This is a genomic window from Haloferax sp. AB510 (assembly GCF_024136985.1).
GTDB lineage: Archaea > Halobacteriota > Halobacteria > Halobacteriales > Haloferacaceae > Haloferax.
Genome location: NZ_JAMYJY010000017.1, coordinates 1 through 44,376, shown reverse-complemented (window position 1 = coordinate 44,376; position 44,376 = coordinate 1). Strand labels below are relative to the sequence as shown.

Genomic DNA, 44,376 nt, shown 5'->3' with positions numbered 1-44,376 from the left:
CTCGCCGTGGCGTTCTCCGGCGGCGTCGATTCGGCGGTCGTCGCGTCGGGCGTCCCTGACGCCCCGTGCTACGTCGCCGGCTTCGAGGGCTCCCACGACGTCGCCGCCGCCCGCGAGGCCGCGGCCGCGATGGACCGCGACCTCACCGTGGTCGAACTCACCCACGAGGCGCTCGAACGCGCCGTCCCGGAAATCGTCGCCGCGCTCGGGCGGACGAACCCGATGGACGTGCAAATCGTCCTCCCGCTGTATCTGCTCGCCGAGCGGGTCGCCGACGACGGCTACGACCGCCTCGCGGTCGGGCAGGGCGCGGACGAACTGTTCGGCGGCTATGCGAAGGTCCAGAAAGCGACCGACGACCCGCGCGTCGAGGCCGAAACCGTCCGCGGGGCCGCCCGCGAGATGGTTCTCACGCTCCCCGACCAGCTCGAACGCGACCTGCTCGTTCTCCGCGCCGCCGGGGTCGAACCCGTCGCGCCGCTCCTCCACGACCGCGTGGTCTCGGCGGCGCTCCCGCTCCCCGGGGAGTTACTCGTGGACGGCGACCGGCGGAAAGTCGCGCTCAGGGAGGCCGCGAGCGGCGCGCTCCCCGAGTCGGTCGCCGAGGCGGACAAGAAGGCGGTCCAGTACGGGACCTACGCCTCCCGCGAACTGGACCGACTCGCGCGGCAGGCGGGATTCAAGCGGCGGATGGAGAACCACGTCGAGCAGTACGTCGAATCGCTCGTGGAGTAGGTCGGAGTCGTCCAGTCTCCGGAGTCGGTCCGGTTCGGCTCAGTTCTCCGTTTCGTCGTCGCGCACGACCTCGATGGCCTCCAGCGCGAACTGCACCGTGTCGGGGTCGAGGTCACTCTCGCGGAGGTCGGACTCGTCGTACCACGCCCAGACCTCGGGGTCGGCCTCGCCCGGCGCGGGGTCGATGTCACGGGAGTCCACCCGGGCGTAGAAGATGTGGTCGATGTGCTGGTGGCCGACCGAGCCGTCGCCGTGGACGTTGATGTCGTAGAGCATCTGCTGGCGGGGTTGTGGAAGCGCCCGGCCGTCGGGCGCAGGGACCGACGACGTGTCGTCGACGAGTTCCGGGTCGAGGCCCGTCTCCTCGCGGACCTCGCGGAGGCCGGCCTCGTGGGGGAGTTCGTCGCGGTCGACGTGGCCGCCCGGCGGGATGCGGATGCCGAGGCGCTCGTGTCGGTGGAGGGCCACCGCGCCGTCGTTGACGATGTACACGGTCGAGGTGAAATGTCGCGTCGTCTCCATGGCTGTGGCTCCGGAGCGAGCGGCATGGCTGTTGCGGAACGAGGCGAGACAGGGCGAGACGGAGCGGAACGAGGCGAGACAGGGCGAGACGCGGCGGCGCGAAACGAACGGACCGGCCGGATTAGGGCAGTTGGACCTGCTCTTCGGCTTCGAGCAGTTCGTGGTAGCGGTTGCGGATGGTGACCTCCGAGATGTTGGCGACCTCCGAGACCTCGTTCTGCGTCACTTTCTCGTTGGTGAGAAGCGAGGCCGCGTAGACGGCGGCGGCGGCGAGGCCGACCGGCGACTTGCCGGAGTGAACACCCTGTTCTTTGGCGTTCTTCAAGAGCTGTCGGGCGCGCCGCTCGGACTCGTCGGAGAGGCCGAGGTCGCTGGCGAACCGTGGGACGTACTGCTCGGGGTCGGCGGGCTTGATTTCGAGTTTTAGCTCGCGGACGACGTAGCGGTAGGTACGGGCGATTTCGTCCTTCTCGACGCGCGAGACGCTCGTAATCTCGTCGAGCGACCGCGGGGTGTCGGCCATGCGGGCGGCGGCGTACAGCGCCGAGGTGGCGACGCCCTCAATGGAGCGACCCGGGAGGAGGTCGTCGTCGAGCGCGCGGCGATAGATGACCGAGGCGGTCTCGCGGACGTTGTCCGGGAGGCCGAGCGCGGAGGCCATGCGGTCGATTTCGCCGAGCGCCTGCTTGAGGTTGCGCTCCTTGGAGTCGCGGGTGCGGAACCGCTCGTTCCACGTGCGGAGCCGCTGCATCTTCTGGCGCTGTCCCGACGACAGGGAGTTCCCGTAGGCGTCTTTGTTCTGCCAGCCGATGTTGGTCGACAGCCCCTTGTCGTGCATCATGTTCGTCGTGGGCGCGCCGACGCGGGACTTCTGGTCTTTCTCCGAGGAGTTGAACGCGCGCCACTCGGGGCCGTGGTCTATCTCGTTTTCCTCCACGACGAGGCCGCAGTCGTCGCAGACCGTCTCGCCGTGTTCGGAGTCGGCGACGAGACTCTCCGAGCCACACTCGGGACACGAGGGCGTCTGCTCCCGCTCGGTGTCTGTCTGCTCGGTATCTTTCGTGTTCTCATTGCGCACGCGCGCGTTGCCGGTCGTGAAACGTCGGACACTTTCTGTCATTTGTGTGCGAGAGAAGCAACTGGGAACGGTCGTTCTCCGTCTATTCGTATTGACCCTCGTTACTTATATCTGACGGCGGCAGAAGGACGGAATAGGGAGGATTCGAACGGTCGGTCCCGGGCGTCTCGTTGGGGGGCCGCCCGGGCGGTCTCACGACGATGACCGGACGAAACGACCCACACCGAAACTCTTACTCCCGGTCTCCGTCACCTCCGAAACATGAGCGATACGCCCGTCGACGCCGACGAGGTTCGACACGTCGCCGAGTTGGCGCGGGTCGACCTCGACGAGGACGAGGTCGAGGAGTTCGCGGCGCAGTTCGCGGACATCCTCGGCTACTTCGACGCCCTCGACGAGGTCCCCGAAGTCGACCGCGAGGACGAACTGGTGAACGTGATGCGCCCCGACGAGGTCCGCGACGGCCTCACCCAAGAAGAGGCGCTCTCGAACGCCGCAGAGACCGAAGACGGCTACTTCAAGGGCCCGCGGGTGTCGTAGATGTCGCTGAACGCCTTCATCACGAAAGAGACGCTCGACGGCGCCGACGACGGCCCGCTCGCGGGCAAGACGGTCGCCGTCAAGGACAACATCTCCACGGAGGGGCTGCGGACGACCTGCGGCTCCGCGATGCTCGAAGACTACGTCCCGCCGTACGACGCGACCGTCGTCGAACTCCTGAAGGACGCCGGCGCGACCATCGTCGGCAAGGCCAACATGGACGAGTTCGGAATGGGCACGACGACCGAGACCTCGGCGTTCGGCCCGACCAAGAACCCCGTCGACGAGTCCCGCGTCCCCGGCGGCTCCTCCGGTGGCTCCGCGGCCGCCGTCGCCGCCGGCGAGGCCGACCTCGCGCTCGGCACCGACACCGGCGGCTCCATCCGCTGTCCCGCCGCGTTCTGCGGCGTCGTCGGCATCAAGCCGACCTACGGCCTCGTCTCGCGCTACGGCCTCGTCGCCTACGCGAACTCCCTCGAACAGATCGGTCCCATCGCACCGACCGTCGAAGACGCCGCCGCGCTCCTCGATGTCATCGCCGGCCCCGACGACCGGGACGGCACGACCCGCGACGCCGGCGCAGACTCGAACTACGCCGCGGCCGCCGACGGCGACGTCGAGGGCCTCACCATCGGCGTCCCGACCGAGTTCGTCGAAGGCGCGGACGAGGGCGTCGAGGAGGCGTTCTGGGCCGCGCTCGACGAACTCGAAGCGCAGGGCGCGGAGTACCGCGAGGTCAGCATGCCGTCCGTCGAGAAGGCCGTCGCCGCCTACTACGTCATCGCCATGTCCGAGGCGTCGTCCAACCTCGCTCGCTTCGACGGCGTCCGCTACGGCAAGTCCGGCGGCTACGACGGCAACTGGAACGAGGCGTTCGCCCGCGCCCGCGAGGAAGGCTTCGGCTCCGAGGTCAAACGCCGCATCCTCCTCGGCACGTACGCCCTCTCCGCGGGCTACCACGACAAGTACTACGCGAAGGCTCAGGACGCCCGCGCGTGGGTCAAACAGGACTTCGACGAGGCGTTCGAGGACGTTGACGTCGTCGCGTCGCCGACGATGCCCGTCCCGCCGTTCGAACTCGGCGAGAGCCTCGACGACCCGCTGCAGATGTACCTCGCCGACGCGAACACCGTACCGGTGAACCTCGCGAACCTCCCCGCCATCTCGGTTCCGGCGGGCGAGACCGACGGCCTCCCGGTCGGCCTCCAGCTCATCGGGCCGAAGTTCGGCGAGGAGACCATCGTCCGCGCCGCGTCCGCGGTCGAGAACTAACACGAGAACGGTTTTTTACGGCACCGAGCGCCGACCGAGACGCCCAGTCCCGCGTCGTCGGTCGTCGTGGGTGGACTATCCCCGAAACAGATTCATCACTTCGTCGGCCACGTCCGACTCGACGCCGAGCACGTAGCGGTGACCGGCTTCGAGGACGGTGTCGGGGCCGCCGATTCGGTTCCCCTGATAATCGACGATGATGAGGCTCCCCTGCGGGAGTCGAACCTCGTCGAGTCGCTTGCCGGCGACGGGGGCGTCTTCGGCGACTTCGACCTCCACGATTTCGACGTTGCCACCGATGTCTTCGATAGTTCGAACACCGCCGTTGGCGATTTCGTTGGTCGCTGCCCGCGCGCCGAGTCGCTCGGGAAAGACGAGTCCGTCCACGAACTCCTCGTAGAGTTCGTCCGGCGTCCCGGTGATTCGCATGACGGTTCGAACGTCCGACATCCGCTGTGCGGCTAGACAGATGGCGAAGTTAGTCGACTCGTCGTCAGTGAGTGCGGCGACCACGTCGCTCCGCTCGGGCTGGGCTTGTCTGAGTATCTCCGGACGAGAGGCGTCTCCCTCGATGACGGTGGCGATGTACTTGTCGGCGACGTCCGGGATTCGGTCCGGGTCCGCTTCGACGATGACCACGTCGTGGCCGCGGTCGGAGAGGAGTTCGGCCGTCCGAAGGCCCAACTCTCCACCGCCGGCGACGACGACGCGTAAATCGTGTGTTACTGGGTCGGGCATGCGTGTGAATTGGTGTTGGCGTGTAGTAGTCGTCTCGGTGCAGTGTGCGGTCGGCTCTTTCGTCGGTCAGTCGTTGGTCAGTCGTCGGCTCCCTCCGCCGGCTCGATCGGCTCTGGGTCCTGAATCTCGGGTGGTCCCGCCGGGCCGACGTCGTCCCGCCTCGACAAGAGGAGGTAGACGCCGCCGCCGACGACGAGCCAGCCGATAGCCAGCGCCCAGGTAAACGGGTCGATAAAGAGGCCCAAAAGCACGTTACAGACGATGCCGAGGACCGGGGTGACGGGGTACAGCGGCACCTCGAAGGGTCGCTGTAGGTTCGGCTGTCGCCGCCGAAGCCGAATCAACGCGTAGTTGACGATGATAAAGCCCAGAAGCGAGAACAGACTCGCCAGGTTCCCGACGATGCGGATGGGAACGACGAGGACGGCGACGAGCATCACCACGGCCGACGCGAGAATGGCGACGAGCGGCGTCCCGTACCGGTGGTGGAACCGGCCGAGGCGGGCGGGCAACTGTCGCTCGCGGCCCATGGCGAACGCCACCCGCGACGAGCCGATGACGACCGCGTTGAGCGCCGAGATGGTCGAAAAGACCGCTCCGAAGGCGATGAGCGCCGCGCCCGTTCCGAGTATCGGGAACGTCGGCATGAAGCCCTCCGCCGCCTGCGCGATTGCCGTCTCGCCCGCGCCGGCGAGCCCGTCCGCACCGAGCGTCCCAATAGCGACGAAGACGACGAACAGGTAGACGACCACGGTGACGGCGACCGAGAGGAGGATGGCCCGCGGGATGTTCACCTGCGGGTTCTCGACCTCCTCGGTGACGGTGGCGATGAGGTCGTACCCCTGAAACGCGATGAACGTCAGCCCCATCGCGGGGAGGACCGACAGCGCTCCCTCGGTGAAAAGCGGGTCGAACTCCCCCGCGTCCGCGGCCGTGAGACCGAACGCGACGAACACGCCGAGGATAGCGATTTTGAGTAGCGTGATGGCTGTCTCACCCCGTCCCGAGGCTTCCGTCGAGAGGGCGTTGAGCGCCACGAGCGTCACGACGGCCCCGAGCGCGTACAGGACCGGCGGCCCCAGAAGGGCGTACCCGTAGATGTGTCCGAACTCGACGAAGTTCGACGCGAAGCCGAGCGCGTACAGCGACCCCGCAATCATGTACGTGAACCACCGCGTCCACCCCATGACGAAGGCGACGGGTGCGGAAAACACCTCGCGGACGTACGCGTATCCGCCGCCGTTTCGCGGAATCGCGGCCGCGAGTTCGGCGTACGAAAGCGCCGTGAACGTCGTCACGCCGCCGTTGAGAGCGAACGCGATGATGGCCGCCGGACCGGAGATGTCGACTGCGAGCCCCGTCAAGACGAAGATTCCCGCGCCGATCATCGCACCGATTCCGACCATCGTCGCGTCGAGCAGACCGAGACTTACGGCCGGTTCGCGCCCGCCCGAGTGACTCACGGGCAGACCCTCGCTTGGCCGCGAGGCCGACTGGTCGGAAGTGACATATGTCCACATATACCATATCCGTTGATAAATATCCGGTCCGCCAAGCCGAACCGGACACCGTGAACGCGGGGTCGGGGCTGGACAAATCCTCGATCATCTCCCGACTCGGCGACCGAACACGCGGTGAATCCACACTCAGTAGCCGTTTGTTCGGGAAATCGTATTTTGAACAACGAAACGACATGCCGATAGTTTTTCCACCACCCGATACGGACGCCGGAACGTCATGTACATCATCGTCGTCGGCGCGGGCAACATCGGCACGCCGCTCATCGAAATCGCCACCGAGGGCGGTAACGAGGTCGTCGTCGTCGAGCGCGACGAGGCGAAGGCCGAGGCGGCCGCCGCGACGTTCGACTGTCTCGTCCTCAACGACGACGCCACGGTCAAACAGACGCTCGACGAGGCCGGTGCGGACCGGGCCGACGCCATCATCACGACGACCGACAAGGACGCGACAAACATCATGGTCTGTCTCTTGGCGAAGGAACTCAACATCCCGGACATCGTCTCCGTCGTCCACAATCCCGAGCACATGAGCCTCTACCGCCAAATCGGCGTCAACACGATGGAGAACCCCCAGCGACTCATCGCGGAATACCTCTACCGGGCGGTCAAACGCCCGTCCATCGTCGACTACATGCGCATCGGCGAACACGCCGAGGTGTTCGAAATCCGCGTCGACGAGAACGCACCGATAGCCGGGATGACGATTCAGGAGGCGGCCCAGGAGAACCTCCTGGACGGCGACACCCTCATCGTCGCTATCGAACGCGAGAGCGACGACGACCCCGTGACGCCCCGCGGGAACACCACCATCGGTTCGGGCGACCTTTTGACCGTCTACTCCGCGAAGGGTGCGACGCCCGAGGTGACCGACGTGTTCGGCCATTACGAGGACCACTGATGCCCCGCCGCGGACGAACCGTCTCCGGCTGGCCCGCCGACCTCGCGGTCATCGGCCGCGACGTGGGTTCGCTTCTCGCCATGGAGTCGGCCCTGATGACCGCCTCAGTCCTCGTCGCGGTCGGCTTCGGCGAGTGGTACGCCGCGCTCGCGTTTCTCACCGCCGGGGGCGCAACCGCGTTCGTCGGGCTTGGTGCGCGGAAGGCGTTCGAGGACGCCCCCGCGCCCCGGATGAAACACGGGATGATAATCGCCGCCGCGGGCTGGTTCGCCACGGCCGCCTTCGGGTCGCTTCCCTTCTTTCTCACGGCGCAGTTTGCCCCGCAGAGCGTCTTCACGGCGCTCGTGCCCGCCGGGGCCGACTACGCCCAGTCGAGCCTCGTCTACTTCCGCGACCCCTTACACGCCCTGTTCGAGAGCATGAGCGGCTGGACCGGTAGCGGCCTCACCATGGGCATCCACGAGCCGTCGCTCCCGCGGACGATTCAGTGGTGGCGCTCGCTCATCCAGTGGGTCGGCGGCGTGGGCGTCATCGTCCTCACCGTCTCCATCCTCTCGCGGCCCGGTAGCGGGAGCTACGCGCTCTACCGCGGCGAGGCCAGAGAGGAGAAGATACATCCGAGCGTCGTCTCGACGGTCCGGACCGTCTGGAAGATTTTCGTCGGCTACACGCTTCTCTCGGTGGTCGTCCTCTTTTTCGCCATCCGCGCCAGCGACTACGGGGCCGCGCTCTCGCTGTGGGAGGTCGCGTGGCAGGCGCTCAACCACGCGATGACCGGCCTCTCGACCGGCGGGTTCGCCGTCACCGACGGCTCTATCGGCACGTACGACTCGCCGCTCATCGAGACGGTGCTCCTGCCGATTATGGCGCTTGGGGCAATCGCCTTTCCCGTCCACTACGCCATCCTGAAGAACCGCGATATCGACCGGCTCTGGGGCGACCTCCAGACGCGCTGGCTCCTCGTCCTCTTCGCGGTCGGCGCAGTCGCGCTGGCCCTCCAGAACCTCGTCAGTCTCCCGGCGACCGCAGGGTCGGCGTTCGTCGAGACCGCCGACTACTTCGGACTCTCCGGCGTCGTCGGCGGGCCGGAGTCGGACGCCGTCCGCGACGCCGCGTTCCACTGGGTGAGCGCGCTCACCTGCACCGGCTTTCAGGCCGCGCCGCTCGGCGAGTGGTCCGACGGCGGGAAGATTCTCCTGTCGGGGGCGATGACCCTCGGCGGGGCCGCCGGGTCGACCGTCGGCGGCATCAAAATCATCCGCGGCTACACCATCGCCCGCGGCATCCGCTGGCAGTTCTCCCGCGTGTTCCTCCCCGAGAGCGCAATCGTCAACATCGAGATGAACGGTCGTCGCCTCTCGCGGACCGAGATGGACCGTGAGTTCTCCGAGGCGGCCATCGTCTCGATGCTCTGGCTGCTGCTACTCGTCGGGTCGAGCGTCCTGCTCGTGAACCTCGCCGGGCCGGAGTTCACCTACGCCGACGCGCTGTTCGAAGTCGCGTCCGCGCAGGGGAACGTCGGTATCTCGACGGGTATCACCGGTCCGTGGATGAACCCGTGGGCCGAGACGATGTTCCTCTTCAACATGTGGGTCGGCCGCCTCGAAATCATCCCGGTATTGGTGTTCGCCCGGTCGGTCATCTACGGGCTGAATCCCTGACGAAACACGGGCACTGACTTCTGTTTTTCCGGCGCTATCGCCGCCAGTACTCCGGCGTAAAGATGACCAGCACGGGCAGAATCTCCAGTCGGCCCACCCACATGAGAAGCACCATGTACAGTTTCGAACCGTTGGAGAAGTCGAGGTAGCTCCCCATCGGGCCGACGACACCAAAGCCCGGCCCGACGTTCCCGAGGGTCGCGGCGACGGCGCTCATGGTTTCGAGGATGCTCACGTCGAAGCCGATACGTGCGGCGTCGAGGTGGAGCAGGCCGGTCGACACGAAAAACAGCACGAGGTACAGGAGCGTGAAGGCGTAGATGCCGCGGATGGCCCGCTCGTCGACCGCGCGGCCCGCGAGCCTGACCGGGCGGACCGCCTCGGGGTGGGCCGTCGTGAACAGCTCTCGGCGGAGCGATTTCACGATGACGTACCAGCGGACGATTTTGACCGCGCCGCCGGTCGACCCGCCGGAGCCGCCGATGAACATCGCGAACAGGAGGCCGTACTGCGTCGGCGCGCTCCACGCGTTGAAGTCGATGCTGGCGTAGCCGGTCGTCGTGACGATGGAGACGACCTGAAACACCGACTGGCGGACCGCGGGTTCGACGTTGCCGATGATGGCCGTGCGGATGCCTTCGAGGTAGAGTTGGTCGTAGGTCTCGCCCGCCGGTGCGACGGACATGAGGCCGTCACCGAGGAAGAGAATCCCCGCGAGAATGGCCGAGATGACGCCGATGACGCCGAGGTAAGACTTGAACTCGGTGTCGCGGAACAGCCGCTTCGGGTCGCCGGTCAGCACGTGCCAGAAGAGCGCGAAGTTGGTCCCCGCGGCGACCATGAAGGGGATGATGACCCACTGTGCGGCCGCGGAAAACGCTTCGATGCTCCGGGCCTCCGGGGAGAACCCGCCGGTCGGCATCGTCGTCAGCCCGTGGGCGATGGCGTTGTACACGTCCATGTTCGGGGCGTTGCCGGTGACGTGGAGGCCGTAGAGGAGGACGATTTCGAGGACCGTGAGGCCGAGGTACGCGCCCCAGAGCGCGCGGGCGGTCTCGGCGATGCGCGGGGTGAGCTTCTCGATGCCGGGGCCGGGCGCTTCCGCGTCCATCAGTTGTGCGCCACCCACGGAGAGTTCGGGGAGGATGGCGACCGCGAGGACGACGATACCCATCCCGCCGAGCCACTGGGTGAGCTGTCGCCACATCATGATGCCGCGGGTGTGCGAGTTAAACGAGATGTCGCCGAGCACCGTCGCCCCGGTCGTGGTGAAGCCGCTCATCGTCTCGAACAGCGCGTTCACCGGGTTCCCGAGGGTCGATTCGGGGTGGATGGGCGACGCGACGAAGGGGATGCCGTGGGCCTCGATGAGAAACGGTATCGCGCCGACTATCGTGACCGCTAACCACGTCACTGCGACCATCAGGAAGCCCTCGCGGGCCCCGATGTCGGGGTCGTCGGCGAGCCGTTCGAGCCCCGCGCCGACGAGGACCGTGACGGCCATCGTAACGACGAACGGGAGCACCGACTCGCCGTAGTACAGCGAGACCACGAGCGGGAAACAAAGAGGGACCGCGAGATATTTCAGGACGGTCCCCACGAGACGCAGGCTGGCTCTGTAATCGACCCGCAATTTCATCCGTGGACTAACGTACCGAGCGCCGGGTTCTTCCCTGTTCGGGTTCGCGATCGAGCGCGCGACGGCGTGACGGGGTCGGGGTTTCGGCGCAAAACGGGGGCTGTGCGGCGGACCGACTACAGATTGGGTGTCACGTCGTCGATGACGCAGCTATCGACGAAGACGACGACGTGGTCACCGGGCTCGATGACGGTGTCGCCGCGGGGGGTGATGAACTCGCGGCGGCGGGTTATCGCGCCGATGACGACGCCCTCGGGGAGCGTCGCCACCGACTCCCGAATCGGCTTGCCGGCGAGGACGCTCTCGGCGTCGACCTCGATTTCCAGCACTTCGGCCTTGTCAGACTCGATGAGCGCGACGTTCTCCGCGCCGCCCTCGCGGGTAAAGCGCGTTATCTCCTCGGCGACGACCTCGCGGGGGCTGACGCCCACGTCGACGCCGACGGCCTCGAACAGGTCCACGTACGGCGTCGTGTCGATGACGGCGACGGTGCGTTCGACGCCGAGGCGAGCGGCGAGCAGCGACACGAGCAGGTTCTTCTCGTCGGAGTCGAGCGCCGAGACGAGCAGGTCGGCGTCGCCGATGTGCTCGCGTTCGAGGAAGTCCACGTCGGTCGCGTCGCTCTCCATGACGATGGTCCCCGGGAGCATCTCCGCGAGTTCGCGGGCGCGGTCGGGGTCGTGCTCGATGAGCCTGGGCTTGAAGCCGCGCTCTTCGAGCAGGCGGGCGACGTGGTAGCCGATTTCGCTCCCACCGACGATGACGACCTCCTCCGCGGTGCCCGACTGCTCACCCGGCGAGACCGAGCTTGCGAACCCCTGGACGCTCTGGGGACTGCCGATGACGACGACGCGGTCGCCGGGGCCGATGACGGAGTCGCCGCGGGGGATGGTGATCTCGCCGTCGCGGAGGATGGCCGCGAAGGTCAGCGAGTCGAACCGGTCGGCCTCGCTCACGGTCTGGTTGGCGACGGGGCTCTCCTCGTCGACTTCGAACTCGGCCATCTGGACCTGCCCGCCCGCGAAGGGGTCAACGTCGCGCGCGGCGGGGAGGCCGACGACGCGGACGATGGACTCCGCGGCGAGCAGGTTCGTACAGACCATGAAGTCGATGCCGAACGCCTTCTCGGAGCGCTGCCACGTCCGGAGGTACTCCGTGTTCTTGACCCGGGCGATGGTGAAGGCGTTCGAGATGGCCTTGGCGGTCGCGCAGGCGACGATGTTCGTCTCGTCGTCGTCGGTCGAGGCGATGACCATGTCGGCGCGCTCGACGTCGGCCTCTTCGAGCGTGTCCACGGAGGTTCCGTCGCCGTGAAGCGCCAGCACGTCGAGCGTGTAGTTCAGTTCGTCGACGCGCTCGGGGTCGCAGTCGATGACGACGACCTCGTGGGTCTCGTCGAGGTCGGCCGCGATGGACGACCCGACCTGTCCGGCACCGATGATTATCACGCGCACCAGAGACCAGCCCCTGTCATACGTCTGGTTTGGACCGCGGGCGCGTATGTGCATTTCCCTTCACGTATTTCCGGCGCATCGGCGGTCACGACCCCGGTTTCGAGTGTATCGTCAGTTCCACGCGTCGCGGCCGCCCCTCGATGTCGGCGACGATTCGCTCGACGATTCGCTCCGCCTCCTTCTGGAGCACCGGTCGGAGTTTATCGATGACCCACCCCAGCGAGACGAACCGCGGGAGGTCGATGTCGCCCGCGGAGACGCTGTCAGGGTCGTACTCGACCTCGAAGAAGACGCGACAGGCGGTATCGGCCTCCGACGGGGCGTCGGCCGGCAGGTCGTTGAGTTCCTCGACCCGCCAGCGACCGACGGCGTGTACGTCCTTGGTGATGGTCCAGTCGATTCGCGTCGGCGGGGTGACGTCGGTCACCTTCGACTCGGCAGTGTAGGTGAGCTTCCACCACGAAAAGTACAGGGCGTACCGCGTGCCCGGCGACCCGTCGCCCGACTGTCGCACGTCTCGCAGATGCTTCGAGTAGTCGGCGTACCGCGGGAAGTCCACGAGGAACTCGTATATCTCCTCGGGGGGCAGGTAGACGACGGTGCTGACGGCTATCTCGTCCACGAGCGTCGAATGGGGTCGGCGGGACCAAAGCCTTGTGGGCCGCGTCGCCCGTTCCCACGGGACCGACAGCCGTCGCAATCGCAACCTATAATCGGCCGGTGTCTCGACCTAGAGCCGAGATGGTGGGGGGGGACGCTTCGGGACGTCAGAGCCGAGATTCGGTCTCTGGCGCGTCCCGACGGCGACTACGCGATAGTGTGCGGTCGCACGGGTTCGGAGCCCGGAGCCGCGACTGGCCAGCGGTTTCCGGACCGACGCACCGCCGGGGAGGCCGCGGAACTGACGAGAGAGTACCGGGCAGCGCTTCGCCGATATGATCCGAACATCCCGTACGACGACCCGCAGGTGTACGAGGTGTCGAAGGGGCCGCCTCAGTCGGCCACAGCGGGGTCGGAAGACGACTACACCCGCTACAGTGCCTTCTGCCACGACACCGCGGGCGCGCTGTTCGAGGCGCTGTCGGAACTCGGCCACCGGGAGGCCGAGACCGCCGCGATGGAGACGTACCTCACGCTGGCCGAGGTCGTCGAAGACCACGACGACTTCTGTCTCACCTTGGTGTGGAGCCTGATGAGCGAACTGGACGTCCGCCTCTCGGTCGCCGAACAGCGGGCGGTCGTCGAGACGGCCGCCGGACTGTTCTGTCCGAAACCGACGCCAAACCCGGTTGACGCGACGCTCGGGCAGCTCGAAACGGTCGGCTTCGTCGAGGGGTACTCGGTGCGGCCGATTCCCGACACCGGGGCCGACATCGCGGCCGACAGGGCGTCCGAAACCGACGCCCGAGCGGACGCCCGCACCGACGCGCGAACTGATGGCGACGACAGCTCTCGGACGTGGGAACTCACGTTCGGCGACTACGCGCTCGCGGAGCGAACCGGCCGGATTCCGACGCTCCCCATCGCTGTGTCGCTCCTCCGCCGGACGCCCGGGCGGGCAGTGCGCTTCATCGACGGCGAGGCGCTCTCGGACGGTCGCTGGCGGCTTCGCGTCCGGATGACCCCGGAAGGCGAATCCGCGGGGCTCGTCAGCGTTGAGGCGGCCGAAAACCGCTGGCTCAACGACCCGGGCGCGTCGCTGGGCCGATAACCCGCTAGCGATGCGGGACGCGGGATTCGGCAGACTTCGGCGACATCCGCACGGTTTTACTCGCCGCTGAGCTATCGCACGGTATGAGCGAGACGAACCCACGAGACGCGCTCGTCGTCGGCGGCGGCGTCGCGGGCCTCACCGCCGCGACGTTCCTCGCGCGCGCCGGCCTCGACACCCTCGTCGTCAACGAGGGCGAGCCAATCGTTCGCCGAAACGCCCACCTCGAAAACGTCCCCGGTTTCCCGGCAGGCGTCAACAGCCGACTGTTCACCGACCTCCTCTCCGAACAGGCCGACCGAAACGGCGCGAAGCGACTGACGGGCCGGGTCACCGGCCTCGACGTGCTCGGCGACGACGACGACCCGCTGTTCCGGGCGACCGTCGAGACCGACGACGGTGAAGAGACCGTCGAGGCGTCGCGGGTCGTCGCAGCCTCGTGGTCTGACGCGTCCTATCTCGAAGACACGGGCGTCGACCTCCGGGCCGCCGGGTCGAAGACCTACGTCGACGTGGACGACCTCGGCCGGACCGCCGTCCCCGGCATCTACGCCGCGGGGCGACTGACCGAGATTTACCATCAGGCGGTCGTTGCCGCCGGCGACGCCGCGGAGACGGCAATCACACTGGTCCACGACTCGGGGACGGCGTTCTACAACGACTGGGTTGCGCCGACCGGCTACTTCACCGACCGCGGCCGCGAGGTGCCGCCGGCCTGCGAGGAGATAGACGCCGACGAGCGCGCCCGCCGCGAGCGCGAGTCCCGCGAGGTCATGCGCGAGTTCTTCGCCGAACCCCACGACGAGCGCCAGCGCACTCACCCGAGCCTCGTCGACGACGAACTCGGGCGACTGGACGAGTAACCGACGCCGAGTCCCGCGGGTGCGGTCCGAGACCACCCCGCGCGGACGCGAATCCTTTTAACCGATAGCGGGCGCAGAGACGAGTGAATGCTCGAAGGTGTGAACGTCGCTCTCGGGGTGACGGGGAGTATCGCGGCCGTGAAAGTCGTCGAGTTGGCGCACGAACTCCGCCGGCGGGGCGCGTCGGTCCGCGCGGTGATGACCGACGCCGCGACGGGAATCATCCACCCGTGGGCGGTCGAGTTCGCAACCGACAACGACGTCGTGACCGAGATTACCGGCCGCGTCGAACACGTCGAACTCTGCGGCCGCGACGGCTGGGCCGACGTGTTCCTCGTCGCGCCCGCGACCGCCAACACGGTCGGCAAGATAGCCGCTGCCATCGACGACTCCCCCGTGACGACCACCGCGACCACCGCCCTCGGCGCGGGCGTCCCGGTCGTCGTCGCGCCCGCGATGCACGAACCCATGTACGACCACCCCGGCGTCCTCGACGCCATCGAGCGGGTGCAGTCGTGGGGCGTCGAGTTCGTCGACCCCCGCATCGAGGAAGGAAAGGCGAAAATCGCCACCGAAGAGGCTATCGTCACCGGCGTGGCGAAAGCGACGACCGAACAGACGCTCGCCGGGAAATCCGTCGTCGTCACCGCCGGCGCGACGACCGAGTCCATCGACCCAATCCGAACCCTCTCGAACCGCGCCTCCGGTCGCACGGGGCGCGCCGTCGCCCGCGCGCTCGCGATTCGCGGCGCGGACGTGACGCTCGTCCACGACGGCGACGACGTACACTACGCCGACGTGCTCGCCGTCGAGTCTGCGGCCGAGATGCTGGAGGCCGTCGAGGCCGCGGTCGAGGCCGACGCCGACGCGCTCGTCTCCGCGGCCGCCATCTCCGATTTCACCGTCGAGGCGGCCGACCAGAAGATTCGCTCCGGCGAGGCGCGCACGCTCGACCTCGAACCCGCGCCGAAGCTCATCGACGCGGTTCGCGAGTCGAAACCCGACCTCACCATCGTCGGCTTCAAAGCCGAGACGACCGGCGACGACGAGGCGATGGTCGGCGAGGCCCGCCGCATCATGGACCGCGTCGGCCTCGCGTTCGTCGTCGCCAACGACGCCTCCGTCATGGGCGCGGACGAGACCCGCGCGCTCGTCGTCCGCGCCGACGAGACGAGCGAGTACGTCGGGTCGAAAGACGGACTCGGCGCTCGCGTGGCCGACGAACTGAAAGCGGAACTCTCGTAAAAAACGACCCGAAGCGGCTCGGGACTACGCGAGTAGTCCGACGAGCACGCCGCCGAGTATCAACACGACGAGTGCGATACTCGTCGCAATCGTCGCCCGAAGGCTCCCGACGGTAATCGAGTCCGCATCGGATCGACCGAGACCGCCGGCGACCCGACGCAACGCGGGGTACGGGTTCGCAATCGCGCCCGCGACGTCGTAGGACGCGGTCGAGACGGCGCGGTCGACGGCGGCGAAGAGACCGGTCGAGCCGCGAACCAGCGCGCGGGTGCCGTAGAAGACAGCGGGATTCAACACGGCGTCAACGTCCGGCACGTTTCCGACCTTCGAGAGCGGCTTCTTCACGACCACGAAGCCGATGACCCCGAGAACGGCGAGCGCGAACCCTTCGCCGAGGTGGCTGAGCGTGAAGGGGTGCGCGTCGGCGGTGCTTCCGGGCAGTATCGCGAACAGCGCGTCGGGGTACAGCCCGAAGGCGACACAGAGCCCCGCGACGCCGAGCATCGCGACCGACTGGCCCGTGCCGGCGCGGTCGAGCGACCAGTCGCGGTCCGCATCGCGGAAGAACGCGTAGTAGCCGAACTTGATGAACGACATGAACGTTCCGACGCCCCCGGCGAGGAGGAGATAGAAGATACCGTCCAGATGCTCCTTGTGGGCGGCGGCGGTAATCATGCCCTTGCTGACGAACCCGTTGAATCCGGGGAAGCCGCTAATCGAGAGGGCGGCGACGGTGAACGCGAGCGCGGTCGCCGGCAACGCCCCGCGGAGGTTCCCCAGGTACTTGAGGTTCTCTTCGCCGGTCCGCGAGAGGACGACGCCGGCGGTCATGAACAACAGCGCCTTGTAGAGGATGTGGTTGTAGACGTGTGCGAACGCGCCGGCGGTCGCGAGCGCCGTGCCGATGCCGACGCCGGCGACCATGTACCCGACCTGCGACTGGATGTGGTACGCCAGGAGCCGCCGCATGTCGTTTTGCATGAGCGCGTAGCCGACGCCGACGACGGCCATCGCGGTCCCCATGTACGCGATTGCGAGGTTCCCGTCGGGGAACGCGCGAGCGAGGCCGTACACCCCGGTCTTCGTCGTGTAGACCGACAGGAAGACGCTCGCGGCGAAGTGGGGGCGCGGATACGTGTCGGGAAGCCACGTGTGCAACCCGACGAATCCGACGTTGACGCCGATACCGAGCGCCGCGAGCGCGGCCGGAACGCCGGCCGCGATACCGTCGGTCGCCGAGAAGAGGAACGTCCCCACCTCGACGTAGTGCCAGACGATAGCGCCCATGAGCAGGCTACCGCCGAGTCCGTGGGCAATCGCGTAGCGGTAGCCAGCGCGCACCGCTTTCCCGCCGTAGTCCCAGACGAGAAGCGTGCTCGTGACCGCCATGAGTTCCCAGAAGAACACCATGGTGAGCCAGTCGCCGGCGAAGACCGCGCCGAGGCTCGTCCCCACGTAGCCGAGGGCGTAGGCCGTCTGGACGTTCCGCGCGGCCGACGAGTACGAGTAGAGGACGGCGGCCGCGCCGATGAGGCCGAAGATAATCCCCATCAACCGGGAGAACTCGTCGACGTTGAACAACACGGCGTCGAAGCCGAGGAACGTCACCGGTAGGTGTGCGCCGGCCGGGGCGAGAAGCGACCAGACGGCCACTCCCCCGGTCGAGAGCACGCCCAGCCCGTGCCCGATCCGACGCGAGACGAACGGCATGACGAGCGCGACCGCGAGCACGACGAACGCCGGCGGCAGGAGTGTCGCTATCGACATCAGAACACCACCCCCGTCACGTCGGCGACGACGCGCTGGACGAGCGCGAGGAACACCGCCGTCTGGGGAACGACCCCGAGGACGATTGCACCGGCCGCAGCAATCGTAATCGGAGCCATCATGAACCACGTGCTCTCAGTGCCGAGGCGCCGATGTTCCCACCCGCCGGCGGGCGCACCGCCGTGGTGGTGGTCGTGGTCGTGGTCAGACTCACCGTCGGCCGCGTCGACGTGGTCGGATTCGCCGTCGGTCACGGCGATGTGGTCGCTCGGGTTCCGGTCGACAGCGTACTGCTCACCCTCGGCGACCGAGTCTTTCGACCCGCCGTCGGCGACTGCCCGCACGCCGCCGATGGGGAACTCGATGAGCGGTTTCGCGTCCGAGTCCTCCGGCGTCTGGAAGAACGCCTGATAGATGACCGGCCAGAAGTAGCCGATGTTCAACAGTCCGGACGCCAAGAGCACGAACACGAAGACCGTCTGTTCCGCCTGGATGCTCCCGATGAGGAGGTACCACTTACTCACGAACCCGGCGACCAGCGGTAGGCCGGCCATCCCGAGGCTCGCGACGGTGAACGCGATCATCGTCAGCGGCATCCGCCGGCCGATTCCCGCCATATCGCTGATGTCGTCGGTGTGGGTCTCGACGTGAATCGCGCCCGCACAGAAGAACAGGGTGAGCTTCATGAACGCGTGGGCGGGAATGTGGAGCAGCCCGCCGACGAGCGCCGCGGGAGAGAGCAGGGCCAACCCGAGGACGATGTACGAGAGCTGGCTGACCGTCGAGTACGCCAACCGCCGTTTGAGGTTGTCCTGTCGGAGAGCGATGATACTCGCGACGACGATGGTGAACGCGGCGACCGCGGCGAGCGGGAGGCCGACTCCGAGCGAGCCGACGGTGTCGGGACCGTACACGTCGAGGATGACGCGTGCGATACCGAACACGCCGCTTTTGACGACCGCCACGGCGTGGAGCAACCCGGAGACGGGCGTCGGGGCGACCATCGCGTCGGGGAGCCACGAGTGGACCGGCATGAGCGCGGCCTTCACGCCGAAGCCGGCGACGAGCAGCGCGAACGCGGCCCGCGCGACGACCGGGTCGGCGTTCGCGAGCGCGGCGATGCCGCCGGCGGTGAACTCGACGGTTCCGGTCATCCCGAACACGAGCGCCGTCCCGGCGAGGGCGGCGACCCCGCCACCGAAGGTGTACGCGAGGTATTTCCGACCGGCCTTTCGGGCCTCGTCGGTCTCGTCGTGCGTGACGAGCGGATACGTCGCCACCGTCAACAGCTCGTAGAACACGTACAGGACGATGAGGTTCGAGGCGAACGCGACGCCGAGGGCGGCGCTGACGCTCCCCGCGAACGCCGCGAAGTACCGCGTCTGGGCGTGTTCGTCCAGCCCGCGCATGTAGCCGATACTGTAGAAGCTCGTGATGAGCCACAGGAGGCTCGCGAGCAGGGCGAATATCATCCCGAGCGGGTCGGCCCGGAGGACGAACCGAACCCCGGGGACGAACGTCCCGAGGTCGGTGACGTACGTCGTCCCGTTGAGAACCCCCGGAACCATGCTCGCGACGATACCCAGCGCGGAGACCGCAGAGAGAACGGTGAAGCCCTCTCTGACGTTGGGGCTGCGTCTCGATGCAACGATAGTGACGACACCGACCGCCGCGGCTAGCACCGCCGCGAGCGGCATCAGTGATGGGACGTTTGTCATTTAGAAGTACACCTCCAGTGCCGGTTGGATGACGGTGATGAGGTCGGAGCCGAGAACGCCGAGCACCACCGCGGTGACCGCCGAGACGACGACGACCGCGCGCATGCCGAACGACACTTCCACGGCGTCGTTTCCGCCGTCGGTCGAGACGGCGTCCGCCTCGGGTTCGGGCGCGGTGAAGTACATTCGCTCGATAACCCGGCCGAAGTACGCGAGGGTGAGAAGCGTACTCACCACGACGACGGCCGCGACGGGCCACGCGCCGGCTTCGACCGCACCGACGACGATGTTCCACTTCCCGACGAACCCGACGGCCGGCGGGATGCCGACCATCGAGAAGGCGAGGACGGCGAACGCCGCGCTTGATATCGGTGCCTTCGCGGCGAGTCCCGCGAAGTCCTCGACCGTCCGCACGCCGAGACCGGTGGCGAATACGCCGACGGTGAGGAACAGTCCGCCTTTCATCACTGCGTGGCCGACGAGGTGGACGACCGCTCCGACGAGCGCCGTCTCGTTCGCGAGGCCGATTGCGGCGACGACCAGACCGAACTGCGAGACCGAGGAGTACGCGAGCATGCGTTTGAGGTCGGACTGCATGACCGCGAGGACCGCCCCGACGACGATACTCACCGACGCGAGCGCCACGAGGGCATCGCCGGCGAGCGAGATCTCGTCGAGGAACTTGGTCGTGTACACCGCGTAGATGATGCGGACGAGTGCGTACGCGGCCGCCGTCGAGACGAGCGCGGAGATGTACGCGCTGACGGTGTCGGGCGACTCGGCGTAGGCACCGGGCTGCCACGTGTGCAGCGGGAAGACGGCGACCTTGACCAAGAGGCCCGTCACGATGAGCCCGAAGCTGGTCAGTATCGCCGGCGAGGTGTAGCCGACCGACGCGACCGCTCCGGTAAGGTCCGCCATGTTGAGCGTCCCCGTTATGATGTAGAGGTACCCGACGCCGAGCAGGTAGAGGGACGCGCCGATGGTCCCGACGAACAGGTACTTGAGGCTCGCCAGCGCCGCCCTCGGCGACCGACCGCTGGCGACGAGGGCGTAGGTCGCAAGACCCGTAATCTCCAGGAAGACGTACAGGTTGAACACGTCAGCGGTCGCGAAGACGCCGGAGATGCCGGCCGTGAGCAGTGCGAGTTCGCTGTAGAACGCGTTCGAGTGCGGCCCCGCGCGGCGGGCGTAGGCGAGCACGCCGAGCGTCGAAAGCGACACGAGTACGAGCAGCGGCGCGGAGACACCGTCGGCGACGAGTTCGATGCCGAACGGCGGTTCGAACCCACCGACGGCGTACGAGACCCGGCCGACGTCGAGAACTTGCGCCGCGACGGTCGCGGAGAGTCCGAGGTGGACGAGGCCCATCGCGGCCGCGACGAACCAACCGATTCGCTCGAACCGCCCCCCGAGAGCGACGGGGAACAGCGACGCGGCGATGGGGACGACCACGAGGAGGACGAGCGCGTCAGTCATCGACCTGCACCTCCTTGATAACGTCTTCGTCCAGCGAACCGTAGCCGTCGTAGATGCGGATGACGAGCGCGAGCGCGACCGCCGTCAGGCTGACCCCGACGACAATCGCCGTCAGGATGAGCACGTGCGGGAGCGGGCTCACGAACGTCTCTTCGCCGTGGCCGACCACGGGCGGAGCCCCGCCGTCGACGTACCCGGTGGTCACGAAAAACAGGAAGATGCCGACCTGGAAGATGTTCATGCCGATGATTTTCTTGACGAGGTTCGGACTGCCCATGACGACGTAGAGTCCGATACCGAACAGCAGGATGCTCGCAATGTAGTTGTAGTGCGTCGTGAGAAGGTCGATCACGTGTCGTCACCTCCGGAGTCGTGGTTGAATCCACCCGCGAGGTTCATGAACAGCGAGACGATGACGCCCGCGACGATTGCGCCGATACCGAGTTCGACGAGTTCGATACCGTACTTCACGCCGTGGCTGATCCCGTAGGCGGCGTACTCCAAGAACGCCCCGTCGAACGCGAGCGCACCGATTCCGATACCGACGAACGTCGTCGCGCCGACGCCGACGAGGAGCCGGATGACGCTGTCGTCGAGCCACTCGCGCGTCGGCTCGATACCGAACGCGAACGCGAGCATGATGATGCTCGACGCGACAATCGCACCGCCCTGGAAGCCGCCACCGGCGGACTCCGCGCCGTGGAACATGACGAACAGCCCGAAGGTGAACACGAACGGGCTCACGACGCGAACCGTCGTCATGATAATCGTACTCTCGACGTACGCGCTGAGAGAGCCGTCGGCGGCGCTCATACGTACACCTCCTTGCGGAGGACGACGAGAACTGCGAGCCCCGCCGCGAGAACGACCGCGGCCTCACCGAGCGTGTCGAACCCACGGTAGGCGGCGAGGATCGCCGTCACGACGTTTTCGACGTCGGTCTGCGGATAGGCGTTTTCGAGGTAGTACCGGGTAATCTCCGAGGTCGCGACCGGTGAGTTCGGATCGCCGATCGTCGGGAGCGACCGAACCGTCGTGAGCAACACGCCCACGAGACCGGTCGCGATTATCGCGGGCCCCCACGCGACGCGCTCGAAGAGTCGGTCTCCTCCCGGCCGGACCGTCCGAACGATTGCCAGGAGGAACAGCACCGTCGTGACACCCGCTCCGACGGCCGCTTCCGTCAGCGCCACGTCGGGCGCTCTGAGGAGGATGTAGACGATTGCGACGCCGAAACTGAACCCGGCGAACGCGATAATCGCGCTGAGGATGTCTCGGAGGAAGGCCACGGCGAGCGCGGCGAAGACGACGAACGTCAGCAACACCCCGTAGAGGAGTAGCTGCACGTTCAGTCACCCTCCTCATCGCTCGTGGTCCACGGTTCGATACCTTGGTCGTGGGCCGCCCGTGCGATGGCGTGAGCGGCCGTCGGGTTGGTGATAAGCATGAACAACAGAAGCAAGACCGTCTTGACGGCGGAGACCTCCGCGCCGAACAGGAGCGCGATGCCGCCGAGAGAGAGCACCGTTCCGAGCGTATCGCTCTTCGAAGTCGCGTGGGCGCGGGTGTAGAGGTCGGGCAGTCGGATGATTCCGACGACCGCGACGAAGCTGAAGAAGACGCCCGCGAGGACGAGTCCCACGACGAGATATTCGAGGGGCGTCATCTCAGAGGACACCTCCGCGCTCGACGATGAACTTGGAGATGGCGATGCTGGCGAGGAAGTTCAAGAGCGCGTACACGAGCGCGACGTCCAGGAATCCGGAGAGACCGAACGCCGCGGCGACGAGCGCCAACACGACGACCGTGTTCGTCCCGATGGCGTTGATCGCGATGACGCGGTCTTCCATCGTCGGTCCGCGGACGACGCGGTACAGGAGGACAACCGCGAACGTGATGAACGCGCCCGCGGCACCGAGTAACACCGTCTCGAACGTCGAGAGCTGTCCGAGCATCGTCACTCGTCACCGTCCGTTTGGTCGTCGTCGGCCCACGAGGCTATCGTCCCGCGCTCGGCGGGCGTCGGGATACGCGCCGCCGAGCGTCCGTAGAAGACGAACCGAACGGCGCGTTCGAGTGCGCCGCCCGCGAGTCCGTCTCGGGCGGAGCCGGTGAGCGAGTGGATGATAAGGCTGTCCCGGTCCATATCGACGGTCAGCGTCCCCGGCGTGAGCGTGATGCTGTTCGCGAGGGTCGTCACCGAGAGGTCTCCCCAAATTGCCGCCCGGTAGCGCTGCATCTCCGGGTCGATGGGGAGGTCCGGGTGGAGGATGATGTAGGCCACGGAGAAGTTGGCCTTCACGATCTCCCACAGCAGGTAGGGAACGTAGAGGAGAAAGCGGGCGATTCGGGCGACGGTTCCGGTCACGGACGGCGTGTTCACGAACGAGATGCGTGCGAAGACCGCCGTCACGACGCCGGCGGAGATCGCGCCGGTGACGAGGTTGAACGTGTCGAAGACGCCCGCGAGGAGGAGGTAGAATCCGAACGAGACGCCGAACATCGCGAGGGCCTTCGAGACGTTCGCTCGGCTGGGAAGCCGGCCGCGCTCGACGACGCGGTCGACCGGCGCTTCCTCGACTACTAACCCCGACCGCGCGAGTTCGAACTCGAGGGGCTGGAGCATCGGAGCGCTCCCGCCGGGTTGGTACTCCGGGTCGAGAACGATGCGGTCGAGGCCGCGGTCACGAGCGTACTCGAGGAGTACTTCGGCGAAATCGTTCGGCGAAAAGAGGTATCGGTCCTCGCCGACGACGGCGGTCTCGATAGAGACCGAGACGTCCTCGGCGTCGAGGTCGCCGTCGTCGTCGTAGTCGAGGTCGTCGTTCGCCCAGACGCGCGCCCGTTCGAGGGTATCGGCGACGGCGTCGGCCGCCGAACGCTCGCTCTCGTCGACCAGTTGCCATCGGACGGGGTACACGAAGTGAACGGTCGATTCTTCGCCGGTTTCCGCGGCGATGCGCCGCGCCTCGCGGACCGCGTATGCGACGGTGTTCCGGAACGTGGACGACTCTCCGACCGGAACGAGAATTCGGGAACTCGTATCGGGCATCAGCCACCTCCGAAGTCGGACCGGACGATTCGTCGGGACGTTCGATACTGGCTCATTGGTACTACGTGACTGTAGCGAAAGCCAAGCAAAACCCTTTCCGCTATCCGTCGGTCAGACGTGGGTCGCACTGTCCAATCGAGACCGCTGAAACGGCGTCGACATCCGGGGTTACGGCTCGTTCGTCGAGTCTCCGGCGAACGGGCTGTAGGGGCAGGTGTACTCGTTGCGGATTATCTCTTCTTCTGCAATCTCGAACCCCATATCGCTGAGTTCGCGCCCGATTCGACTCAAGTCGTCGCTGTTTCGGCCGAGCGCGACGATGTGGACGTTCTTCTCGCCGGACATGATCTCTCGAACCGAGATGACTCCCTCGACCGAGAGGGCGTTTCTCGCGAGCTCTTCTCGCTTCGAAATCGGCGCCGTACAGAAGATGATCGTGTGGAGCTGGTAGCCGAGCGCCTCGTAGTCGATGTCGAGGTGGCTCCCCCGGATAATGCCGCTCGATTCGAGCTTCGAAATCCGGTTTCGGACCGTGCTCGAAGAGACGTTACGTGCGGAGGCGATATCGTTTCCCGACGTGTGTCGCGCGTCTTTCTGCAGCGCATAAAGGATGTATCTATCGAGCTCGTCGATGGATGTCGACGCCATGAGCCGACCAATGGGGCTCCCGAAAATATGTGTTTTGGTCGTGTGAACCACCGATAAATGCACGGAGAGCGGTGGGCTGCTCGCCGAGGTCAGAACAACTGACGGTCGAGCGCGCGCATGAGTCGCCCGCGCCGAGTCGCGTCCTGACCGTGAACCGCGAGTACCGAACCGCTCCACTCGTCGATGACCGCCTTCGCGTCCGACCGCCCGTTCCACTCGTCGGCGGCCACAACGAGGAGGTCGCTCTCGGTCGGCAGAGTGTGGGGGCCACCGTCCGTGGAGAGCGTCCCCATCTCGACGGGGGCGCTACACAACTCGGCGATGTCGGCTTTGTACTGTTCGAGGGACCGTCGCCGGGCCGCCGAGTCGGTGGTGTCCCCGCAGTGGCTCAGGTGGATTCGACCTTCGGACTCGCTCGCCAGCGCGTCCGCGACGGCAACTTTCGTCGGGTCGTACGGCCCCTGGCTCGCGAGCAGTTCGACGGTGCGAATCCCGTCGAGGTCGGGGCCCTTGAGTAGACCGGCTTCGCAGGGTGCGTGACGGAGAATCCACGACGTATCGGTTCCGAAGAGGCGCTCGCTCACGCGCTTTGTCCCCGTCGGGTGCTCGACGAGGAGGAAGTCGACGTCCTGGTTGGCGGCGTAGTTGACGACCGCGTGTCGCGTGTCGTGGGTGACGATGGTGCCGCACCGTATCGGCACGCCGAACTCGTCGTCGAGCTCGTCAGTCTGCCGTTCGAACTCGACGTCGGCTGGCGATTCGACCGCGGACGCGTAGGCCAAGGATGTCTGGTCCGGCACCGTCTCGAACCGCGCGACCGTGACTCGTCCGTCGTTGGCGCGAGCGAGTCTCGAAGCCACCTGAATCAGCGCCCGCTCTCTGGCTTTCGAGATGTCGTGCGAAATCGCCACGAGGGCGTGGTACTCGTCGCGGTGCGCTTGGATGGCCGCTTCGGCTCGTTCGACCGCGTTGCGGCTGACCTCTTGGCGAACGGCGTCGGCGGCCGCGCCCTCGCGGTCGACGCGAGACCGGGCGTACACGAAGAACCAGAGGGCGCCCGCGATGGTGAGAACGACCGCACCGACGAGCGGGAGAGTCCCCATCTGGGTGAGGAGGACGAGACCGCTGACCGCGCCGAACACCTGCATCCACGGGTACAGCGGCGAGGTGAACGACGGTTCGTACTCGACGTGGCCCTCTCGAAACGCGACGACGGCGAGGTTGATAAGGACGAACACGAGGAGTTGGAACGCGCTCGCGAGCTTCGCGATGTCGAGCAGCGGAACGAACGCGATGAGGAGCAACAGCACGACGCCAGTGAGGGTAATCGACGTGCTCGGGGTTCCGAATCGGTCGCTGATGGTCGATAACGACGGCGGCGCGAGTTTGTCTCGGCTCATGGCGAACGGGTACCGCGACGAGGAGAGAACCCCGGCGTTTGCGGTACTGACCAGTGCGAGGACCGCAGCGACGACGACGGCGATGACGCCCGCGGTTCCGAGCGAAGCCTCCGCGGCGAGTGCCATCGGCGTCGCGCTCTCGGCGAGGACGCCGCGGTCGGTGACCCCGACCATCACGGCGACGATGAGGACGTAGAGGACCGTCGTGAACCCGAGCGACCCGAGGATGCCGAGCGGGATGTTTCGGTCGGGGTCTTCGACCTCCTCGGCAACGCTCGCTACTTTCGTCACGCCCGCGTAGGAGACAAACACGAGACCGGTCGCAGTGAGCAAGCCGCCGACTCCGCCGTTGAAGAACGGACGGAAGTTCGTCGACTCGACGGTCGGCGTCCCGCCGAGGACGAACCAGACGAGCGCGACAAGCATGATGGCGACGATACCGACCTGTAGCCTCCCGGTCTGTTTTGCCCCGACGAGGTTGACGACGACGAGGAGCGCCGCGAGCGCGAGCGCGACCGGCGTGACGACTGTGGAGGGGACGTCGAACAGCAACAGCAGGTACGGCACGCCGCCGACGAGTGCGAGCGCACCTTTGAACGAGAGCGAGAACCACGTGCCGATACCGGCGATGGTGCCCAACAGTGGACCCATCCCCCGTTCGATGAACAAGTAGGTGCCCCCGGCTTCGGGCATCGCCGTCGCCATCTCGGATTTCGACAGCGCCGCGGGCAGCACGAGAACGCCGGCGATCAAGTACGCCAAGATAACCGCGGGACCCGCGATATCGACCGCGAGCGCCGGTAAAATGAAGATTCCGCTGCCGACCATCGCCCCGATACTGATCGCGAGCACCGAGAAGAGACCGAGGTCTCGTTCGAGTGTTTTTTCCACGGTTATCCACCCGCTCGCGCGTCCTCTGCCGGTTCGGCGCGCGACCCGACGACCATGTCAGTGACGAGCGATGTGACACAGATCACTTCGACACCGAGGTCCTCGAACACGTCCGTGTTCTGCGGGTCGTTAACGAGTACGGTGACTCGGTCGACGTCGAACGTCGTTCGCGAAGCCTGCGTGAGAAGCAGGTTCGTCGGATCGATCCGTCCCACGACGATGACCGCGTCCGCGTTTTCGTTCCACGCGGCTCGGAGGGACTGTGGCTCGTCGAACGCCGCGGCTCGCGCGTCGATGCCGCGTTCGATCGCGTGGGCGACCACTGCCTCGTTCTCGTCGATGAACGTGACGGATTCGTACTCCTCCAGCAGTCGCTCGGCGAGCGCGCGACCCGCGTGCTCTCCACCGAGCACGAGTGGTTGGTGTATCATGGGTATGGTCGTGACTCAAGCTGGGCGCAGCGTTCGGTCACTCACGCTACCTATGGGACGAAAGCATATATTTTAATCGGGTTTTGTAGCTAATCGACAAAATAGAAGTATACTAGTTATCGAATCGTCCTAGATCGCTGGAGAGGGGGAAACCGACCCCGAACTACTACGCGGTCTGTTGGTTTTGGGATGAAATAGCTGAAAATACGGGTAGCGTAGTCCACTAATAATCAATATAGTTGTGCGATAACGCGCTCACGGGCCCATTTCTTAACGGTTCCCACCAGCCACGTGGGGGCGAAACGCCGCCCTCGAGACCGGGGTCAAATCAGAGAGTCCGGTCTCGTAGTAGACGCCGGTTTCAGGCGATTTCTGTCCGGATTTGGCGGGGGGTAATTATTACCTCCAGTGTGACCCTCAAATTTATAACACTGACTCACAATCGGACATTTATGATCCGTCCAGGCGCGCGCTCCGGGCAGGGAGACGCGCAGCGTCAGGGCAAGGGGGGAAACGAATGATAATCGACCCGTCACGGATGGCATCCGTCAACGGACCGGGACCCGACAGCGAGGTCGCGATGGACGCGCTTCGGGGGACTGCGAAGGGGGCAGTCTCTCTGGTCGCCGTCTACGGTGCGACGGCCTTCGACCTGTTTCACGTCGGGGAGTCGGTCCGCGAGGACTTCGGGAGTCGCGACGAACTCGTGACGCACCTGAGCTCGCTCGCCGAGGAGACTCGGCGCGAGTTCATGGAGCGCGGGCTGTTTTCCGGGCTTAGTCCGGTACAGAACAGCGTCGAGTACCGGTTCGAGGAACGCGACGGCTACGGCGTGTTGCAGGTCTACTGCGGCGGTCGCGGCATGTTGCTTTTCGTCGAACCGGACGAGACGGTTGAGCCGCTGGTGAAAACCGCGTCACAGCTTCTCGGCGGGATGTAACCGCCCCCGGAGCGTCGCGCTCCGTTCGGAGACCGCTGTCGGTGAGCGGTCGCGCTCGGCGTCGGTCGGCCCACGGTAGTCGATACCGCGAGACGTGGGTCGGCGTGTCCGAGAGCCATCGAACCGCCACATTTTATGCCTAACCGGGGAAACGAGCGCCATGGACCAGTTGCGGCAGTCTCTCCTCGACGCGCCGATCATCGAAAAAGGAGATTACGAGTACTTCGTCCACCCCATCAGCGACGGGGTTCCGATGCTAAAGCCGGGGCTCCTGCGCGAGATTGTCATCAAGATCATCCGCAAGGCGAACCTCGAAGACGTCGACAAAATCGTCACGCCCGCGGCGATGGGCATCCACATCTCGACGGCCGTCTCGCTCATGACGGACATCCCGCTCGTCGTCATCCGCAAGCGCGAGTACGGCCTCGACGGCGAGGTCTCGCTCCACCAGCAGACGGGCTACTCCGAGGGCGACATGTTCATCAACGACGTGAACGAGGGCGACCGCGTGCTCGTCCTCGACGACGTGCTCTCGACCGGCGGCACGATGAAGGCCGTCCTCGACGCGCTCGACCACATCGGCGCGGACGTCGTCGACACCGTCGCCATCATCAAGAAGGCCGGGCCGAACGAACTCGACGACTCGGACCACCACGTCAAGACGCTCATTAACGTCACCGTCGAAGACGGCGAAGTCGTCATCGTCGACGAACACGGCGACGACTGACCGACGCCGACACGGCCGCGACGCCTCACCGTCGCGCCGTCCTCCCTCGCGGATTTCCGCCTCCGCGGGGCCTTTTTGTGGCCGGACCGTACTCGGGAGCGATGACATCGGCGCTTTTTATCGTCAGCGAAGACGGCTACTGGGGAGAGGAATGCATCGAGCCGCTCACTACCCTGACCGATGCCGGGGTGGACGTGACGGTCGCGACGCCGACGGGCGCGCCGCCGGTCGTCGACGAGCGCTCTATCGACCCCGAGGCGGTCGGCGAGGAACTCGCCGAACGCGTCGTCGAAGTCCACGAGAACGACGAGCGCCTGCAGAATCCGGAGCCGATTGCGCAGGTCGACGCCCGCGAGTACGACGCCGTGGTGTTCCCCGGCGGCCACGGCACCGCGTGGGACATCAATCAGGACCGACACGCCCGACAGGCGCTCTTGCAGGCGGTCGCCGGCGACGGCTCGAAGGCGCTCGTCGTCTGTCACGCGGTCGGTATCCTCGGGTTCACCCGCGAGGCCGACGGCTCGTTCCTCGTCGAGGGGCGCGAGGTCACCGGCTTCCCCAACGAGTGGGAGGAAGGCATCGTCGACGACGACGACCTGATGCCCGACGGCCGAAAGCTCCCGTACTGGGTCGAAGACGAGGTGAAGGCCGCCGGCGGCATCTGGGACGCCGAACTCGACAGTGACACCAGCGTCACGGTCGATGGCGACCTCATCACCGCGCGCGGCCCCGGTTCCTCGTCGGCGGCGGCGCGGACGCTCTTGAACGAGCTAGACGCAGAATAAGAGGCATTCGGCCGATTTCTCCCCCAATACGAGCGGAGACGGGAGAACCCTTTTTCGTGACTCGTCCGTCGGTTCCGTCGTGAAACTTGCAGGGCTCTCGCTCGAACTCGGTGAGCGGTTGAGCGGATCGGAACTTCAGTCTCGATTCGACCGCGGGATGACGGGCCGCGGCATCGAAATCTGCTACGACGACGACGATCAGCGGTATCTCCGCCTCTTTTCGAGTGACACCGGACCGTACGGCGACGACGTGACCGGCGGCCAGTTCACGTACATCGGAGAGGGGCGGACCGGCGACCAGACGCTTACCGGCGGCAACAAGTTCCTCGCGCGGGCCAAACACCATCCGTTACCGATATTTTTCTTCCATCGAGAGTCGGCCGGGACTGACTGGGAGTACCAGGGTCAGGTCGAAGTCGTCGACTACGCGCACGGTCCGTTCGAGGGAGACGACAGGGACGTCTATCGATTCGTTCTCCGCCGCCGTCGCGAACGGCGGGAGCGGGTCGACGACGAAGAAGCCGCGGCGGACCTCGCGTCCGCGGAACGCACCGAGACGACGCGAAGCCGAATCATTCGAAACACGGCGCTTGCGACCGAGTTGAAAGAGCGGTACTCTCACACGTGTCAGGTCTGTGGAGAGCGTCGCCGTCGAGGAGTCCACGACGGCTACGCGGAGGCGCACCATCTCAAACCGCTCGGGCGGCCCCACGACGGCCCAGACGTCGAGGCGAACCTCCTCGTCCTCTGTCCGGACCACCACGCGGACTTCGACTACGGAATGATAACCGTCGACCCCGAGACGTACACCATCGCCCACGCCTACGAACGCGAGTTAGACGGTACCTCGCTTTCGGTCCGCGAGGACCACGACCTCGACGCTGACTTTCTCGACTACCACAACCGGACCGTGGCGTCGTTGTAGGCCGACTATTCGATTTTGAACACGGCCTCTTCGATGCCCTCGCTTCGACACTCCGGACACCGCGAGGGGTAGTTCACGGGGTCGTCGAAGGCGCTGAAGCCGCAGTGTTTGCACTCCGGCGGCGCGACGAGGAACTGCTCGCCGTCCTCTCCGTGGACTGTTTGGGCGACGTGTTGGAGATGGCCGTACACCGACGACACCGAGACGCCGACGCTCGCCGAAAGCTCGGAGGCCGTCGCGGGGTCGTCGCGGAGGGCGTCGGCGATGCGCTGGCGGGCCGTCGTGTCGGACTCCCGGGCTGTCATATCGCTCGATTGGGAGTCGAAGGGAAAATCCCTTGCGCCGCCTCGGTCGAAAAAAAGTGTCAGCAAGATAGAGAGGATGCAAAAAGGCCTTGTCTACGTGGCGGGATTTGGGGGATATGAAGGCAGTCGTCCTTGCCGGAGGGTACGCGACGCGTCTGTGGCCGATTACCAAACACCGACCCAAGATGTTCTTACCCGTCGGTGACCAGACGGTCATCGACACCATCTTCGAAGACCTGGAAGCCGACGACCGGGTCTCGGAGGTGTTCGTGAGCACGAACGAGCGCTTCGCCGGCGCATTCGAGGAGTATATCGACGAATCGCCGTTCGAAAAGCCGACGCTGTCGGTCGAAGACACCAGCGAAGAAGACGAGAAGTTCGGCGTCGTGGGCGCGCTCGCCCAGCTCATCGACCGCGAGGAGGTCGACGAGGACCTCGTCGTCATCGCGGGAGACAACCTCATCAGCTTCGACGTAGGCGACTTCGTGGACTTCTTCTACGAGAAGAATGCGCCGTGTCTGGCCGCCTACGACGTGGGCGACAAGGAGCGCGCGAAGTCCTACGGCCTCGTCGAACTCGACGGCGACCGCGTCATCAACTTCCAGGAGAAGCCCGAAGACCCCAAGAGCACGCTCGTCTCCATCGCCTGCTACGCCTTCCCTGCGGATGACCTGCCCAAGTTCGACGAGTATCTCTCCGGTGACAACAACCCCGACGAGCCCGGCTGGTTCATGCAGTGGCTCCAGCAGAACGGCGACGTGTTCGCCTACACGTTCGACGGCGCGTGGTTCGACATCGGCACGCCCCAGAGCTACCTCGACGCCGTGGCGTGGTACCTCGGCGGCGAGAACTTCGTCCACGAGTCGGCGACGCTCACGAACACCGAGGTCGGCACCAACGTCCACGTGATGGCCAACGCGGTGGTCGAAGACTCCGTGCTCGAAGAGTCCGTGGTCTTCCCCGGCGCAGTCATCCGAAACGCGGAGCTGAAGAACTCTATCGTCGACGAGGAGACTCACATCGAGAGCCTCGACCTCTCGAACGCCCTCATCGGGGCGCACTCGCGGCTGACGAACGGCCAGTAACGCGGCCCGAACCGCAACCGCGGGCGCTTTTTCTTAGCCGAGGTACGCGTCGGTGATGCGGAGCCTGCCGTGGGTCCCCTCCCACTCCGTCTCGTACTCCAGTTCGATGGGGCGGTCCATGTGCGGGCCGTCGGTGACGAGCGTCTCGAACTCGCCGCCCTCGCCGAGGATGTGGACGCCGTACTGCTCGTTGAGCGCTTCGAGTTCGTCGAGCGCGTCGGCGTCGAGCGTCCGGCCGAGCCACGACTCGTCGAGGCCGTGGGCCGCGACTTGGATGATGGTGATTTCGAAGCCCGCCTCGAGCATGGCGTCGCCGAGTTCGCGGGGGTTCTCCTGCCACAGCGGGGCGAACAGGTCGATGTCGAGGCGGTCGCACATCGCCTGAATCCGGTTGGTCTGGAACTCGCTTTCGATGGCCCCCGCGGTGACGCCCGCGAGGTCCATCTCGAATTGGAGGTCAGACAACGCCGCTTCGAGGGGTTCGAGCTCGGCGTCGCCCTGCGCGCCCGAGTCGTCGGCGTCGGTCGCTTCGAGGTCGCCGGGGTGGACCTCGACGAGTTCGATACCGGTGCTTTCGGCGGCGAGCGCGGCGAGGTCGGTCGCCGGCACGTGGTACATGTACGAGTCGTCGCTCGGGTGGACGGTCAGGAGGCGGGTGACGTTCAGACCCGCTTCGAGCGCGCGGTAGAGCGCCCACGAAGAGTCCTTTCCGCCCGAAAAGAGGCTGACCCACTCGGCTGTCATGGAGGCGATAGCGTGTTGGGGGAGATAGGCGCTACGGTGTGGGCGTCAGGATGGCGGGAGCGTCGTCGGTGCAACGCAAGAGGAGCGAGGGCCTACGATACCAAGCGTCCGGCGTAGTAACAACAGAGCGCACCGGCAGCGGCGAGTCCGACGCGAGGAATGACTGTTGCGCTGTCCATCCCGCTACGACCCGTGTGTCCAGCGTATTGGGCGTATCCGCCGTCGTACGCGACGATGGCCTGCGTCTCCTTCCAAAGCGCCATCCCCGCGAGGTCGTGGCCCGCGCGGACCGACCCAGATTCGGCGACTCGCTCAACCGCGCTCGGGAAGCGCCACGCGGGCGTCGACGCGAGTTCGAGCGCGGTGGCGTTCGAGACCGGCGCGAGGTCGACCCGGACCGTGTCGTTCTCGTATCGCGTGATGTTCGGCCGGTAGAACGGGCCGTTCCGCTCCTGAAACACTACCAGACGGTGCTTCGAATCGAACGCGTAGCTGGCCCTGTACGTCGCGTCTGAGACGACTCGTGGCCCGTCAGCGCTGACGTCCTCGGCGAGGTCGCAGGCGTCGATACACGTCGCGGTCGAGTCGACCAGACCGAGTCGCTCGGCGAGGTGGTCGTCGCTCGGCGTGACCTGTTCGGCTCTGTACTCGTACGACCATATGATGGATCCCCACGGCGCGAACACGGCGGCAGTGAGCAGTATGACGCCGACGAGAGCGGTAATCGTGGGCCAGAAATCGGGAGGAGAGCGGGACATGCGTGCACGTCCCGCCGGCAATCATATTATATTTTCTACATTATTGAGTCGATGGCTATCGTCAGACTCCGTTCACATGTAACCCAAATCCCGAAGCCGACCCATCAGGTCCTCTTTGTCCTGCGCGCGCCCCTCGCGTTCCGCGCTCGCGCCGAGGTCCTGCACCCACGCGGGTCGGTCGTCGGACTTCGCGGAGCCGGATTCGGTGCCGAGCGAGCGGTAGCCCTCGAAGTACTTCGGCGAGACGGGCAGGTCGGCGGGTTCGACGCCGTCGGGGAGGTCGTCGATGGACGCGGGAACGCGGCCCGCGGGGTAGCCCTCGACCGAGTCGGGGACGATGTAGCTCCAGAACGCCGCCCACACGTCGGCCTCCTCGAACTGGAGGATGGAGTGGATGCGGTCGTGCGGCGGGTACTTCTCGGAGTCGTGGCGGGGGCTGAAGAACGTCTCGTCGGCGCGGGACTCCTGTTCGTCCCAGCGGACGCCCGAGAAGACACCGTCGAAACCGCGCGCTTCGAGGGTGTCGTTGAGCGCGACGGTCTTCAAGAGGTGGTTGCCCTCGAAGGTGTCGGCGTCGAGGACGACGGTCTCGCCCTCGTAGCCGAGGCGGTCGAGTTCGCGGCGGGTGTCGTCGCCGAGGGCCGAGAGGGGAATCTCGTCGCCCGGCGACGCGCCGAGTCGTGCGAAGTCCTCGTTGCGGGCGACGACGAGGTCGAGGTCCCAGCGGTCGGCCCACTCGCGGACGAACGCCTCGGTCTCGTCGAAGTGCTCGAAGTGGTCGATGAAGACGACGGGCGGCACGGGGACGCCCATGTCGGCAGCGACCTCGCGGACGACGTAGAGCACGAGCGTTGAGTCCTTGCCGCCGGTCCACATCACGGCCGGGCGCTCGTACTGTTCGAGGGCGGTCGCGGTCACCGCGGCCGCTTTTTCGAGTTTGTCTTCGAGCGTCGGGTAGTCGGCGGCGGTCCAGTCTCGGCCGTCGTCGTAGTCGAGGTCGAGGTAGTCGGGGAACACGAGGCTCATAGGGAAGGTGTCGCTCGCGGAGGATATCGCTGTTTCCGCTGTGAGACAGTCGCTGTCGCTGTCGGGAGCGAGTCCGCGAAAAAGTGGTCGCGGCGCGATGTTCGCGTTAGATTTCGGCCGACGTCACATGTAGCCGAGGTCGCGCAGGCGCTCCATCAGGTCCTCTTTGTCCTGGGCGCGGCCCGCGCGCTCGGTCGTGTTCTCCATGTCCTGCAGCCACGCCGGTTCCTCGGCGGACTTGTCGGTCGAGACCTCGCTGCCGAGACTCCGGAAGCCGGCGAAGTACTTCGGCGAGACGGGCACGTCCTCCTGCGTGACACCCTCGGGGAGGTCGGTGTCGCTGGTGGGGACGTAACCGTCCTCGGGGTAGTTCTCGACGGTGTCCGGGACCGCGAAGTACCAGAAGGCGTCCCAGACGGCGCTCTCTTCGAACTGGAGGATGGGTTGAATGCGGTCGTGCGGCGGGTAGATGTCGGGGTCGTGGCGGGGGCTGAAGAACGTCTCGTCGGCGCGGGCTTCCTGCTCGTCCCAGCGGACGCCGGAGATGACGCCGTCGATGTCGTACTCTTCGAGGGTGTCGTTGAGCGCGACGGTCTTCAAGAGGTGGTTGCCGACGTAGGTGTCGAGCAGGAACGGGAACGTGTCCTCCTCGTATTCGAGGATGTTACGGATGTGGTGCTGGTTGTGCTCCGAGAGTTCGGAAACCGGGATGTCGTCGCCAGGTTCGAGGCCGTTTTCGTCGACGTACGCGCCGACGTCCTCGTTGCGCGCCCAGATGACGTCGAGGTCCCACTCGTCGGCCCAGTGCTCGACGAAGTCCATGATTTCGTCGAAGTGCTGGTAGTGGTCGATGAAGACCGCCGGCGGCACTTCGAGATCGTAGCGCTCTGCGACCTCCTTGATGAAGTAGAGCGTGAGCGTCGAGTCCTTGCCACCGGTCCACATCACGGCGGGGTTCTCGTACTGTTCGAGGCCCTGCTTCGTGACCTCGATGGCCTTCTCGATTTTGTCCTCGATACTCGGGTAGTCCCCCGGCGTCTCGCCCTCGCCGTCGGTGTAGTCGACGTCGAGATAGTCCGGGAAGGATTCGGCTTCCGACATGATGTGTAATTACATCTAATTAGGCGGTGTAAATGCTTTTTGCCCGAGGATTACTGTGATGCGTGATACCGCCGAACACGATTTGGGCCGCTGACTCACGTGGCTCGGCGGTGGCTGGATGAGGAGATACGACGCGTTTAGGAGATGAACTTGTTGTCGCGCCAGTTGATTCCGCTGTCCGAGGAACCGTTCTGCTGGGGGTTCTCGACGACTTCGACGGAGGCGGCGCGCACCTCGCCTTCGACGATGCGCGTCGCCTGCAGTTCGTCGCTTTCCTCGGTGATGGCGGTCAGCGTCCCCTTCTCCGAGAGCATCGCAATCTCGCGGAGGACGAGGAACATCGGGTACTGGAGCGCCGTGTTCTGGAGCACGGTTTCGAGGTCGCCTTTGAAGCAGGCGAACTCGACGAGTTCGGAGGGAATCTCCTCTTCTTCTTCATCTCCCCAGTTGGGCGCACCCGCTCGGGGTGGCTCTTCCTCGTAGACGCGGTTTTCCGTCACGCTCGCTTTCAACTGGGCCGTCGGCGTGTACTTGCTGAGGTTGTCGTCGGCGGAGACGGCTTTGATGATGAGGGTGTTGTTTCGGCGGGTGATGTCTACGTTCTCGACCTCAGGCGGAAGTTCTGGGTCGTTTTCGAAGTAGTCCATCACGTCTTCGAGTGGCAGTTCCAACGTCGAATGGAGTCGATATACGCGGCCTGACATTGTTGGCTTCGGTATCGACGAGAGCCACGGTGCGGGCGCACCCGGATGGCGATACCTGTGTGCATGTACGAGTTCGAGGCTTATATGGCCTCCCCTTCTCGGTAGGCGAGAGATAAGAAGTCGGCGTCGGGCCGCAGTCCGGCGGTTTGCCGGGGTCGCTTCCGGCGGTCAGTTCGCGCCGGTCAGCGTCGCTTCGAGTTCGCCGCGCTCGTCGAGTTCTTCGAGGATATCGCTGCCGCCGACGAACTCGCCGTCGACGAACGTCTGGGGGATGGTCTCCCAGTCGCTTTTCTCCTTGAGCGCCTCGCGGTAGTGCGGGAGCGCGGGAAGCACGTCGACGGTCTCGAACTCGTCGACGTACTGGGAGATGAGGTCGACCGCCTTCGCGGAGTAGCCGCACTGCGGCATCAGGCGGTTACCCTTCATGAACAGGACGACGCGGTTGTTCCCGACCGCCTCGTCGACGCGGGACTGTACTTCCTCGGGGTCGAGGCTCTCCGGTTGGAACGTCATGCGCCCAAGTAACCGCCGGGCGGACAAAGGAGTTGCGTCGCCGGTGAGTTCGGTCCGCAGGGCTGACGCCGACTGTGCGGCGGCCCGTGTCGGGTGTTACTGCTCGCCGACGCGGACGACGTTGATAAGCGAGTGGACGGGGACGCCGTCGATTTCTTCGACACCCTGCTTGTCGACGATGACCACGCACGCGAGCGGTTCGCCGCCCTCGGAGCGGATGGCGTCGATGGTCTCACGGAGGGTCGTACCACTCGTCACCGTGTCGTCGACGATGAAGCACTTGCGCCCTTCGACGGGCGCGAAGTTTCGGGAGAAGCCGCCGCCGAGGTCTTCGATGTCACCTTCGTCCCACTGGTGTTTCGCGGGCGAGTAGGCCGCGAGGGTGGTTTCGAGTTCGCGCGAGACGGAGGTCGCGAGGGGGACGCCAGCCTTCTCGATACCGACGGTCACGTCGGCCTCGCCGTTCGTCTCCATGAGCAGGTCGGCGAGCGCGCGCCCGACGTAGGTGAGGCGCTTGCCGCCGCTGCCGATGGCGTTCCAATCGACGTGGATGTCGTCGGGGCCGTCGGGCTCTACCTGTGGTTCGGGTTCGGTCGCCGCGCCGCTCCGTTCGACCAGCCAGCTTGCGGTCTCGCGGGAGACGTTCAATTCGTCGGCAATCTCGCCTTTCGAGAGGCCACGGTCCGCGAGCTCCGCCGCGCTGGCGATGAGGTCGTCGACGTTCTTCATACAGTACCGAATTCGATGGCCGTTTTTATAGTGGTGTCGTCGTCTTCGAATGCTGCTTCGAACTCCGAAAGCGGGTGGACGCCGGTGACGAGGTCACGGAGGAACCACCGCGGAAGCTTGGTGAACGTCACGGTCGCGGCCTCGAAATGCTTGACGTGGGAGTTGACGCTGCCGACGAGCGCCTTGTTGTGGAGGACCATCTCGCGGTGGAACGCGCCGGCGTCGACCTCGAACTCCCAGTCGCTCGGGACGCCGAGGAGCGCGGCGACGCCGTTCGGCGCGAGCGCTTGCACCGACTGGATGGCGTGTTTGGGGAACCCGGTCGCCTCGTAGATGAAGTCCATCTCCTCGTGCGCACCCGGAATCTCTTCGACCGAGGTCTCGCGAGAGTCGACGTAGGTCGCGCCGAGTTTCTCCATGATGTCGATAGTCGGGTCGGGGCGGTCGCGCCGACCGAGGCAGTAGAGGTCCTCGTAGCCCTTATCGTCGGCTTTCAGCATGGCGAGCGTCAGGAGTCCGAGGCTCCCGTTGCCGAGGACGAGCGCCGACGAGGGGTTCCAGTCGAACGCGGAACGGCTCGCGTAGGCGTGCTCTCGGGCCTTCTCGGTGATGGAGATGGGCTCGATGAGGAAGCCGAGTTCGGCCTGCGAGCGCGGGATGCGGACGAGATAGTCCGATGGGCTGGTGAAGTACTCGGACATGAACCCGTGCGCGCCGACGATGCCGCGTTCGGCGTACATCCCGTCGGGGGCCATGTCGGGTTGGTCCTTCTCGAAGTACTCGTTCGTCCCCGACGCCGGCGGGCGGCGGACCGTCGGCACGACGATGTCGCCTTCCTCCAGTTCGGTGTCGTTCGGGTCGACGACGATGCCGACCGCCTCGTGGCCGAGCACGAGATGGTCTTCGCCCTCGGGGAACCCCCCGTGACCGCCGGCGATGACCTCGTGGTCCGTCCCGTCCACGCCGACCCGAAGCGTTCGGACGAGCGCCTCCCCGGCGTCGGGTTCCGGTCGCGGCTTCTCGATGACGACCGGCTTGTCTTCCCCGCGCTTGACGGCGATTGCTTTCATACCCCCACCAATGCACCACCCCACCAAAAGACTTATTCTATGATGAGTAAATAATTCAGCCACGGTGAGCGCCCTGCGTCGTCGCACCAGCCCATGACGAACCGCGCCGCGCGGACCAGCCTGTCCAGCCCACCCGTGCCGGCGCTCGCCGAACCCGTGCCCGAACCGCGCCGAAGCCGATATCCCGTGCCCATCGGCTTCTGAGGCGGTTTCGGTTTTCTCCTGACGCTCGCTCGGCTCAGCGGCGCGTTCGACTGACCGCAGAAAAAGGACGCGTCACTTCGTCGGGCCGCTACCTGCCGACCCGACGACTCGACAGGCAGTTCAGTTGTCGATGTCGTCGACGAGTTCGTCCGCGAGACCGACGTACGTCGCGGGCGTGAGCGCGAGCAGTTCCTCACGGGTCTCCTCGTCCACGTCGAGGTCCGCAAACAGGTCGTGGAAGTCGTCGAGGGTCACCTCGCGGCCGCGGGTGAGCTCCTTCACCCGCTCGTAGGCCTGCGTGTCGCCCTCGCGGCGGAGAATCGTCTGGACGGCCTCGCCGATGATGGCCGGCGTGTCGTCGAGTTCGTCGCGCATGACCTGCTCGTTCGGGACGACCTTTCCGAGGCCGGTCTGGGTCTTCTTGTAGCCGATGAGGCAGTGGGCGAACGCCGCGCCGACGTTGCGCTTGACCGTGGAGTCCGAGAGGTCGCGCTGGAGGCGCGAGGTCGTCACGTAGTCGGCGAGGAACGTCAGGTCCGCGTTGGCCTTCGAGAGGTTGCCCTCGGAGTTCTCGAAGTCGATGGGGTTGACCTTGTGCGGCATCGTCGAGGAGCCGGTTTCGCCCTCGACGGCCTCCTGTCCGAGATAGCGGTCGGAGACGTACAGCCATGCGTCGCGGTCGAGGTCGACGAGGACGTTGTTGACGCCGCGGACGGCGTCGAACAGCGCCGCGAGGTCGTCGCAGGGGTTGACCTGCGTGGCGAGCGCGGTGTGGTCGAGGCCGAGCGACCCGACGAACTCGCGGGAGAACGCCCGCCAGTCAACGTCGGGGTAGGCGGCGACGTGGGCGGCGTAGACGCCCGACGCGCCCGCGAGCTTGCCTGCGAGGTCGTCGGTCGCGGCCTCGACGCGGGCGAGTGTCCGACCGAGGCGGGCGGCGTAGACGGCCATCTCCTTGCCGAACGTCGTCGGCGTCGCGGGCTGGCCGTGGGTCCGCGCGAGCATGGGCACGTCGCGGAACTCCCGCGCGAGCGAGACGAGTTCGTCGCGGGTGTCGCGGAGTTCGGGTACGATGACTTCCTCGACCGCGCCCTTCACCATGAGGCGCTGGGCGAGGTTGTTCACGTCCTCGGAGGTGAGGCCGAAGTGAATCCACGGGTGGACCGACTCGTCGGTCTCGGTGCGGATGAAGTACTCGACGGCCTTCACGTCGTGATTCGTCGCCGAGAAGCCCGCCGCGCCCTCGACTTCGAGTCGCTTCACGAGGTCGGCGTCGTCGGCGTCGAACCCCTCGTAGAGCGCCCGGAGGTCGGCGCGCTCGGACTCGGCGAACGAAAGCGGCGTCGCGTCGAGGTCGGCGAGCGCGAGGAGGTACTCCACTTCGACTTCTACGCGGGCGCGCATGAGGGCGGCCTCGCTCACGTGCGGCGCGAGGGGTGCGGTTCGGGAGGCGTATCGCCCGTCGAGCGGGGACACCGCGTACAGCGGGTCGTACCGGTCGGCGTCGGTCATGTCTGAGTCGTCACGATGGGGGAGGTTAAACGCCGGGGGTTCGTCGCCGCCGCGGAGGCGATACTTGCGCACAAGTGTGCCTACTCAGCCGCACTCTACGGCTACGTTCCGCCCCACATATACACAATCGAGTATATATTGCCGTCGAGGACCGCAACCACTTTGAGGGCCGCGAGTCCCCTTTCTCACATGGTCACCATCGCCGGTCTCGCGAGCAACCGCGGACGAAACCTGCGCAACATCGCCGACCGCGCCCCCGGCGGGGCGGCACTCGGCGTCGTCGTCTCGAACCGCGCCGACGCGCCCGTCCTCGATTGGGCTGACGAACACGGCATCCCCAGCGAAGTCGTCGAACGCGGCGACGACGAGTCCCGCGAGTCCCACGAGGAGCGCATCCTCGACGCCCTCGCGGACTACGACTTCGATATCGTCTGTCTCGACGGCTACATGCGCGTGCTCACTTCGACGTTCCTCGACGCCGCGCCGACGACGCTCAACGTCCATCCGTCGCTGCTCCCCGCGTTCCCCGGCATGGACGCCCACGAGCAGGTGCTCAACGCCGGCGTCAAGACGACCGGCTGTACGGTCCACGTCGTCAACGAGGAGGTCGACGCCGGCCCCATCGTCACACAGGAAGCCGTCCCGGTGTACACCGACGACGACGCGGACGACCTCAAATCGCGCGTCCTCTACGACGCCGAGTTCAAGGCCTACCCGCGCGCAGTCCGCTGGTTCGCCGAGGGCCGCGTGACGGTCGAAGACGACACCGTCACCGTCGAGGGCGACGTTGACGCCGGCCTCCCCGAGCGCCGCGTCACCTCCGAGGACCGCTACGACGAACTCCGGTACGGCGAGAACCCGCACCAGGACGCCGCCGTCTACGTGGACGAGACGTGCGACGAGGCGTCGGTCGTCGGCGCGCCCCAGCTCAACGAGGGCGCGAAGGGGCTTTCGTACAACAACTACAACGACGCCGACGGCGCGCTCAACATCATCAAGGAGTTCGACGAGCCCGCCGCGGCGGTCATCAAGCACACGAACCCCGCCGGCTGCGCCACCGCCGACACGCTCGCGGAGGCCTACGCCGACGCCCTCGCCACCGACCCGATGAGCGCCTTCGGTGGCATCGTCGCACTCAACCGCGAGTGCGACGCCGAGACTGCGGAACTCATCATCGACTCGTTCAAGGAAGTCGTCGTCGCGCCCGGCTACACCGACGACGCGCTCGACGTGCTCACCGAGAAGAAAAATCTCCGCGTCCTCGATGTTGGCGAACTCGGCGAGCGCACCGAGACCTACACGGAAAAAGCGCTCGTCGGCGGGCGACTCGTCCAGGAGCGCGACCTCTGGACGCCGACGCTGGACGACCTCGAAGTCGTCACCGAGACGGAGCCGACCGACGAGCAGTTGGAGACGATGCTGTTCGCGTGGAAGGTGCTGAAGCACGTGAAGTCCAACGGGATTCTCTTCGCCAAGGGCACCGAGACGGTCGGCGTCGGCATGGGGCAGGTCTCCCGCGTCGACGCGGTCGAACTCGCTGCGATGAAGGCCGAGGAACACGCCGAGGGCAAGGACGCGCAGGGTGCCGTGATGGCCTCCGACGCGTTCTTCCCGTTCCCGGACGGCGTGGAGAAGGCGGCCGACGCGGGCATCGAGGCGGTCATCCAGCCCGGCGGCTCGGTGAACGACGAGGACGTCATCGAGGCGTGCGACGAGCGCGGGATTGCGATGGTCTTCACCGGCCAGCGGTGTTTCCGTCACGACTGAACAGCGTGAAGAAGTGATGGAAGTCAGTAAGACGAACGAAGTGAGTCTCACGCGATTTTAGACACGACTGAGCGGAGCGAAAGAGAGCCTAAAGCTCGAAGCACGACCGGAGGGAGTGCTTCGGTGTTTCCGCCACGATTAGTGGTGGAAACTCGTGGCCGCGCGTAGCGCGGACGCGATACTTCCGTGACGACTGAACAGCGTGAAGAAGTGATGGAAGTCAGTAAGACGAACGAAGTGAGTCTCACGCGATTTCCGTCACGATTAGTGCCTGAAACTCGCGGTCGGGTGTAACCCGGACACGGTTTGAGACGCCCCGAGACCGTTCCCACGTCCTAACACCGACGGTGTCCCTTCAAGTGTCGGCGAGACGAACACAGAGGTATGTACGAACACATCCTGGTGCCGACCGACGGGAGCGAGGGGACGATGCAGGCAATCGAGCACGCGCTCGAACTCGCCGACGCGGAGTCGAAGATTCACGTGCTGTCGGTCGTCGACCAGCGGGTGTACCTCGCCGCCGGCGGCGACCAACAGGACGCGGTCATCCAGTCGCTCCGCGACGACGCGGTACAGGCGGTCGAGCGGTGCGCCGAGAAGTGCGAGGGGAAGGCCACGTCGACGACGGCGGTTCGAGACGGCGTCCCCCACCGAGTCATCCTCGACTACGCCGACGAACACGACGTCGACGTGGTCGTGATGGGGACCCACGGGCGGACCGGCCGCGACAAACTCACGTCGCTCGGGAGCGTCACCGAGCGCGTCATCGAGAACGCGAAGCGCCCGGTGCTCGTCGTCCACATCGACTGAAGCCGGCGCGGCGGCCGGCGACGCTCCGCGAGCGCCACGACGAGACGGGTCGAAAGCGTCCGGGACCGGCGTCGTGTCGCAGGAGTGACGTGGAGCGTTAGGCCTAAGCCCACCGTCCGGTTTCTCACGCATATGGAGTACCACGAGGCGGTGAACTTCCTTTTCGACCTCCGGCGGTTTCAGGTCAAGCCGGGGACCGAGTCGATTCAGCGGTTGCTCTCTCACCTCGGCGACCCCCACGAAGGCGTGTCGTTCGTGCAGGTCGCGGGGTCGAACGGCAAAGGAAGCACCGCCCGGATGGTCGACGCGATGCTGCGCGAGTCGGGCGCGCACGTCGGCCTCTACACCTCGCCGCACTTCGACGACGTGCGGGAGCGAATCCGCGTCGACGGCCGGAAGATTCCGAAGTCCGCGCTGTCGGCGTTCGTGGCCGAAGCCAAGCCGTACCTCGTCGAGCGGGCCGCCGACGGCGAGCCGCTGACCTTCTTCGAGACCGTGACCGCGCTCGCGCTGTGGTACTTCGACCGCGCGGACGTGGACGTGGCGGTCCTCGAAGTCGGGATGGGCGGCGAACTCGACGCGACGAGCGCCGTCGACCCGGTCGCCAGCGCCGTCACCAACGTCTCGCTCGAACACACCGCCGTCCTCGGCGATACCGTTGCGGAAATCGCGAAGACGAAAGCGGCCGTCGCGCCCGCCGACGCGCCGCTCGTAACCGGGGCGACCGGCGAGGCGCTGTCGGTCATCCGCGAGGAGGTCGGCGACGTGCTGACCGTCGGCGACGCCGGCTCCGACGCCGACGTTCGCGCCTCCTACGGCGGCCGCGTCAACCACCAGGAGGCCGCCGTCACCGTCGAGACCGACGACGAGACGCTCGACGTTCGAATCCCGCTTTTGGGCGCGTATCAGGCGCAAAACGCCGGTATCGCCGTTTCGCTCGCCCGGCAGGTCCGCCCCGACATCGACGAGGAGGCGATTCACCGCGGCCTCCGAAACGCCCACTGGCCGGGTCGGTTCGAGGTCATGGGCACGGAGCCGACGGTCGTCCTCGACGGCGCGCACAACCCCGACGCCTGCGCGCAGGTCGCCACCGTCCTCGACGAGTTCGACTACGACGACCTCCACCTCGTCTACGGGGCGATGCACGACAAGGACCACAGCGAGATGGTCGGGGCGCTCCCGGAGGTCGCGTCGGTCGTCACCTGCAAGGCGGACATCTCGCGGGGCGAAGACCCCGAGATTCTGTCGTCCGTCTTCGAGCGACTCGACGGCCCCGAAGTGGAGACCGGCGGCGCGGTCGCCTCGGCGCTCGACTGGGCGCGCGCCCGCGCCGCCCCGGACGACTGCGTGCTCGTCGTCGGCTCGCTGTACGTCGTCGCCGAGGCGCGAACCACGTGGACGCGGGCGGT

At 66.2% G+C, this 44,376-nt stretch carries 45 protein-coding genes; 16 read left to right on the top strand and 29 right to left on the bottom strand.

The window, feature by feature from the left end; all coding sequences use genetic code 11:
- Positions 1 to 735, top strand: a 735-nt coding sequence (locus NKF06_RS05355; RefSeq protein ID WP_253244742.1) for an asparagine synthase-related protein, incomplete at its 5' end; no start/stop codon positions are given.
- 39 nt (positions 736 to 774) lie between these two features.
- On the opposite strand, the gene NKF06_RS05350 is transcribed toward NKF06_RS05355, so the two are convergent.
- Positions 775 to 1,257, bottom strand: a complete 483-nt coding sequence (locus NKF06_RS05350; protein ID WP_253244741.1) for an NUDIX domain-containing protein — start codon at positions 1,255 to 1,257, stop codon at positions 775 to 777.
- 121 nt (positions 1,258 to 1,378) lie between these two features.
- Complete coding sequence (locus tag NKF06_RS05345) at positions 1,379 to 2,335, bottom strand: transcription initiation factor IIB (protein WP_253244745.1); 957 nt, start codon at positions 2,333 to 2,335, stop codon at positions 1,379 to 1,381.
- A gap of 261 nt (positions 2,336 to 2,596) precedes the next feature.
- Between NKF06_RS05345 and gatC the strand changes: the two genes are divergently transcribed.
- Positions 2,597 to 2,875, top strand: a complete 279-nt coding sequence (gene gatC / locus NKF06_RS05340) for an Asp-tRNA(Asn)/Glu-tRNA(Gln) amidotransferase subunit GatC (RefSeq protein ID WP_253244740.1) — start codon at positions 2,597 to 2,599, stop codon at positions 2,873 to 2,875.
- A complete protein-coding gene (gene gatA, locus NKF06_RS05335) occupies positions 2,876 to 4,147 on the top strand; it encodes an Asp-tRNA(Asn)/Glu-tRNA(Gln) amidotransferase subunit GatA (protein ID WP_253244739.1) in 1,272 nt (423 codons plus the stop codon).
- A gap of 75 nt (positions 4,148 to 4,222) precedes the next feature.
- On the opposite strand, the gene NKF06_RS05330 is transcribed toward gatA, so the two are convergent.
- Both NKF06_RS05330 and NKF06_RS05325 read right to left on the bottom strand, forming a co-directional pair.
- Positions 4,223 to 4,885, bottom strand: a complete 663-nt coding sequence (locus NKF06_RS05330; RefSeq protein WP_008092649.1) for a TrkA family potassium uptake protein — start codon at positions 4,883 to 4,885, stop codon at positions 4,223 to 4,225.
- 77 nt (positions 4,886 to 4,962) lie between these two features.
- Positions 4,963 to 6,348 carry an APC family permease gene (locus tag NKF06_RS05325; protein WP_309142108.1) on the bottom strand — a complete coding sequence of 462 codons (1,386 nt, stop codon included), beginning with the start codon at positions 6,346 to 6,348 and terminating at the stop codon, positions 4,963 to 4,965.
- 274 nt (positions 6,349 to 6,622) lie between these two features.
- On the opposite strand from NKF06_RS05325, the gene NKF06_RS05320 reads away from it, so the two are divergent.
- Positions 6,623 to 7,303: a TrkA family potassium uptake protein gene (locus NKF06_RS05320; RefSeq protein WP_058828936.1), complete on the top strand. Its 681-nt coding sequence runs from the start codon at positions 6,623 to 6,625 to the stop codon at positions 7,301 to 7,303.
- On the top strand, positions 7,303 to 8,964 hold the full coding sequence (locus NKF06_RS05315; protein ID WP_253244738.1) for a TrkH family potassium uptake protein: 1,662 nt from the start codon (positions 7,303 to 7,305) through the stop codon (positions 8,962 to 8,964). The genes NKF06_RS05320 and NKF06_RS05315 overlap by 1 nt, the downstream gene beginning before the upstream one ends.
- Before the next feature lie 34 nt (positions 8,965 to 8,998).
- Here the strand turns inward: NKF06_RS05315 and NKF06_RS05310 are convergent, their stop codons facing one another.
- The 3 genes from NKF06_RS05310 to NKF06_RS05300 form a co-directional block, all read right to left on the bottom strand.
- The gene (locus NKF06_RS05310; RefSeq protein WP_253244737.1) at positions 8,999 to 10,603 is read right to left on the bottom strand and encodes a TrkH family potassium uptake protein; all 1,605 of its coding nucleotides are present in this window, start codon (positions 10,601 to 10,603) and stop codon (positions 8,999 to 9,001) included.
- Positions 10,604 to 10,719: 116 nt separating this feature from the next.
- Positions 10,720 to 12,057, bottom strand: a complete 1,338-nt coding sequence (gene trkA, locus NKF06_RS05305; RefSeq protein ID WP_253244736.1) for a Trk system potassium transporter TrkA — start codon at positions 12,055 to 12,057, stop codon at positions 10,720 to 10,722.
- A gap of 85 nt (positions 12,058 to 12,142) precedes the next feature.
- The gene (locus tag NKF06_RS05300; protein ID WP_058828932.1) at positions 12,143 to 12,679 is read right to left on the bottom strand and encodes an SRPBCC family protein; all 537 of its coding nucleotides are present in this window, start codon (positions 12,677 to 12,679) and stop codon (positions 12,143 to 12,145) included.
- Between the two features lie 90 nt (positions 12,680 to 12,769).
- Between NKF06_RS05300 and NKF06_RS05295 the strand changes: the two genes are divergently transcribed.
- From NKF06_RS05295 to coaBC, 3 genes are all read left to right on the top strand, one after another.
- Entirely contained in the window at positions 12,770 to 13,768 is a 999-nt protein-coding gene (locus tag NKF06_RS05295) for a hypothetical protein (protein ID WP_253244743.1), read from the top strand.
- 83 nt (positions 13,769 to 13,851) lie between these two features.
- Entirely contained in the window at positions 13,852 to 14,631 is a 780-nt protein-coding gene (locus NKF06_RS05290) for an FAD-dependent oxidoreductase (RefSeq protein ID WP_058828930.1), read from the top strand.
- A gap of 87 nt (positions 14,632 to 14,718) precedes the next feature.
- The gene (gene coaBC, locus NKF06_RS05285; RefSeq protein WP_253244735.1) at positions 14,719 to 15,876 is read left to right on the top strand and encodes a bifunctional phosphopantothenoylcysteine decarboxylase/phosphopantothenate--cysteine ligase CoaBC; all 1,158 of its coding nucleotides are present in this window, start codon (positions 14,719 to 14,721) and stop codon (positions 15,874 to 15,876) included.
- 24 nt (positions 15,877 to 15,900) lie between these two features.
- Here coaBC and NKF06_RS05280 read toward each other — a convergent pair whose 3' ends face one another.
- From NKF06_RS05280 to NKF06_RS05225, 12 genes are all read right to left on the bottom strand, one after another.
- On the bottom strand, positions 15,901 to 17,643 hold the full coding sequence (locus NKF06_RS05280) for a Na(+)/H(+) antiporter subunit D (RefSeq protein WP_253244734.1): 1,743 nt from the start codon (positions 17,641 to 17,643) through the stop codon (positions 15,901 to 15,903).
- The gene (locus tag NKF06_RS05275) at positions 17,643 to 19,361 is read right to left on the bottom strand and encodes a cation:proton antiporter (protein ID WP_253244733.1); all 1,719 of its coding nucleotides are present in this window, start codon (positions 19,359 to 19,361) and stop codon (positions 17,643 to 17,645) included. Before NKF06_RS05275 ends, NKF06_RS05280 begins: the two co-directional genes overlap by 1 nt.
- Complete coding sequence (locus tag NKF06_RS05270; RefSeq protein ID WP_253244732.1) at positions 19,362 to 20,840, bottom strand: monovalent cation/H+ antiporter subunit D family protein; 1,479 nt, start codon at positions 20,838 to 20,840, stop codon at positions 19,362 to 19,364.
- Positions 20,833 to 21,192 (bottom strand): cation:proton antiporter subunit C, encoded by a 360-nt coding sequence (locus tag NKF06_RS05265; protein ID WP_058828925.1) that lies wholly within the window; start codon positions 21,190 to 21,192, stop codon positions 20,833 to 20,835. Before NKF06_RS05265 ends, NKF06_RS05270 begins: the two co-directional genes overlap by 8 nt.
- The gene (locus NKF06_RS05260) at positions 21,189 to 21,653 is read right to left on the bottom strand and encodes an MnhB domain-containing protein (protein WP_253244731.1); all 465 of its coding nucleotides are present in this window, start codon (positions 21,651 to 21,653) and stop codon (positions 21,189 to 21,191) included. The genes NKF06_RS05265 and NKF06_RS05260 overlap by 4 nt, the downstream gene beginning before the upstream one ends.
- Positions 21,650 to 22,186, bottom strand: coding sequence for a DUF4040 domain-containing protein (locus NKF06_RS05255; protein WP_042662263.1), 537 nt, complete (start codon positions 22,184 to 22,186; stop codon positions 21,650 to 21,652). The genes NKF06_RS05260 and NKF06_RS05255 overlap by 4 nt, the downstream gene beginning before the upstream one ends.
- 2 nt (positions 22,187 to 22,188) lie before the next feature.
- Complete coding sequence (mnhG, locus tag NKF06_RS05250; protein ID WP_058828923.1) at positions 22,189 to 22,506, bottom strand: monovalent cation/H(+) antiporter subunit G; 318 nt, start codon at positions 22,504 to 22,506, stop codon at positions 22,189 to 22,191.
- Position 22,507: 1 nt separating this feature from the next.
- Positions 22,508 to 22,795, bottom strand: a complete 288-nt coding sequence (locus NKF06_RS05245; RefSeq protein WP_008092688.1) for a cation:proton antiporter — start codon at positions 22,793 to 22,795, stop codon at positions 22,508 to 22,510.
- Between the two features lie 2 nt (positions 22,796 to 22,797).
- On the bottom strand, positions 22,798 to 23,892 hold the full coding sequence (locus tag NKF06_RS05240) for a monovalent cation/H+ antiporter subunit E (RefSeq protein ID WP_253244730.1): 1,095 nt from the start codon (positions 23,890 to 23,892) through the stop codon (positions 22,798 to 22,800).
- Between the two features lie 168 nt (positions 23,893 to 24,060).
- Positions 24,061 to 24,540 carry an Lrp/AsnC family transcriptional regulator gene (locus NKF06_RS05235; RefSeq protein WP_058828921.1) on the bottom strand — a complete coding sequence of 160 codons (480 nt, stop codon included), beginning with the start codon at positions 24,538 to 24,540 and terminating at the stop codon, positions 24,061 to 24,063.
- A gap of 89 nt (positions 24,541 to 24,629) precedes the next feature.
- Positions 24,630 to 26,831 (bottom strand): amino acid permease, encoded by a 2,202-nt coding sequence (locus NKF06_RS05230; protein WP_253244729.1) that lies wholly within the window; start codon positions 26,829 to 26,831, stop codon positions 24,630 to 24,632.
- A 2-nt stretch (positions 26,832 to 26,833) separates the two neighbouring features.
- Positions 26,834 to 27,262: an NAD-binding protein gene (locus NKF06_RS05225; RefSeq protein WP_253244728.1), complete on the bottom strand. Its 429-nt coding sequence runs from the start codon at positions 27,260 to 27,262 to the stop codon at positions 26,834 to 26,836.
- A gap of 538 nt (positions 27,263 to 27,800) precedes the next feature.
- Here NKF06_RS05225 and NKF06_RS05220 point away from each other — a divergent pair.
- The 4 genes from NKF06_RS05220 (at position 27,801) to NKF06_RS05205 (ending at position 30,639) form a co-directional block, all read left to right on the top strand.
- Positions 27,801 to 28,202: a hypothetical protein gene (locus NKF06_RS05220; protein WP_004977535.1), complete on the top strand. Its 402-nt coding sequence runs from the start codon at positions 27,801 to 27,803 to the stop codon at positions 28,200 to 28,202.
- Positions 28,203 to 28,362: 160 nt separating this feature from the next.
- A complete protein-coding gene (gene hpt, locus NKF06_RS05215; protein WP_004977534.1) occupies positions 28,363 to 28,929 on the top strand; it encodes a hypoxanthine/guanine phosphoribosyltransferase in 567 nt (188 codons plus the stop codon).
- A 101-nt stretch (positions 28,930 to 29,030) separates the two neighbouring features.
- Positions 29,031 to 29,714, top strand: a complete 684-nt coding sequence (locus NKF06_RS05210; protein ID WP_253244727.1) for a type 1 glutamine amidotransferase domain-containing protein — start codon at positions 29,031 to 29,033, stop codon at positions 29,712 to 29,714.
- Between the two features lie 79 nt (positions 29,715 to 29,793).
- A complete protein-coding gene (locus tag NKF06_RS05205) occupies positions 29,794 to 30,639 on the top strand; it encodes an HNH endonuclease (protein WP_253244726.1) in 846 nt (281 codons plus the stop codon).
- 5 nt (positions 30,640 to 30,644) lie between these two features.
- Here NKF06_RS05205 and NKF06_RS05200 read toward each other — a convergent pair whose 3' ends face one another.
- Positions 30,645 to 30,944 (bottom strand): ArsR family transcriptional regulator, encoded by a 300-nt coding sequence (locus NKF06_RS05200; RefSeq protein ID WP_058828916.1) that lies wholly within the window; start codon positions 30,942 to 30,944, stop codon positions 30,645 to 30,647.
- Between the two features lie 116 nt (positions 30,945 to 31,060).
- On the opposite strand from NKF06_RS05200, the gene NKF06_RS05195 reads away from it, so the two are divergent.
- Positions 31,061 to 32,029, top strand: a complete 969-nt coding sequence (locus NKF06_RS05195) for an NDP-sugar synthase (RefSeq protein WP_042662255.1) — start codon at positions 31,061 to 31,063, stop codon at positions 32,027 to 32,029.
- 33 nt (positions 32,030 to 32,062) lie between these two features.
- Here NKF06_RS05195 and NKF06_RS05190 read toward each other — a convergent pair whose 3' ends face one another.
- The 9 genes from NKF06_RS05190 to purB form a co-directional block, all read right to left on the bottom strand.
- Positions 32,063 to 32,773: a diphthine--ammonia ligase gene (locus NKF06_RS05190; protein ID WP_253244725.1), complete on the bottom strand. Its 711-nt coding sequence runs from the start codon at positions 32,771 to 32,773 to the stop codon at positions 32,063 to 32,065.
- Between the two features lie 92 nt (positions 32,774 to 32,865).
- On the bottom strand, positions 32,866 to 33,531 hold the full coding sequence (locus NKF06_RS05185; protein WP_253244724.1) for a hypothetical protein: 666 nt from the start codon (positions 33,529 to 33,531) through the stop codon (positions 32,866 to 32,868).
- A gap of 72 nt (positions 33,532 to 33,603) precedes the next feature.
- Complete coding sequence (locus NKF06_RS05180; RefSeq protein WP_253244723.1) at positions 33,604 to 34,557, bottom strand: phosphoadenosine phosphosulfate reductase family protein; 954 nt, start codon at positions 34,555 to 34,557, stop codon at positions 33,604 to 33,606.
- A 123-nt stretch (positions 34,558 to 34,680) separates the two neighbouring features.
- Complete coding sequence (locus tag NKF06_RS05175; protein WP_058828913.1) at positions 34,681 to 35,658, bottom strand: phosphoadenosine phosphosulfate reductase family protein; 978 nt, start codon at positions 35,656 to 35,658, stop codon at positions 34,681 to 34,683.
- Between the two features lie 137 nt (positions 35,659 to 35,795).
- Positions 35,796 to 36,362, bottom strand: a complete 567-nt coding sequence (locus NKF06_RS05170; RefSeq protein WP_004043858.1) for a hypothetical protein — start codon at positions 36,360 to 36,362, stop codon at positions 35,796 to 35,798.
- A 168-nt stretch (positions 36,363 to 36,530) separates the two neighbouring features.
- On the bottom strand, positions 36,531 to 36,875 hold the full coding sequence (locus tag NKF06_RS05165; protein ID WP_058828912.1) for a glutaredoxin family protein: 345 nt from the start codon (positions 36,873 to 36,875) through the stop codon (positions 36,531 to 36,533).
- 96 nt (positions 36,876 to 36,971) lie between these two features.
- Positions 36,972 to 37,604 (bottom strand): transcriptional regulator GfcR, encoded by a 633-nt coding sequence (gfcR, locus tag NKF06_RS05160; RefSeq protein ID WP_058828911.1) that lies wholly within the window; start codon positions 37,602 to 37,604, stop codon positions 36,972 to 36,974.
- Entirely contained in the window at positions 37,601 to 38,674 is a 1,074-nt protein-coding gene (locus NKF06_RS05155) for a glucose 1-dehydrogenase (protein ID WP_058828910.1), read from the bottom strand. The genes gfcR and NKF06_RS05155 overlap by 4 nt, the downstream gene beginning before the upstream one ends.
- A gap of 324 nt (positions 38,675 to 38,998) precedes the next feature.
- Positions 38,999 to 40,390 carry an adenylosuccinate lyase gene (gene purB, locus NKF06_RS05150; RefSeq protein ID WP_253244722.1) on the bottom strand — a complete coding sequence of 464 codons (1,392 nt, stop codon included), beginning with the start codon at positions 40,388 to 40,390 and terminating at the stop codon, positions 38,999 to 39,001.
- Positions 40,391 to 40,579: 189 nt separating this feature from the next.
- Between purB and purH the strand changes: the two genes are divergently transcribed.
- From purH to NKF06_RS05135, 3 genes are all read left to right on the top strand, one after another.
- The gene (purH, locus tag NKF06_RS05145) at positions 40,580 to 42,157 is read left to right on the top strand and encodes a bifunctional phosphoribosylaminoimidazolecarboxamide formyltransferase/IMP cyclohydrolase (protein ID WP_253244721.1); all 1,578 of its coding nucleotides are present in this window, start codon (positions 40,580 to 40,582) and stop codon (positions 42,155 to 42,157) included.
- A gap of 384 nt (positions 42,158 to 42,541) precedes the next feature.
- On the top strand, positions 42,542 to 42,967 hold the full coding sequence (locus NKF06_RS05140; protein WP_253244720.1) for a universal stress protein: 426 nt from the start codon (positions 42,542 to 42,544) through the stop codon (positions 42,965 to 42,967).
- 132 nt (positions 42,968 to 43,099) lie between these two features.
- The coding region (locus NKF06_RS05135) for a folylpolyglutamate synthase/dihydrofolate synthase family protein (RefSeq protein ID WP_253244719.1) at positions 43,100 to 44,376 on the top strand (1,277 nt) is incomplete at its 3' end.

Coding starts and splice junctions, on each gene's coding strand:
- coaBC (WP_253244735.1), top strand. CDS start 14,719: ATGCTCGAAGGTGTGAACGTCGCTCTCGGGGTGACGGGGAGTATCGCG.
- NKF06_RS05310 (WP_253244737.1), bottom strand. CDS start 10,603: ATGAAATTGCGGGTCGATTACAGAGCCAGCCTGCGTCTCGTGGGGACC.
- NKF06_RS05350 (WP_253244741.1), bottom strand. CDS start 1,257: ATGGAGACGACGCGACATTTCACCTCGACCGTGTACATCGTCAACGAC.
- NKF06_RS05190 (WP_253244725.1), bottom strand. CDS start 32,773: ATGACAGCCGAGTGGGTCAGCCTCTTTTCGGGCGGAAAGGACTCTTCG.
- NKF06_RS05200 (WP_058828916.1), bottom strand. CDS start 30,944: ATGACAGCCCGGGAGTCCGACACGACGGCCCGCCAGCGCATCGCCGAC.
- NKF06_RS05275 (WP_253244733.1), bottom strand. CDS start 19,361: ATGACAAACGTCCCATCACTGATGCCGCTCGCGGCGGTGCTAGCCGCG.
- gfcR (WP_058828911.1), bottom strand. CDS start 37,604: ATGAAGAACGTCGACGACCTCATCGCCAGCGCGGCGGAGCTCGCGGAC.
- NKF06_RS05180 (WP_253244723.1), bottom strand. CDS start 34,557: ATGAGCCTCGTGTTCCCCGACTACCTCGACCTCGACTACGACGACGGC.
- NKF06_RS05185 (WP_253244724.1), bottom strand. CDS start 33,531: ATGTCCCGCTCTCCTCCCGATTTCTGGCCCACGATTACCGCTCTCGTC.
- gatA (WP_253244739.1), top strand. CDS start 2,876: ATGTCGCTGAACGCCTTCATCACGAAAGAGACGCTCGACGGCGCCGAC.
- NKF06_RS05225 (WP_253244728.1), bottom strand. CDS start 27,262: ATGATACACCAACCACTCGTGCTCGGTGGAGAGCACGCGGGTCGCGCG.
- NKF06_RS05140 (WP_253244720.1), top strand. CDS start 42,542: ATGTACGAACACATCCTGGTGCCGACCGACGGGAGCGAGGGGACGATG.
- NKF06_RS05315 (WP_253244738.1), top strand. CDS start 7,303: ATGCCCCGCCGCGGACGAACCGTCTCCGGCTGGCCCGCCGACCTCGCG.
- purB (WP_253244722.1), bottom strand. CDS start 40,390: ATGACCGACGCCGACCGGTACGACCCGCTGTACGCGGTGTCCCCGCTC.
- hpt (WP_004977534.1), top strand. CDS start 28,363: ATGGACCAGTTGCGGCAGTCTCTCCTCGACGCGCCGATCATCGAAAAA.
- NKF06_RS05290 (WP_058828930.1), top strand. CDS start 13,852: ATGAGCGAGACGAACCCACGAGACGCGCTCGTCGTCGGCGGCGGCGTC.
- NKF06_RS05175 (WP_058828913.1), bottom strand. CDS start 35,658: ATGTCGGAAGCCGAATCCTTCCCGGACTATCTCGACGTCGACTACACC.
- NKF06_RS05155 (WP_058828910.1), bottom strand. CDS start 38,674: ATGAAAGCAATCGCCGTCAAGCGCGGGGAAGACAAGCCGGTCGTCATC.
- NKF06_RS05210 (WP_253244727.1), top strand. CDS start 29,031: ATGACATCGGCGCTTTTTATCGTCAGCGAAGACGGCTACTGGGGAGAG.
- mnhG (WP_058828923.1), bottom strand. CDS start 22,506: ATGACGCCCCTCGAATATCTCGTCGTGGGACTCGTCCTCGCGGGCGTC.
- NKF06_RS05165 (WP_058828912.1), bottom strand. CDS start 36,875: ATGACGTTCCAACCGGAGAGCCTCGACCCCGAGGAAGTACAGTCCCGC.
- NKF06_RS05220 (WP_004977535.1), top strand. CDS start 27,801: ATGGCATCCGTCAACGGACCGGGACCCGACAGCGAGGTCGCGATGGAC.
- NKF06_RS05320 (WP_058828936.1), top strand. CDS start 6,623: ATGTACATCATCGTCGTCGGCGCGGGCAACATCGGCACGCCGCTCATC.
- NKF06_RS05245 (WP_008092688.1), bottom strand. CDS start 22,795: ATGCTCGGACAGCTCTCGACGTTCGAGACGGTGTTACTCGGTGCCGCG.
- NKF06_RS05270 (WP_253244732.1), bottom strand. CDS start 20,840: ATGACTGACGCGCTCGTCCTCCTCGTGGTCGTCCCCATCGCCGCGTCG.
- purH (WP_253244721.1), top strand. CDS start 40,580: ATGGTCACCATCGCCGGTCTCGCGAGCAACCGCGGACGAAACCTGCGC.
- NKF06_RS05260 (WP_253244731.1), bottom strand. CDS start 21,653: ATGAGCGCCGCCGACGGCTCTCTCAGCGCGTACGTCGAGAGTACGATT.
- NKF06_RS05170 (WP_004043858.1), bottom strand. CDS start 36,362: ATGTCAGGCCGCGTATATCGACTCCATTCGACGTTGGAACTGCCACTC.
- NKF06_RS05240 (WP_253244730.1), bottom strand. CDS start 23,892: ATGCCCGATACGAGTTCCCGAATTCTCGTTCCGGTCGGAGAGTCGTCC.
- NKF06_RS05235 (WP_058828921.1), bottom strand. CDS start 24,540: ATGGCGTCGACATCCATCGACGAGCTCGATAGATACATCCTTTATGCG.
- NKF06_RS05330 (WP_008092649.1), bottom strand. CDS start 4,885: ATGCCCGACCCAGTAACACACGATTTACGCGTCGTCGTCGCCGGCGGT.
- NKF06_RS05280 (WP_253244734.1), bottom strand. CDS start 17,643: ATGTCGATAGCGACACTCCTGCCGCCGGCGTTCGTCGTGCTCGCGGTC.
- NKF06_RS05195 (WP_042662255.1), top strand. CDS start 31,061: ATGAAGGCAGTCGTCCTTGCCGGAGGGTACGCGACGCGTCTGTGGCCG.
- gatC (WP_253244740.1), top strand. CDS start 2,597: ATGAGCGATACGCCCGTCGACGCCGACGAGGTTCGACACGTCGCCGAG.